Below are 56608 nucleotides of genomic sequence, written 5' to 3' on the forward strand. Positions count from 1 at the left end.
TGCGCCACCCCACCAAGGCGCCCCAGCAGGTCGACCCGGAGGACATCGAGCTGTGGGCGCCGGTCTTCGGCGAGCGCGACGTCGACCTGCTCGAGTCCGACCTCACCATCCAGCACCAGGGCGAGCCGGTCGGCGAGCGGATCGTGCTGACGGGACGGGTCACCGACGGTGAGGGCCGGCCGGTGCGCCGCCAGCTCGTGGAGATCTGGCAGGCCAACGCCGGCGGGCGCTACATCCACCAGCGCGACCAGCACCCGGCCGCGCTCGACCCGAACTTCACCGGGATGGGCCGCTGCCTGACCGACGACGACGGCACCTACCGCTTCACGACGATCAAGCCCGGGCCGTACCCGTGGAAGAACCACCACAACGCCTGGCGGCCGGCGCACGTGCACTTCTCCCTCTTCGGCCGCGAGTTCACCCAGCGGCTGGTGACCCAGATGTACTTCCCGGGCGACCCGCTCTTCGCGCTCGACCCGATCTACCAGGCGATCGTCGACCCCGCAGCCCGCGCGCGCCTGGTCGCGACCTACGACCACGACGTGACCACGCACGAGTGGGCGACCGGCTACCGCTGGGACATCGTGCTCAGCGGCAGCCACCGCACGGTCTTCGAGGAGGACGAGCAGTGAGCCCGACCCCCACTCCCGGGCAGACGGTCGGCCCGTTCTTCCACTACGCGCTGCCGTACGCCGGTGGCGCCGAGCTCGTGCCGCAGACGCGCGCCGACGCCATCAGGCTGCACGGTCGCGTGTACGACGGCGCCGGCGACCCGGTGCCCGACGCGCTGGTCGAGATCTGGCAGACCGGCCCGGACGGCGCCGTGCCGCAGGTCGCCGGGTCGCTGCGCCGCGACGGCTACACCTTCACCGGCTTCGGCCGCGCCGAGACCGACCGCACCGGGCACTACCAGTTCACGACCCTGCGGCCCGGCGGCGCGACGCCGTACTTCGCGGTCGCGGTCTTCGCGCGGGGGCTGCTCGACCGGCTCCTCACCCGCGCCTACCTTCCGGGCGCGGCACCGACGCACCTCGCCTCGCTGGAGGCGGTGCCGGACGACCGCGGGTTCGTGTTCGACATCCGGTTGCAGGGCGAGGGCGAGACGGTCTTCCTGTCGTACGCGCAAGACTGACCCCATGGCGGACCTCTTCTGGCCTGGCGACGAGCGCGCCGGTGCGCACTTCACCGCGGAGGACTTCGTGGGCGCGATGCTCACGGTCGAGGAGGACTGGCTCGGCCAGGGCCTCGGGCTGCTCGTCGACGCCGAACGGCTCGCGCTCGACGCGGAGGCCGGCGGCAACCCGGTCATCCCGCTCGTGCGGCTGGTCCGCGAGCACGCGCCCGAGGCGCACCGGGGCCTGACGAGCCAGGACGTCGTGGACTCCGCGCTGATGCGGATGTCCGAGGCGGCCGTCGGATCGCTGCTCGCGGACCTGCGCTCCCTCATCCGCCGGCTCGCCGACCTCGCCGCCGCCCATCGGGACACCCCGATGGTCGCCCGGACGCTCACCCAGCACGCCGTCCCGACCACGTTCGGGTTCCGGGTCGCGGCGTGGCTGACGGCCGTCCTCGACGCGGAGGCCCAGGTGGACGACCTGGACTTCCCCGACCAGCTCGGCGGCGCCGCCGGGACCCGGGCCGCGATGGCCGAGCTCGGCGTCGAGGTGCCTGCCGGCGTGCCGCGCTGGCACACGACCCGGGCGTCGGTCACCCGGCTGGGGGACGCGCTCGTCGGGTGCACCGACGCCTGCGCCCGGATCGCGAACGACGTCGTCACGATGTCGCGCCCCGAGATCGGCGAGCTCTCGGAGGGCACCGGCGGGGGGTCGTCGACGATGCCCGGCAAGGCCAACCCCGTGCTCTCCGTGCTCGTCCGCCGGGCCGCGCTGACCACGCCCCAGCTCGCCGCGACGCTGCACCTCGCCGCCGCCCAGCAGGTCGACGACCGCGCCGACGGCGCGTGGCACGCCGAGTGGGCGACGCTGCGCGACCTGGTGCGCCGGACGCTGACGGCGGCGTCGCAGACGGTCGACCTCGTCTCCGGGCTCGTCGTGCACGCCGACCGGATGGCCGCGACGCTCGCCGCCGCCGGCGACACCGTGCTCGCCGAGCAGCGCTCGATGGCCGCGGCCGCCGGGCACGAGCCGGCGGCGTCGTACCTCGGCGACGCGGTTGCCTACGTCGACGCCGTCGTGGCCCACGCCCGCGAGCTCGTGGAGGAGGAGCGTTGATCCCCGGCATCACCGTCGTCCGGATGACCGGGGGCCGCGACCGCGACGCGCTGCCGCTGCTGGTGCTCGGGCCCTCGCTCGGCACCTCGGCGACCACGCTGTGGTCGGCGTGCGCGGCCGGCCTCACCGAGGCTTTCGACGTCGTCGCGTGGGACCTGCCCGGCCACGGGCACAACCGCTCGGTGCCCGAGGAGCCCTTCACGATGGCCGAGCTCGCCGCCGGCGTGCTCCGCGTCGTCGACGACCTGCTGACCGAGCGCGGCCAGCCGCGCGGCCCGTTCTTCTACGCCGGCGACTCCGTCGGCGGCTGTGTCGGCCTGCAGCTGATGCTCGACGCCCCCGACCGGGTCGTCGCGGCCGCGTTGCTGTGCACCGGTGCGACGATCGCCTCCCCCGAGTCGTGGGCCGAGCGGATCGCCACCGTCCGCGCGTCCGGTACGCCGGTGATGGTGGGTCCGTCCGCGGAGCGGTGGTTCGGGCCCGGCTTCGTCGAGCGCGAGCCCGACCATGCCTCGGCCCTGCTGCACGCGCTGTCCGACGCGGTCGACGAGGGCTACGTGCAGGTCTGCGGTGCGGTGGGCGGCTTCGACGCGCGGCCGGTGCTGGCGCGGATCACCGCGCCCGTGCTCGCGGTCGCCGGCTCGGCCGACCCCGCGACCCCGCCCGAGAAGCTGCAGGAGATCGCCGCCGGCGTACGGGACGGGCGGTACGTCGAGCTCGCGGGCGTCGCCCACCTCGCGCCGGCCGAGGCGCCGGCCGAGGTCGCGCGGCTGCTGCGCGAGCACTTCCTGGGAGAGGAGCCCATCGTGGTCGAGGAGATGTCCGACGGCATGCGGGTGCGCCGGGAGGTGCTCGGCGACGCCCACGTCGACCGTGCGGCCGCCGGCACGACCGACTTCACCCGGGACTTCCAGGAGCTGATCACGGCGTACGCCTGGGGCGAGGTCTGGACCCGCCCCGGCCTCGACCGGCGCTCCCGCTCCATGATCACGCTGACCGCCCTCATCGCCCGCGGCCACCACGAGGAGCTCGCGATGCACGTGCGCGCCGCGCTCCGCAACGGGCTGGGCGTCGACGAGATCAAGGAGGTCATCCTCCAGTCGGCGATCTACTGCGGCGTCCCCGACGCCAACACGGCGTTCCGGATCGCCTCCGGCGTACTGCAGGAGGAGGGCCTCCTCTAGCCGTTGAGTTGGGCCCCGTTCTCGGTTGAGTTGGGCCGCGGTCGCGAGCGAGGCCCAACTGGCGGGTGACTGGGGCCCAACTCAACGGGCGGCGTAGAGGCCCGCGAGCTCGGTCCCGATCCGCGCCAGCTCGGCCTGGACGGTCGCGGGCTCGAGCACCTCGACCATCGAGCCCCAGCCGGCGAGGTTGCGGGCGATGTCGCGTGGCGTGGGCGCGGCGATCCGCACCCGGCTGCGCCCGTCGTCGAGCTCCTCCTCGGCGTGGCAGTGACGGCCGAAGTGGTCGCGCAGGATCGGGACGAACCTGGTCTCGATGAGCACGGTGGCCCAGGTGCGGGACCGCCTCCGCTCGACCTCGCCGACGACGTCCCGCCAGGCCCGGTCGAGCGCGAAGTCGTCGGGGCGCTCCGCCGGCTCGTCGGTCAGGTCAGCCTCGACGACTCGGTCGACGCGGAAGGTGCGCTGGCCGCGCTCGGTGCCGGCGATGAGGTACCAGGTCTCGTCCTTGTCGACGAGCCCCCACGGGTCCACCACGCGCACCGACCGCTCCCGCTGGGCGTTGGCGTAGGTGAGCCGCACCTTCCGGCGCCGGACCACCGCGTCCTGGAGCAGGTCGACGATCCCCGGCCGCGGCCGGTCGAGGCCGCTCCAGGACGTGCGGTCGCTCATCGTCGCGCTCGCGGCCGCCTCGGCCTCGGCGCGGAAGGTCTGCGGCAGCGCGCGCACGAGCTTGCGCAGGGCGGTCCTGGCCTCCCCGGAGACCGTGGCCGCCGGACCGACCAGGAGGAAGAGGGCCTGAGTCTCGGCCGCGGACAGCCCACTCAGATCGGTCCGCGCCCCGCCGACGAGCGCCCAGCCGCCACCGCGCCCGGGCTGCGGGTAGACCGGGATGCCGGCCGCCGCCAGGGCCTCCAGGTCGCGCCGGGCCGTCGCCACCGACACCTCCAGCTCCCCGGCGAGGTCGGCGGCGGTCACTCGTCCCCGGTGCTGGAGGAAGAGGAGGGCCGCGACGAGCCGGTCTGCGCGCATGCCGCGAACCTCCCCCACAAAGTGCTCAGTTGGTGAGCACTTTAGCCGGGAGAGTGGAGGCAATCAGTCGCGAACGAGAGGACAAGCCCATGTTGCGAGGACTCACCACCGTCACCGCCGTCGTCGACGACGTCAGCGCCGCCGTGAGCTGGTACGCCGAGCTCCTCGGCATCGAGCCGTACTTCTCCAACGAGGTCGACGGCAGGCCGGCGTACGTCGAGTTCCGGATCGGCGACTTCCAGCACGAGCTCGGGTTCATCGACGCGCGGTTCGCGCCGCCCAGCCAGGTCGGCCGCAACGTCGGCGCGGCGCTCACCTACTGGGCCGTCGACGACGTCGAAGGCACCTACGAGCGGCTGCTCTCGATGGGCGCCACCCCGCACGACGGGGTCACCGAGCGCGGTCCGGGCTTCGTCACGGCGTCGGTGCTCGACCCGTTCGGCAACGTCCTGGCCGTGATGTACAACCAGCACTACCTCGACACCGTCGAGGCGACCCAGGGCGTCCGACACCACGTCGGCGAGCGTTGAGGCCGCGAGCTGCTGGCGCTCAGGCGAGCTGCAGCCGCCAGCTCTGCCCGACCAGGTCCCGACCGAAGCTGTGGTGCCGCTCCTCCTCGACGAGGGAGAACCCGAGGGACTGGTAGATCCGGCGCGCCGAGGCGAGGACGTCGTTGGTCCACAGCACCACGGCTTCGTAGCCGGTGGCACGCGCGAAGGAGAGGCACTCCTCCACGAGCCTGGTGCCGAGCCCGAGGCCGCGGGCAGCAGGCGTCACGAGGAGGATGCGGAGCCGGGCGACGCCGGGCTCGTCCCCGGAGACCAGGAGGACGGAGCCGGCGCGCTCGCCGTCGACCTCGCCGATCCAGGCCGCCTCGCGCTGAGCGTCGTGGCTGGTGGCGAACTCGGCGACGATGCGGGCGACCAGGGCCTCGAAGTCGGAGTCCCAGCCGAACTCCCGGTCGTACGCCTCCCCGTGGGCCATGACCATCCAGCCCAGGTCGCCGGGCCGGTCGGCTCGTCGGATCGCGACCCGCCGCTCGTCCATCCCGCTCACCTCCCGCACTGACACAACTGTTTCAGTACTCTAGCCCGATGACCGAGGCGCCGACGAGGCCGTCCGCACGGCAGGTCCAGCTCCTCGACGCGGCCTACGAGTACGTCCTCGAGCACGGCCTGACCGACCTCTCGCTGCGCCCGCTCGCCGCCGCGATCGGCTCGAGCCCACGCGTGCTGATGTTCCTGTTCGGCAACAAGGACGGCCTCGTCAGGGCGCTGCTCGCCCGGGCCCGGGTCGAGGAGCTCGCGCTCATCGAGCAGCTCGACCGCGACCGACCGACCGCGTCGTCCGGACTGGCGGAGGCCACAGAGCTGGTCTGGTCCTGGCTGCGGGCGTCGGGTCACCGGCGCCTGCTGAGGCTCTGGGTCGAGGCGTACGCCAGGTCGGTCGTCGAGCCGGACGGCGCCTGGGCCGGATTCGCGTCGACGACCGTGGATGACTGGCTCGGTGTCCTCGCCCGCTGCCAGCCGGAGGCCGAGCGCGACAGCGCCGAGGGCGCCGCCCGCCGCACCCTCGCCCTGGCGGTCCTGCGGGGCTGCCTGCTCGACCTGGTCGCGAGCGGCGACGAGGCCCGGGTCGACGCGGCCATGGCTGATCACCTCAGCCGGGCCGGCACCTAGCAGGTACGTCGCCCGCTCGGGTCAGCGGTCGATCAGTCGCTGCATCGCCTCGGGATAGCGGTCGCCCTGCACCTGCACGCTGGCCGAGGCGCGGTCGAGCTCCGCGAGGTCCTCGGACGTGAGCTCGAGCTCTGCCGACCCGAGGTTCTCGTCGAGGCGCGCGAGACGCCGGGTCCCCGGGATCGGCACGATCCACGGCTTCCGCGACAGCAGCCACGCCAGGGCGACCTGGCCGAGGGTCGCGTCCTTGCGCTCGGCGACCTGGCGCACGAGGTCGACGAGGGCGAGGTTCGCCTGGAGCGCTTCGCGCTCGAAGCGGGGGAGGGTGGCGCGGATGTCGCCCTCGCCGAACTCGGTGGTGGCGCTGACCTGTCCGGTCAGGAACCCGCGGCCGAGCGGGCTGAACGGGACGAACCCGATGCCGAGCTCCTCGAGCGCCGGCAGGATCTCGTCCTCGGGCTCGCGCCAGAACAGGGAGTACTCGCTCTGCAACGCGGTCACCGGCTGGACCGCGTGGGCGCGGCGGATGGTGGCCACGCCCGCCTCGGACATCCCGAAGTGGCGGACCTTGCCGGCCTCGATGAGCTCTCTGACCGTGCCGGCGACGTCCTCGATCGGGACGTCGGGGTCGACCCGGTGCTGGTAGAGCAGGTCGATGGTGTCCGTCCGCAGGCGCCGCAGGGAGCCGTCGACGGCCGCGCGGATGTTGTCGGGCCTGCTGGTGACGCCGGTCTGGTTGCCGTCCTCGTCGAAGGCGAAGCCGAACTTGGTCGCGATGACGACGTCCTCGCGGACCGGCTGCAGCGCCTCGCCGACGAGCTCCTCGTTGTGGAACGGGCCGTAGACCTCGGCGGTGTCGAACAGGGTGACGCCTCGGTCCACCGCCGCCCGGAGGAAGGTGATCATCTCGTCCCGCGGGGGCCGCGGCCCGAACGACTGGCTCATGCCCATGCAGCCCAGGCCGAGGGGCGAGACCCGAAGGCCCTGGGTGCCGAGTGTGCGTGCGTCCATGGTGCTCATTCTCCTACCTCCGGGATCTCGCGGCCGCAGCTCGCCAGGGTGACGTCAGCGGGCTCCGGACCGCACGCTTCCCAGTGTCCAGCCTGTCGGTCGCGGACACCTCGGCGCCGCGGCGCTCCACTCAGACGCAGGCGGCGACGATCTCCGCGACCCGGCGGACGGCCGGGGAGTCGTCGCCGGCCCGGGTGGCGAGCGCGAGGTCGATGGTGGGCGCGTCGGTGAGCGGCACGTAGGCGACGCCGTCGAGCCCCAGGGAGCGGACCGGCTCGGGGACGAGCGCGACGCCGAGGCCGGCGGCGACGAAGACGACCAGCGTCGCGGTCTCGCCGACCTCGAGCACCGACGAGGGCGTGAAGCCCGCGGCCGCGCACGCCTCGAGCACCCGCGCGTGCACCGAGGACCGGTGGCCCGACGGGTGCATCACGAACGCCTCCGTCGCCAGCGACGACAGCGCGATCCGGCTGCGGCCGGCGAGCGGGTGACCGGCCGGGAGTACGGCGACCAGGCGCTCGGTGCGCAGCGGTCGGACGTCCAGATCCCCCTGGTTGAGCGGGTCTGGGCGCAGCAGTGCGATGTCGTAGGTGCGGTCGTGCAGTCCGGCGACCAGCTGCGGGGACAGCAGCTCGCCGCGCAGCTCGAGGTCGACGTCCGGCAGTGCCGCGCGCACCTCGCGGGCCGCGCGGGGCAGCACGTCGTACGTCGCGGTGCCGATGAAGCCGACCGAGACGCGGCCGGCGCGTCCGGAGGCCAGGAGCGCCATGTCGTCCTCGGCGCGGGTGACGTCGGCCAGCACCGTCCGCGCGTGCTCGGCGAACCGCGCGCCGGCCTCGGTCAGCTCGACCCGTCGGGTGGTGCGGGTGAAGAGCGGCGTGCCGAGCTCGCGCTCGAGCTGCTTGACCTGCTGGGAGAGCGCGGGCTGGGCGATGTGCAGCCGCGCGGCCGCGCGCCCGAAGTGCTGCTCCTCGGCGAGCACGGCGAACGAGCGCAGGTGCCGGAGCTCCATGCATTCAGCTTATCAATCAAGCGGGATTCGGTATTGGCACCGACACAGTGGTGCGACCTACGGTGGGGGCATGACTGCTGCCTTCCTGTACGCCGCCGCGCGCACCCCGTTCGGCCGCTTCGGCGGCGCCCTGGCCGAGGTCCGCCCCGACGACCTGGCTGCGACCGTGGTCCGCGGCGTGCTGGCGAAGGCCCCGGGCCTCGCCGAGGACCGGATCGGCGACGTGGTGTGGGGCTGCGCCAACCAGGCCGGCGAGGACAACCGCAACGTCGGCCGGATGGCCGTGCTGCTCGCCGGCCTCCCGGTGAGCGTGCCGGCGACGACGGTGAACCGCCTGTGCGGCTCCTCGCTCGACGCCGCGATCATCGGCTCGCGGACCATCGAGTCCGGCGACGCCGACGTCGTGCTGACCGGTGGCGTGGAGTCGATGACCCGGGCGCCGTGGGTGCTGCCGAAGCCGTCTCGCGCCTTTCCCGCCGGCAACGTGACCGCGGTGTCGACGACCCTGGGCTGGCGCCTGGTCAACGAGCGGATGCCGGCGGAGTGGACCGTCTCGCTGGGCGAGGCCAACGAGCTCCTCGGCGAGAAGTTCGCGATCTCCCGCGAGCGTCAGGACGAGTTCGCCGCGCGCTCCCACGAGCTCGCCGACGCCGCCTGGACGGCCGGCTTCTACGACGACCTCGTGGTGCCGGTCGAGGGCGTCGACGTGGCGCGCGACGAGAGCATCCGGCCGGGCTCGACGGCCGCCACGCTGGCCGGCCTGAAGCCGTCGTTCCGCGCGGACGGCACGATCACCGCCGGCAACGCCTCGCCGCTCAACGACGGCGCGTCCGCCGTGCTGCTCGGGTCGGAGGACGCCGGGATCGGGGTGGACCCGATCGCCCGGATCGCCGGCCGCGGGGTGAGCGCGGTGGAGCCGCAGCTGTTCGGCTACGCCCCCGTCGAGGCGGCCGACCGCGCGCTGGCTCGCGCCGGCATCAGCTGGGCCGACGTCGGCGCGGTCGAGCTCAACGAGGCCTTCGCCGTCCAGTCGCTCGCCTGCGTGGACGCCTGGAAGATCGACCCCGAGATCGTCAACGCCAAGGGCGGCGCGATCGCGATCGGCCACCCGCTCGGCGCCTCGGGAGGCCGGATCCTCGGCACCCTCGCCGCGCGGCTGCAGGAGTCCGGCGACCGGTACGGCGTCGCCGCGATCTGCATCGGCGTCGGCCAGGCGCTGGCCGTCGTCCTGGAGAACGTCCAGTGACCGCACGCATCTGCGACACGGTCGCGGAGGCCGTCGACGGCATCGCGGACGGCTCCACCGTCCTGGTCGGCGGGTTCGGCCTCGCCGGCATGCCCGTCGAGCTCATCGACGGCCTGATCGAGCAGGGCGCGACCGACCTGACCGTGGTCTCCAACAACGCAGGCAACGGCGACACCGGACTGGCCGCGCTGCTGGCCAAGGGGCGGGTGCGCAAGGTGATCTGCTCGTTCCCGCGGCAGTCGGACTCCTACGTCTTCGACGGCCTCTACCGCGAGGGCAAGGTCGAGCTCGAGCTGGTGCCGCAGGGCAACCTGGCCGAGCGGATGCGCGCCGCCGGGGCCGGGATCGGCGCGTTCTTCTGCCCGACCGGCGTCGGCACCCCGCTCGCCGAGGGCAAGGAGACCCGCGAGATCGACGGCCGGACGTACGTGCTGGAGTACCCCATCCGCGGTGACGTGGCCCTGGTCGGCGCGCACGCCTCCGACCGGATGGGCAACGTCGTCTACCGCAAGACCGCCCGCAACTTCGGGCCGGTGATGGCGACCGCCGCGGCGACCACGATCGTGCAGGTGCGGCAGGTCGTCGAGGTGGGTGGGCTCGACCCGGAGAAGGTCGTCACGCCGTCGATCTACGTGGACCGGGTGGTGGCCGTATGACGATCTCGGCCGGACTGAGCAAGGACGAGATGGCAGCGCGGGTCGCGCAGGACATCCCGCACGGCGCCTACGTCAACCTCGGCATCGGCCAGCCCACGCTGGTCGCCGACCACCTCGACGCCGGCTCCGGCGTGGTGCTGCACACCGAGAACGGCATGCTCAACATGGGCCGGGCGGCGGTCGGCGACGAGGTCGACGGCGACCTCCTCAACGCCGGCAAGGTCCCGGTCGTCGAGCCGCCCGGGGCGGCCTACTTCCACTCGGCGGACTCGTTCGCGATGATGCGCGGCAGCCACCTCGACGTGTGCGTCCTGGGCGCCTTCCAGGTCAGTGCGGGCGGCGACATCGCCAACTGGCACACCGGTGCGCCCGACGCGATCCCGGCCGTCGGCGGGGCGATGGACCTCGCGATCGGGGCCAAGCAGGTCTTCGTGATGATGACGCTCTTCGCCAAGGACGGCACGCCCAAGCTGGTGCCGGAGTGCACCTACCCGCTCACCGGCGTCGGCTGCGTCTCGCGGGTCTACACCGACGTCGCGGTCTTCGAGGTCGGCGGACCGGAGGTCGTCGTCGTCGAGACGTTCGGGACGTCGTACGACGACCTCGCGGCGCGCCTCGACGTCCCGCTGCGACAGGGCTGAGACCACAGGCCGGCCCTGGACAGGCCGCCCTGTGGCGGGGCAAGGTCGAGGCATGCGACGTCTCGGGAACCTCGCCCTGTCCACCCTGCTCGTCGGAGCCGCGTTCGCCGGAGGCCCGGCAGCCGCCGGTCCCGGCCACGATCATCGGCACGACCATGGCCACGGTCACGGGCTGTCGTTCACCGAGTCGGTGATCGACGCCGACCAGGGGTTCCGCGGGCTCGACGCGGTCGACCGCCGTACGGCGTGGGTGACCGGCGGCAGCGCGTCGGGCGGACCCGGCCGGGTCTTCCGGACCGTTGACGGCGGCCGGACCTGGCAGGACGTGAGCCCGCCGGACACGACCGGGCTGCTCTTCCGCGACGTCGAGGCGCGCAGCGCCACCGAGGCCGTGATCCTCGCGATCGGGCCGGGCGACGCGTCGCGGATCTACCGGACCACCGACGGCGGGGCGACCTGGACCGCCGCGTTCGTCAACGACGACCCGGCCGCGTTCTACGACTGCATGGCCTTCTTCCCGGGTGGCAGGAAGGGGCTGGCCCTGAGCGACCCGGTCGCCGGGAAGTTCCGGATCCTCGCCACCCGCGACGCCGGCCGGTCGTGGACCGTGCTGCCGAGCAGCGGGATGCCCGCGGCGGTGCCCACCGAGGCCGGCTTCGCCGCGAGCGGCGACTGCCTCGTGACGGCCGGACGGTCGGCGTACTTCGGATCGGGTGGCGCCGTCTCGCGGGTCTTCCGCTCGGACGACCGCGGCCTGACGTGGACCGCGACCGACTCCACGATCCCGCCGGGGGAGGCCGCGGGCGTGTTCGCGCTGGCGTTCCGCACCCCGACCGAGGGCGTCGCCGTCGGTGGCGACTTCGCCGAGCCCGCGGACGGCGTCGACGCCGTGGCGACGACGCGCGACGGGTGGACGTGGCGCAACGCCGGAGACCTGACGCACCTCGCCGAGGACGCGGCGTACGTCCCGCGCGGAGGGCACCTGCTCCTCGTCACCGGCCAGTCCGGCGACGTGATGGGCACCAGCCTCAGTCGCGACGGCGGCCGGAGCTGGACCAAGGTCAGCGACTCGGGCTGGCACGCGCTCGACTGCACCCCGGACGGGTCGTGCTGGGCGGCGGGCGCCGGCGGCCGGGTCGCGCGGCTGGCTCGCTAGCTCGCCGCCAGCACCGCCAGCCGCTCCAGCGCCGACCCGACGCTCGTGCCGATCCGCCCGAGCGTCTGGTCGAGGGCCGGCGACCCGCCGTGCTCCGGCGGGACGCGGGCAGGGTTGAGCGCGACGCGGTGCGCCCAGTCGCGGATGTCGGGCTCGGCGTTGAACGCCGCAGCGCTGCGGAAGCCGAGCACGTTCATGACCGCCCAGTCCGGCAGCGAGTTGCCGTACGACGAAGGCGCGCACAGGCCGTTCTTGACGGCGTCGTCGGAGCGGGTCGCCTCGACGTAGCCGGTCACGGCGGCGCCGAAGCACGGGAACCCGGCGCGCACCGGCTGCAGCGTGATCGTCTCGGGCTGCCAGATCGGGATCCGCGCCGGGTACTTGAGGCCACTGGCCGCGCAGTGGACGACGACCGCGTCGTGGGGCAGGTCGATCGAGCCCCGCTCGAGCTCGAGGCGACCGGGCCGGGCACTCGTGATGTGGCCGAGCCGGACGACGTGCTCCACGGTGCGGAGCAGCTCGAGCTCCCACGCGCCCAGGGTCGGCGCCTTCGCCATCGTCGGGGTCACCGACCGGTCGATGCGGAACATGATCCCGAGGTCCTCGAGCCGCAGGAACAGCTCGTCCAGCGACGGCGCGTCGGCGCACGCGCCGAGCATGTCGGCGACCATGCCGAGGTAGATCTCCGGGTCGGGCTGGATCTTGGCGCGGTTGAGCATCCACGGGTCGCGCGGCCGCACCCAGGTGATCGCGTCGGGCTCGAGGCCGCGACCGAGCAGCCAGATCACCGCGTCGGTCGCGGTCTTGCCGGACCCGACCACGACGTAGCGGCTCGGCGCCTCCTCGACCAGCGGCAGGTCGCCGGCGGGTACGACGCGCAGCCCGTCGGCCACGTCGAAGGGCGGCGGCGTCTCGGCCGGGATGTCGGGCGCGAGGTAGTGGGCGTCGACGACCCGGCAGTGGTCGGGCACGGCGTACCGGCGGCCCGAGATGCGGGAGACGAACGTGCGGTCCCCGACGTACTCGCAGCCCGTGAAGAGCTCTACCCGTCCGAGCCCCTGCATGCGGTCGACGGCGTCGGCGTAGTAGGCGCAGATCTTGGCCTGGCCCGCCCGCTCGTGGAGCCCGGCCTCGGGGCCGTGGGTCTGGATTCGGCCACCGCCGAGCAGCGTCGAGGCGACGCCGTAGAACGTCGAGGACTGGTGCAGCCGCACGAACGGGTAGGCCTCCAGCCAGTGGCCGCCGGCCGCGTGGCGGCGGTCGACGATCGCGACCCGCACGTCGGCGTGGTCGACGAGCGCGTCGGTGAACGCCATGCCCATGGCGCCCGCGCCGACGACGAGGTAGTCCACGTCCACGGTCGTGGTCATGCGCCGAGGCTAGCGGGGATCAGCGGCTCTCGCGGCGGACTCGGCGGCGCAGCTGCCAGATGCGCAGCGTGCCGACGACCGCGGTCAGCGCGATCCCGATGACGGCGGCGATCAGCAGCGCGACGGACAGCGGCGTGCTGCCGTCCCACCAGAGGAACGAGAGGTGCACGTCCTGGGTGTTCTGCGCGATGAACACGACGAGCAGGATCAGCAGCACCGCCGCCAGCACGACCGCCACCCACGCGCCGCTGGTGCGGGATCGGCGCAGCGGGTCCTTCGTCGGCCGGTCGGCCTCGGGTGCGGTGACCTCCGGCTCGGGTGCGTCGCTCATGGGTACGCCGTACCCGATGCGCGGGCGGTCAGACGCGCGAGCGGTCCTTGCCCGTGAGGGCCTCGGCGCTGCCGACGAGGAGGACGGCGGCGACCACGGAGAGCACGAAGCCGAGGACGTTGAGCTCCCAGATGCTGCCGGTGCCGAGCAGCCAGGCGACCGTCCCGCCGATGAGCGAGCCGACCACGCCCAGGCCGAGCGTCGCGAGCAGGCCGAGGTTCTGCTTGCCCGGCTTGAAGAGGCGAGCGAGCGCGCCGATGATCAAGCCGGCAACGAGGAAACCGATCATGCTTCGACGGTAGCGCCCGGCTGGTTGGGCACGGGCGTCTGCTCACCCGCCTCGACCGCGAACGGCAGGGTGTTCTCGGGCGGCGGCACCGGGCAGGTGGCGAAGTCGGTGTAGGCGCAGGGCATGTTGTGGGCCCGGTTGAAGTCGATCGTCACCGTGCCGTCGGGTGCCGGCGCGTCGAGGACCAGCTGCCGCATGGCGGGGTACGTCGTGACGCCCGACGTCGCGTCGCGGAAGAGCACCCACAGCCCGTCCTCGTCGTCCCACGCGACCAGCCGGTGCTCGTCTCCGTCGTGCTCGAAGACCAGCACGTTGTCGGGCTCGACCCGCGCCGTGACGACCCAGGCGGGGTCGGGCGGGAAGCACGGCGTGCCCCGGTAGGCGGTGAGGTTGGGAGAGTCGGGGTGGCGGGGACGCACGATCGTGCGGCCGTCGCGGTCGGCCACCTCGACGACGGTGTCGCCGAGGGTCAGCGTGGTGCCCCGCTCGTCCAGGCGGCCGAGCCGGCGCACGCCGTCGTCCAGCTCGACCGTCGTGCCGTCCTCGTCCTGGCGCCAGACGCCCGGCACGTCGGCGAAGCGCTGCGGCTCCTCACCCAGCCAGTGGATGCCGGTGATCGCCAGCCAGCCGACCGGGCTGCGCAGCCGCCCCTCCCGGGCGTCGCGCCACGCCTGCCAGTCGCTGTCGAAGTCGCTCACCTCCGCATCGTCGCAGGCGCGGCCAGCCCGGCGTACCCCCAGCGGATCAGGGGGAGTCTCGGGGTCCGGTCCGGGGTGCTCCCCGATGTGCGGACCCGCCTCGGCGACGGAGGGTGGACCCATGATTCGTGCCCACGCACTCACCAAGCGGTTCCCCGCCGGCAAGGGGGAGACCCGGACGGCCGTCGACGCCATCGACTTCGTCGTCGAGCCCGGCCGGGTGACCGGCTTCCTCGGTCCCAACGGCGCCGGCAAGTCCACGACGATGCGGATGATCCTCGGCCTCGACGCCCCGACCTCCGGGACCGTGAGCGTCAACGGGCACCGGTACGCCGACTCACCCGCGCCGCTGCGCGAGATCGGCGCACTCCTCGACGCGCACGCCATCCACCCCGGGAGGTCCGCCCGGGACCACCTCCGGTGGCTGGCGGCGTCCAACGGCATCCCGACCACGCGTGTGGGCGAGGTGCTCGACCTGGTCGGCCTGGAATCGGTCGCCGGTCAGAGGGCGGGCCGGTTCTCGCTCGGCATGGGGCAGCGTCTCGGCATCGCCGCGGCGATGCTCGGCGACCCGCCGGTGGTCGTGCTCGACGAGCCCGTCAACGGACTCGACCCCGAGGGCATCCGTTGGGTGCGCACCTTCGCGCGCCAGCTCGCCGACGAGGGCCGGACCGTCTTCATCTCCAGCCACCTCATGTCCGAGATGGCGCTGATGGCCGACCACCTGCTGGTGATCGGCCGCGGCCAGATCCTGGCCGACTGCTCGATGACCGAGTTCATGTCCGACCACGCGACGTCGTACGTGCGGGTCAAGGCGCCCGCCCTCGGCGACGCCGCGACCCTGCTGGGCGGCCGCGGCCTCGACGTCTCCCGCGTGGACGACGAGATCCGGGTCGTCGGCCTGGACGCCGCCGCGATCGGCGACACGCTCTTCCGGCACGGCCTGGCCGTCCACGAGCTCACCCTGGTGCGCTCCTCGCTCGAGGACGCGTTCATGACCCTGACCGCTGACAGCGTGGAGTACCACGCGATGACCGAGGGAGCCGCCCGATGACCGCCACGCTGATGGAGTCGGGCGCGGTCGTCGAGCGCGCCGACGTGGCGCGCCCGACGTTCGCCGCCGTGCTCCGCGCGGAGTGGGTCAAGCTGCGCACCGTGCGCTCGACCTGGTGGACGCTGGTCGCGACGTTCGTGCTCGGTGCCGGCCTCACCACGCTGATCTGCTGGGGCAACGCCGACTGGCTGGCCTCCCCCGAGGCCGACGAGTCCCCGGGCTCGTTCATCACCTGGGGGATGATGATCGCCCAGATCACCGCGGTGGTGCTCGGCGCGCTCGTCGTCACGACGGAGTACGGCACCGGCATGATCCGCACGACGTTCGCCGCCGTGCCCGCCCGTGGCCGCGTGCTCGCCGCGAAGTCGCTGCTCGTGGTCGCGCTGCTCGGCGTCGTCGGGACCGTGACCGCCTTCGTCGGGTACGCCGGCGGCAACTACTTCCTCGACCGCGAGGGCATCGGCATGTCGATGTCCGGCGACGTGCTGCGGTCGATGTACGGCTCCGGCCTCTACCTCGCCGGCATCGGCCTCTTCACCATCGCCGTGGGGTTCCTGCTCCGGCACACGGCGGGCACGATCTCGATCGTCCTGGCGCTGATGCTGATCCTCGGCAACATGGTCAACCTGATCCCCGGCGCGTTCGGCGAGTGGGTGACCAAGCTGATGCCGGGCAACGCCGGCTCCCCGATCTCGACGCCGGTCTCGTTCAACCCGAACCTCTTCGACGCGTGGACCGGCTTCGCGGTCTTCTGCCTCGAGATCGCGGTGCTGCTCGTCGCGGCGTACGTGGTGGTGAAGCGGCGGGACGCCTGAGCTGTCCGGTGCCGCTGCCGCTGCCGCCGCCGTCGCCGCCGCAGTTTCATCAAGGGATGAGGTTGAGACCGCGCTTCCCTGGGCGAATTCGCCGAGGGAAACGCCGGTCCGCCTTCATACCTTGATGAAACGCCGCCCGCCCGCCCGCCCGCCCGCCCGGCCGACCGGTGCCTCGCCGCCGCAGCTTCATCAAGGGATGAGGACGAGACCGCGCTTCCCCGGGCGAGTTCGGCGAGGGAGGCGCAGCCCCGCCTTCATCCCTTGATGAAACTGCAGCCCCGCCAGTCCCGCCCGCCCTGTCCCCGCCGCCGCATAGGGTCACCCCGTGACCCTGCAGATCCACCGAGCCTCGCGCACCGACGTGCTCGCGGACCGGCTCGGAGACCTGCTGGCCACGCCGCTCGACGACCCGTTCGCCGAGGAGGTCGTGGTGGTGCCGGCCAAGGGGGTCGAGCGCTGGCTCACCCAGCGGCTCAGCCACCGGCTCGGCACCGGCTCGCGGGGCGGGGACGGCGTGTGCGCGGGGGTGCGGTTCCTCAGCCCGCGCAGCCTGGTCAGCCTGCTGCTCGGCCGCGAGAGCGACGACCCGTGGGACCCCGAGCGGCTGGTCTGGCCGCTGCTGGCGACCATCGACGACAGCCTCGACGAGCGCGGGTTCGAGACTCTCGCCCGGCACCTCGGGCACGGGCTCGACGGGCCCGACGGCGAGCTGCGCCGCAACCGGCGCTACTCCGTCGCGATCCGGCTGGCGCACCTCTTCGCGTCGTACGCCGTCCAGCGGCCGTCGCTCGTGACCACCTGGCGCGCGGGCGACGACGGCGACCTCGCCGACGACCTGCGCTGGCAGGCCGAGCTGTGGCGGCGGCTGCTGTCGCGGGTGGACGCGCCGCCGCCCGACGTGCGGCACGCCGAGACCGTCGCGGCGCTCGAGGCGGGCGGCGGGAACCTGCCGCTGCCGGGCCGGCTGTCGCTCTTCGGCCACACCCGGATCCCGGTCACCGAGGTGGAGCTGCTGAAGGCGCTCGGCGCGCACCGCGACGTCCGGCTCTTCCTGCCCCAGCCCTCGCCCGCGCTCTGGGACGATCTCGCCGGGCTCGGCGGCGTCGTCGCCCGCGAGGACGACCCGTCCGCCGACCGCGTCGGCCACCCGCTGCTCGCCTCGCTCGGCCGCGACGCCCGCGAGCTGCGGCGCACCCTCGACGGCGTCGACGCCGAGCTCGTGCCGGCCCAGGACGCCGGCCCGGCCACGATGCTCGGCTGGCTGCAGCAGGACCTGCGCGCCAACCACGCCCCGACCTACGACGAGCGCGCCGGCCGCCACCTTGCCGCCGACGACCGGACGCTGCAGGTGCACGCGTGCCACGGTCCGGCCCGGCAGGTCGACGTACTGCGCGAGGTGCTGGTCGGCATGCTCCAGGACGACCCCACCCTCGAGCCGCGCGACATCCTCGTGATGTGCCCCGACATCGAGACCTACGCGCCGCTGATCTCGGCGGGGTTCGGGCTCGCGACGACCGACGGACACCCCGCCCACCGGCTGCGCGTCAAGCTCGCCGACCGGGCGCTCACCAGCACCAACCCGCTGCTGGCCGTCGCCGGTGACCTGCTCGAGCTGTCCGGCGGGCGCGTCGCCGCGGCCGACGTGCTCGACCTCGCGGCGACCGAGCCGTGCCGCCGGCGGTTCGGGTTCACCGACGACGACCTCGACCGGGTCAGCCGCTGGGTGGCGCGCGCCGGCGTGCGGTGGGGGCTCGACGCCGAGGCGCGCCGGGCCTTCTCCATGGACGGCTTCGAGCACAACACCTGGCGCGCCGGCCTCGACCGGATCCTGCTCGGTGTCGCGATGAGCGGCGACGACCACCGCCACCTCGGCCGCGGGCTGCCGCTCGACGACGTGGGCAGCAACGAGATCGACCTCGCCGGCCGGCTCGCCGAGCTCGTCTCCCGGCTCGACACCTGCCTGACCGGGCTGGCCGGGGCGCGCACGGTCGCGGAGTGGACCGACCGGCTGCGCGCCGGCGTCCGCGGGCTCACCGACGTCGCGGCCGACGACGCGTGGCAGCTCCCGCAGTTCGAGCGCGAGCTGGCCCGGGCGGCCGCCTCCGCCCACGACGGGGAGATCGAGCTGCGCCTCTCCGACGTGCGCGCCATGCTCCAGTCGCGGCTGGCCGGCCGGCCCACCCGCGCCAACTTCCGCACCGGCACGCTCACCGTCTGCACGATGGTGCCGATGCGCTCGGTCCCGCACCGGGTCGTCGCCCTCGTCGGCCTCGACGACGGGGTGTTCCCGCGCGCCGGCGCGGTCGACGGCGACGACGTGCTCGGCCGGCACCCGCTCACCGGCGAGCGCGACGCCCGCAGCGAGGACCGGCAGCTGCTCCTCGACGCGGTGCTGGCCGCGGCCGAGCACCTCGTCATCACCTACACGGGGGCCAACGAGCAGTCCGGCGCGCGCCGGCCACCCGCCGTACCCCTCGGCGAGATCCTGGACGCCGCCGACCGCACCACCGCCGAGCCGGTCCGCGACCGGGTGCTCACCCACCACCCGCTGCAGCCCTACGACGCGCGCAACTTCGTGCCCGGGCGGCCGTTCAGCTTCGACGACGCCGCGCTGGCCGGTGCCCGCTCGGCCTGGGGGGTACGACGCGAGCCGCCGCCGTTCCTGACCGGCTCGCTGGCCCCGCGCGAGCGCGAGGACGTGTCGCTCGCCGAGCTCAAGGCGTTCCTCGCCCACCCGGTGCGGGCGTTCCTGCGCGAGCGGCTCGACGTGGCGACGCCGTTCGAGCCCGACGACCTGGCCGACGCGATCCCGGTGACGCTCGACAGCCTCGAGAAGTGGCAGATCGGCGACCGGCTGCTGCGCGAGCTGCTCGCCGGCCACGACCCCGTCGCGGTGATGACCGCCGAGCAGCTGAGCGGCACGCTGCCGCCGGGCGGACTCGGCACCGGCGCCTTCAACGAGGTGGTCGAGGAGTGCCAGCGGCTCTGGTCGCGCACCAGCGAGATCCGCGAGGGCGAGCGCCGCTCCGTCGACGTCGACGTCGACCTCGGCGACGGACGGCGGCTCACCGGCACCGTCCCCGGCGTCTACGGCACCCGCGTCGTCTCGCTCGGCTACTCCCGCCTCAACGCCCGCCAGCGACTGCAGACCTGGGTCGACCTGCTGGCGTTGAGCGCGACCTACCCCGACCAGCACTGGACCGCCCACGCCGTCGGCAAGGACCGCGCCGGGCCCAAGCGAGCCCTCGCCGGGCCGCTCGACCACCGCGCCGTCGCCTGGCTGCGCGACCTCGTCGAGCTGCGCGACCGCGGCCTGTGCGCGCCGCTGCCGGCGCCGGTCAAGACCGCCGCCGCCTGGGCGGAGGCGCACGCGCGCGAGCTGATGGGTCAGGACTTCTCTCCCTACGCAGCGGCCAGCCGCGAGTGGGAGACCGACCCCTTCAACCAGTTCGGCATCGAGGGCGAGGACGCCGACGGCTACCACCAGCGCGTCTACGGCGCCCGCGCGTCCCTCGACGTGCTGGTCGCCGCCGGGCTGGGCGAGGTGGCCTGGCGGATCTGGGAGCCGCTGCTCACCGGCGCCGAGAAGGTCGGGCCGCTGTGAGCATGACGCCCTTCGACATCCGCGACCCGCTCCCGTCGGGCACCGTGCTGCTCGAGGCCAGTGCCGGCACCGGCAAGACCTGGACCATCGGCGCGCTGGTGACCCGCTACGTCGCCGAGGGCCGGGCCCGGCTCGAGCAGATGCTGGTCGTGACGTTCGGCCGGGCCGCCAGCCAGGAGCTCCGCGAACGCGTCCGCGCCCAGCTGGTCGAGGCCGAGCGGGTGCTCAGCGACGACCCCGCCGCCGGCGAGGTGACCGAGTCCGACCTCGTGTCGATGCTGCGCGCGTGGGACCCCGAGCAGCGGCGGCTCGGGCACCGTCGGGTGACCGAGGCGCTGGCCGGCTTCGACGCAGCGACGATCGCGACCACGCACCAGTTCTGCTCGATGGTGCTCGACTCGCTGGGCGTCGCCGGCGACACCGACTCCCGCGCCCGGCTGGTCGAGGACCTCGACGACCTGGTCAAGGAGACAGTCGACGACCTCTACCTCCGCGCGTTCGCGTTCGACCCCGCCGGGCCGGTGTTCACCCACGCGGAGGCGCTCTCGATCGCGCGCACCGCGGTCGGCGACCCGCAGGCCCGGCTGGAGCCCGCCGGCGAGGACCGCTCCACCCCGGCCGGCCGCCGGGTCAGCTTCGCCGAGGCGGTCCGCACCGAGCTCGACCGGCGCAAGCGGCGGCTCGGCATCCTCTCCTACGACGACCTGCTGTCCCAGCTCAAGGACGCCCTCGCCGACGAGGACGGCGCCGCCGCCCAGCGGATGCGCGCGCGGTGGAGCATCGTGCTCGTCGACGAGTTCCAGGACACCGACCCGGTGCAGTGGCAGGTGCTCGACCGCGCGTTCTCCGGCCACGCCACGATGGTGCTGATCGGCGACCCGAAGCAGGCCATTTACGCCTTCCGTGGCGGCGACGTCACCACCTACCTCCGGGCCGCGGAGACCGCCGCCACCAAGCAGACCCTGTCGGTCAACTGGCGCAGCGACGCCCCGCTGCTCGACTCCTTCCAGACCCTGCTCGCGGGCGCCGCGCTCGGCGACGACCGGATCGTGGTGCGCGACGTCGAGGCGCACCACCCGGACAGCCGGCTGTCCGGGTCGGCCGCGCCGTTCCGCGTCCGCGTGGTCCGCCGCGACGCGTTCGGCCGCAGCGGCAGCGCGATGCTCACCGTCGCCCAGGTGCGCAAGCACGTCGCGACCGACCTGGCGCTCGACGTACGCCGGCTGCTCGCGTCCGGCGCGACCTGGTGCGGCGAGCCGATCCGGCCCCGCGACGTCGCCGTGATCAGCTACCGGCACGCCGACCTCGCCGACGTCCGGGAGGCGCTGCTGGCGCAGGGCGTGCCCGCGGTGATCGCCGGCGGCGGCAGCGTGTTCGCGACACCCGCAGCGGTCGAGTGGCTGACGCTGCTGGAGGCGCTGGAGCAGCCGCACCGCAGCGCGCGGGTGCGCTCGGCCGCGCTCACCTGCTTCCTCGGGCACACCTCGGCCGAGCTCGACGAGCAGGGCGACGACCTGACCGACCGCGTGGCCGACACGCTGCGCGACTGGGTCGAGCTCTTCACCAACCGGGGCATCGCCGCCGTGCTCGAGGCCGCCAACGTGGCCGGGCTGCCCGAGCGGGTGCTCGCCGAGGTCGGCGGCGACCGGCGGCTCACCGACCTGCGCCACATCGGCGAGGCACTGCACGAGGTGACCCTCACCGAGCGCCACGGCCTGGTCTCGCTGCTGACCTGGCTGCGCGACCAGGTCTCCGAGGGCCGTGCCGGGCGCGGCGTCGAGCGCACCCGCCGCCTCGACTCCGACGCCGCCGCCGTGCAGCTGGTGACCATCCACGCGAGCAAGGGCCTCGAGTACCCCGTCGTCTACCTGCCCGCGCTGGCCGACCGGTTCGTCCCCAAGCCGACCCGCCCGCTCTTCCACGACGACGCCGGCGAGCGCTGCCTCAACGTCGGCGGCGGCGGCGCCGACTGGGCCGACCACTGCCGACGCTGGGCCGACGAGGAGGCCGGCGAGTGGCTGCGGCTGCTCTACGTCGCGATCACCCGCGCCAAGTCGCAGGTCGTCGCCTGGTGGGCGCCCACCAAGAACGCCGTCGCGTCGCCGCTGCACCGGGTGCTTATGCGCGACGCCGAGTCCGTGGCGGTCCCCGCCGCACCGCCCGTGCCCGACGACGACGGCGTGGTCGAGCTGTTCGCCCGCTGGCGCGACCGCGGTGGACCGTCGCCCGAGCCGGCCCTCCACGCCACGCCCGGCGACGATCCGCCACGACCGGAGCCCCCCGGGCTCGCCGCCCGGGCGTTCACCCGCGAGGTCGACACCGAGTGGCGGCGGACGTCGTACTCCTCGCTCAGCAGGCTCGACGTCGCCACGGGTCCCTCGGGGACCGTGGTCAGCGAGCCCGAGGTGGTCGGCAAGGACGACGAGGCGCTCGAGCCGGAGCCGGTCGCCGCACCGGACCCGGTCGCCGGCGACGTGCCCTCGCCGATGGCCGCGCTGCCGGTCGGCGCGACGTTCGGCTCGCTCGTCCACGCCGTCCTGGAGCACACCGATCCCGAGGCGCCCGACCTGCGCGCCGAGCTGCTCGGGCACATCGACGACCAGCTCGGCTGGTGGCCGGTCGAGCTCGACCGCGAGGAGCTCGCCGACGCGCTGGTCGCGGTCTGCGACACCCCGCTGGGGCCGCTCGCGGGCGGGACGACGCTGCGCCAGCTCCGGCTCGCCGACCGGCTGCGCGAGATGGACTTCGAGCTGCCGCTGGGCGACGGCCGCCTCGGCGACATCGGCCCGCTGCTGGAGCGGCACCTGCCTCCTGGCGACCCGGTGCGGGAGTACGCCGGCCAGCTCGCCGGCCCGCTCGGCCAGCAGACGCTGCGCGGCTACCTCACCGGCTCGGTCGACGTCGTCCTCCGGCTCCCCGGCCCGACCTACCTCGTCGTCGACTACAAGACCAACTGGCTCGGACCGCCCGACCAGCCCCTCACCGCGCACAGCTACCGCCCCGAGGCGCTGCAGGCCGCGATGGGCCACTCCGACTACCCGCTGCAGGCGCTGCTGTACGCCGCGGTGCTGCACCGGTTCCTGCGCTGGCGGCAGCCCGGCTACGACCCCGAGCGGCACCTCGGCGGCGTGCTCTACCTCTACCTGCGCGGCATGTGCGGCCCCGACACCCCGCTCGTCGGCGGTGCGCCCTGCGGCGTCTTCGCATGGCGGCCGCCCGTCGCGCTGGTCGAGGAGCTCTCCGACCTCCTGGACGGCCGTCGTGACTGAGCTGTTCGAGCCGACCGGCGAGCACGACTGGCGGATCGCCGGCACCGCGACCGGGCTGCTGGCCGCGTTCAACGCCGCCGGCGTGCTCACCTCCTCCGACGTCCACGTCGCCACGCGGCTCGGGGCTCTCGGCGGCGAGGACGACGAGCGGGTGCTGCTCGCCGTGGCGTTGACCGTGCGCGCCGTCCGTCGTGGCTCGGTGTGCCTCGACCTCGGCACCGTGCGCGCCGTCGCCCCCGACCTCGACTGGCCGGAGGAGTGGCCGATCGAGCGGTCGCCGTTGGTCGCGGCCGGGGCGGTCCGCTGGGAGCGCGGGCTGCTCTACCTCGACCGCTACCACCGGCTCGAGACCCAGGTGCACGACGACCTCGCCGACCGGCTCGCGCTCGCGCCGCCGCCCGTCGACGAGGCGAGGCTGGCGGCGGCGCTCGCGAAGGTCCGCGGCGGCCACTTCAGCGCCGAGCAGGAGGCGGCGGTCGTCGCGGCCGCCCACCGCCGGACGACGATCCTCACCGGCGGCCCCGGCACCGGCAAGACCACCACGGTCGCCCGGCTGCTCGCCGTGCTCGCCGACCAGGCCGGCGGCGGCCTCTCGATCGCACTGGCCGCACCGACCGGCAAGGCCGCGACCCGGCTCCAGGAGGCCGTGGTCACCGAGCTCGACGCCGTCGCGACGGCCTGGCCGGAGGCGCGTGGGCTGGTCGGCCGGGTCGACGGGCTGACGTTGCACCGCCTGCTCGGCTGGCGCCCCGACAACGCGACGCGCTTCCGCCACGACCGCGCCAACCGCCTGAAGTACGACGTCGTCGTGGTCGACGAGTCGTCGATGGTCGAGCTGACGATGATGGGCCGGCTGCTGGAGGCGCTGCGGCCGGAGAGCCGGCTGGTCCTGGTCGGCGACCCGCGGCAGCTCACCTCGGTCGGCGCCGGCGCGGTGCTGAGCGACCTCGTCGCCGGCTACGCCGGACGGGCCGACTCCCCGGTCGCGGCGCTCACCGAGAACTTCCGCTCCGAGCAGGACATCAAGGCGCTGGCCGAGGCGCTCCGCGACGGTGACGCCGACGACGTGCTGGCGGTGCTGCGGACGCCGTCCGAGCAGGTCTCGTTCGTCGAGGTCGAGGACGAGGCGGCGATCGAGGCGGCGCTGCGTCCCGACTCCGTCGCCGCCGCCCGCGCCGTGTGGGAGGCGGCCGTCGCCGAGGACCCCGCGGCCGCGCTCGACGAGCTCGACCGCTACCGCCTGCTGTGCGCGCACCGCGAGGGGCCCTTCGGCGTACGCCGGTGGAACCACCTCGTCGAGCGCTGGCTCGCCGAGGAGGTCGGCGTCGAGGCCCACCAGGTGGTGGGCGACCAGTGGTACGTCGGCCGGCCGCTGCTCGTGACCAGCAACCACTACGCGCTCGACGTCTACAACGGCGAGACCGGGGTCGTGGTCCGTCGGGACGGCCGCGCACGCGCGTTCGTCGCGGGGTCGGAGCGGCTCAAGGAGTTCGCGCCCGGCCGGCTCGACGCGGTCGAGACCATGCACGCGATGACGATCCACAAGAGCCAGGGCAGCCAGGCCGACCGGGTCACGGTGCTGCTGCCCGAGGAGGGCTCGAGGCTGCTGACCCGCGAGCTGTTCTACACCGCGGTGACCCGCGCCCGGACCCACGTGCGGGTGGTGGGGTCCGAGGCCGCCGTCCGCGCCGCCGTGGCGACCCGCGCGCAGCGGGCCACCGGCCTGCCGCAGCGGCTGGCCGGGTCCTGATACGAGGAAACCTGGCCGCAACCCGGTCCGGCTATGGTCGAGGCATGCCGTACCTCCTCCGCGTGGAGCTCCCCGACGTCCCGGGTTCGCTGGGACGGCTCGCGGGCGCCATCGGTGAGGCCGGCGGCGACATCGGCGCGATCGAGATCGTCGAGAAGCGGCACGACGGCACCGCTGTCGACGACGTGCTGCTCGAGACCGCGCCGGGCTCGATGCCGGACTCGATCGTCTCGGCGTGCAACGCCCTCGACGGCGTCCGCGTCATCTGGATCAGCCGGTACGCCGCGGGCGGCAACATCTTCCTCGACCTGGAGGCCGTCGAGGAGCTGACCGCCGAGCCCGAGGTCGCGCTCGACCGCCTCATCGACCTGCTGCCGGTCACGTTCCGCGCCGACTGGGCCGCGCGCATCAGCAAGGCCGATGGCATCGTCTACACCACCGCGGCCGCCCCCGACGACCTGGTCTGGGTGGCCGTCGACCGCGCGGCCGCGGTCGAGAGCGACGACGACAACGCCGTGATGGCCGTCGCCCGGCTCAACAAGTCCGAGGTCGTGATCATCGGGCGCCGCGGCGGCCCCGACTTCCTCGACTCCGAGATCGCCCGCCTCGGCCACCTCGTCGGCCTCGCGATGTCGATCTCCCGCGCGGCGAAGGCGCCCGCCCACTGAGCCTCCCGCTGAGCCGCCTGTTGCGGGACCATCGCCGGGTCAGGGGACGGAGCGGATCCTGGTGACGAACACCGAGCCGAGCACGGCGCAGGCGAAGGCGCTGAGGTAGACCGCGCCGTACCCGACCGAGAAGCCGTCGCCGTTGGTCTCCGTGACGCCGCCCGCGGCCTCGACGACGAGCAGGATCACGCCGGCGACGAACGGCGCGAAGACCTGGGGGAGGGCGTTGGCGATGTTGATGACGCCCAGGTCCTTGCCGCGGTCCTCGGCGCCGGGCAGCACCTGGGTGATGAGCGCGAAGTCGACGGAGACGTAGATGCCGTAGCCGATGCCCATCAGCGCAGCGGCGCACACGGCAGCGGGCCAGGTCTGCACGACCGCGAGCATCAGCGTGGCGCAGCCGCCGACCAGTCCGGACCAGATCACGAAGACCTTGCGCTTGCCGCTGCGGTCGCTCCAGACGCCGAAGAGCACCGCGGTCGCCATCACGACGACGCCGTAGATCGCGGTGAGCAGGAAGACCTTGTCATCGGCCTCGTCCTTGCTGAAGCCGAGCACGTCCTGCATGTAGTAGAGGAGGTAGAGCAGGCCCAGCGCGTTGCACAGGTTGACGAGGAACCGCGTGATCCAGGCCCACGCGAAGTCGGGGTGCGCGCGCGGTGAGACCCAGAACCCGCGCAGGAAGGCGCCCCAGTCGAAGGCCGCGGGACGCTCCTCCGGCAGCAGCGGGACGTCCCGCGCGTCCAGGCACCACGGGATCGTCAGCACGGCCAGGACGCCGGCCGTCACCAGGTAGCCGGCCGTGATGCTGCCGGTCGCCGACGCGATGCCGGTGCCAGCGATCACGCCGACGGTCTGGGCGATCGCGAGGATGCCACCGATCCGGCCCCGGGAGCCGACCGGCACCTGGTCGGGGACGGTCGCGGTCACGGCGGCGAGCATGGCGTTGAGCGCCGCCTGCACGCCGCACCACCCCAGCGCCATCACGACCACGCTGTCCGCGGCGCTCAGCACGAGCAGGGACAGCACGCCGCCGGCGGCGCCGCCGATCACCCACGGCAACCGGCGTCCCATCCGCAGGGTCGTGCGATCGGAGAACGCGCCGAAGACCGGGTTGCAGACGACCGACACGAACGCGCCGAGGCCGAGGACCAGCGACAGGATCTGCTTCTTGCTGTCCGCGTCGATGGCCTCGGCCTGCTGCGCGAGCAGCACCTGGATCGGCCCGAAGAAACCGGCCCACAGGCCGATGCTGGCCAGCGTCAGGAACGCGATCCATCGGCCGGGCGGGTCGATCGTGGGCTCGGCGAGGGCGGAGCGGCGTACGGCGCCGAGAGCGGCCGGGTCCTCCGGAGGGGTGGCGGTCGTCACGCGCACATTGTGGGCGTTGCGGAGCCCCGGGACCGGCGAACCGCCGTAACGCTGGCCCGCGCCGTGTCGCTGTGGAGGGCAGACATCACCTACCACTCGGGGGTCACTCGACATGAAGTCCTTCCTGCCAGCGCTCGGTGCGCTCGTCCTCGTCGGCTCCGGCGCCAGCGCGCTCTACGCGCCGGCCGTCGCCGCCGGTGAGATGTGCGGGAACCTGCCCGCGACGATCGTCGTGCCGGCCGACCAGGGGAACACGCCGGCGGAGGGCACCGCCGGCGCCGACGTCATCTACGTCGTGGGCACCGCGGAGGTCCGCGGGCTCGGTGGCAACGACGTCATCTGCGGCCCGGCCAACGCGCCCGCGTCCACGGCGGGGCACTGGTTCGGAGGCGACGGCGACGACACGCTCACCTCGACCTCCGCGTCGCTGACCGGCGGCGAGGGCAACGACACGCTGACGGGCTCCGCGGGCACGCTCGAGGGCGGCGCCGGCAACGACGTGCTCACCGGCAACGGCGCGACCGCCCTCACGGGCGGCGACGGGGACGACTCCCTCACCTCGACCACGGCGACGCTCGACGGCGGCGCGGGCAACGACATCCTCAGCGGCGCCGGGAAGGCGCTCGACGGCGGCGCCGGCAACGACCAGGTGCGCGGCGGCAACGGCGACAACACGGTCCTCGGCGGCGCCGGCGACGACGTGCTGTGGGGCGGCCCCGGCACGGACACCCTCGACCCCGGTGACGGCATCGACATGATCCACGCCAGCGGCCGCGACCGGATCAAGGTGGGTGCCACCGGCCGGACCACGATCGACGCGACCACCCGCACGATCGACGGCCCCGGCGGCCGCGACACCTACACCGGCGCCCCGACGATCTGGGCCCCCGACGCGACCGACGAGACCTTCATCGGCAGCAACCGCGCCGACGTCTTCGTCAGCGGTGGCGGCGCGGACCTGGTCTACGGGTCCGCAGGCAACGACCGGCTGACCGCCGTCCAGCCGACCCGCCTCGAGGGCGGACCGGGCGACGACGAGATCACGGTCGCGTTCGGCGGCCGCGTCCGCGCGGGTGCGGGCGACGACCGGGTGCGCACCCTCCTCGCCACCGACGACGCCCCGGGCGTCAAGGCGCAGCCGTTCAACATCGAGGGCAACACCGGCGACGACGTCGTGTACGCCGCCTCGCTGACGACCGCGGGCGCGGTCGTGAACCCGGCGCCGGCCGACCAGCTGTGGAGCGGTCGCGTGCGTGGTGGCGGCGGCTGGGACCGGCTGGTCTTCACGCCGACCCGGCAGGGCGTCACCGCGAGCATGGCGACCAACCAGGCCACCTGGGCGGGCGGCACGATGACGCTGTCGGGCCTGCAGGCGCTGTGGGGCACCCCCGGCAACGACGTCCTCACCGGCAACGGCGGCCGCAACAGCCTCCTCGGCGGTGCCGGCGACGACCAGCTCAACGGCAACGGCGGCCGCGACGACCTTCGCGGCTCGTCCGGCTTCGACCGCCTCGACGGCGGCACCTCGATCGACCGCTGCCGCGGCGAGATCAAGACCGCCTGCGAGCGCTGAACGACGACGGGAGTGGCCCGCGGATCGGTGATCCGCGGGCCACTGCCCGTCCGGGTCAGACGCGCTCGAGCAGGAAGACCGGGATCTCCCGGTCGGTCTTCTCCTGGTACTCGGCGTACGGCGCGTACTGCTTGACCGCGCGCTCCCACCACTCGGCGCGCTCCTCGCCCTCGGCCACGCGTGCCCGGTAGGTGTGCTTCTCCGCGCCGTCCTGGAGGTCGACCTCGGGGTGCTCGAGGAAGTTGTGGTACCAGGTCGGGTGCTGCGGGTCGCCGCCCTTCGACGCGACCGCGGCGTACACGCCGTCCTTCTCCACGCGCATGACCGGGTTCTTGCGGAGCTTGCCCGACTTCGCGCCACGCGAGGTGATCACGACGATCGGCCACTCCGGCCTGCCCCGGAGGATGTTGGCCTCCTGGCCGTTGGTGGCCTCGAACGTCTCCACCTGCTCCCGGACCCAGTCCCACTGGCTGGGCTCGTACTCGCCTTCAAGTGTCATACCTGCTCAATGCCCCCTCGCGGACTTCGCATTCCCCGGCGATAGCGTGCAGTCCATGAGTGCTATCGAGGGCGTGTCGGAGATCTTCGATCCCGCCGACTGGGACGCGGTCCCCGGCTTCGAGGACCTGACCGACCTGACGTACCACCGGGCGAAGGCGCACGGGACCGTGCGCGTCGCGTTCGATCGCCCCGACGTGCTCAACGCCTTCCGTCCGCACACCGTCGACGAGCTGCTGCGGGTGCTCGAGCACGCGCGCACCAGCGCGGACGTCGGCTGCGTGATCCTCACCGGCAACGGCCCGAGCGCCAAGAACGGCAAGTGGGCCTTCTGCACCGGCGGCGACCAGCGGATCCGCGGCCGCGCCGGCTACCAGTACGAGGACGTCGCGGCCGGCAGTGGCGACACCGGCGCCGAGGAGCCCAGCCCGATCGACAGGGCCAAGCTGGCCCGGCTGCACATCCTCGAGGTGCAGCGGCTGATCCGCTTCATGCCGAAGGTCGTCCTCTGCGTGGTGCCCGGCTGGACCGCCGGCGGCGGCCACAGCCTGCACGTCGTCTGCGACCTCACCCTGGCGTCCGCCGAGGAGGCGCGCTTCAAGCAGACCGACGCCGACGTCGGCTCCTTCGACGGCGGCTTCGGCTCGGCCTACCTCGCCCGCCAGGTCGGCCAGAAGTACGCGCGGGAGATCTTCTTCCTCGGCCAGGAGTACTCCGCCGAGGACGGCATGCGGATGGGCACCGTCAATCGCGCCGTCCCGCACGCCGAGCTCGAGAAGACCGCGCTGGAGTGGGGCCGCCTGATCAACGGCAAGTCGCCCACCGCGCAGCGGATGCTGAAGTACTCCTTCAACCTCCTCGACGACGGGCTGGTCGGCCAGCAGCTCTTCGCCGGCGAGACCACCCGCCTGGCCTACATGACCGACGAGGCCCAGGAGGGTCGCGACCAGTTCCTCGAGAAGCGCGAGCCGGACTGGTCGCCGTACCCCTGGTACTACTGAGCGACTCTCGGAGCGTCGGCTCCACCCGTCGACTCGCGCGACACGATGGAGAACTCGGCCTTCATGGTGCGGGCGGGGGCCTTGGTCCCCTTCTCGTTGATCCGCTCGACGAGAAGGGCGACGGCGGTGCGCGCGATCTCCTCGCGGCCCGGGTCGACCGTGGTGAGCGACGGGACCGCGAACTGACCCTCGTCGACGTTGTCGAACCCGACGACGGCGACGTCGTCGGGCACGCGACGGCCGGCCTCCTGCAGCCCCCGCAGGACCCCGAGAGCGAGCGCGTCGTTGAGCGCGAACACCGCGTCGAAGTCGTGTCCCTCGTCGATCAGCTCGTGCAGGGCGGCGGCGCCGCCGGCCCGGCTCCAGTGCTCGGTACGCCGGACGAGGTGCTCGTCGACCGGGATGCCGGCCTGCTCCAGCGCGCGGCGGTAGCCGCGGACCCGCAGGCTCCACGAGCTGGCGTCCGAGACGTCGTCGCCCTCGGCGCCGACCAGCGCGATCCGCCGGCGACCGATGGACAGGAGGTGCTCGACGGCGGCGCCCGCCGACGAAACGTTGTGCATGGTGACGTGGTCGACCGGACCGCCGAAGATGCGCTCGCCGAGCAGCACGAGGGGGAACGGGACGTCGAGCAGCGACGCGTCCGCCTGGCCCATCCCGACCGGGCTGAGCAGGATCCCGTCCATGTAGTGGGTGCGTGCGCGGGACAGGACCCGGAGCTCGCTCTCGCGGTCCCCGTTGGTCTGCTCGACCACGACGCCCAGGCCCGACTTCTCGGCGGCCCGGATCACGGCGTCAGCGAGCTCGGCGAAGTAGTTCTCCCGCAGCTCCGGCACCGCGAGCCCGATGATCCCCGTCTTGCCCGAGCGCAGCCCGCGCGCCGAGAGGTTGGGGCGGTAGGCCAGCTGGTCGATGGCGGCCAGGACGCGCTCGCGGGTCGCGGGTCGGACGTACGGGTAGTCGTTGATGACGTTCGACACCGTCTTGATCGAGACGCCGGCGGCAAGCGCGACGTCCTGCATCGTTGCGCCCATCCGCACCCCGCCTCCGTCCGGCCATGAGTGCCGTGGCCTCGGATTCTAACGGTCCTGGTGGACCTGCCACGGGGCGTCCGCAGGGGTGCGCCCGCCGGTCCAAAGCTTTCGCCGGAGTCCCTTGACAGTGACCCCGATCACATTCTACAACGTTGTACTACAACGTTGTAGAACCGCCCGTCCGCCTCCGAAGGGACAGTCCAGTGAAGACGAGATCAGCCCTCGCCGCCGCCACGGCCTCGGTCGCGCTCCTCGCCCCCCTCTCGGGATGCGGCGGAGGCGACGACGACGCGAGCAGCGCCAACAAGTCCGCCAACTGCACCAACACCATCAAGAACAAGCAGGCACCGGTCGTCACGATGTGGGCCTGGTACCCGAACATGCAGAAGGTCGTCGACAACTTCAACACCCAGCACGACGACGTCCAGGTCTGCTGGACCAACGCCGGCGCGGGCGGCGACGAGTACGACAAGTTCCAGACCGCCGTCGCGGCCGGCAAGGGAGCGCCCGACGTCGTGATGCTGGAGGCCGACCGGATCCCGACCTTCCAGGCGCAGGACGCGCTGGTCGACCTCAAGGACCTCGGCTACGAGGACGTGAAGGCGAACTTCAGCGACGGGGCCTGGAAGGACGTCTCGGTCGGCGACGGCGTCTACGGCGCTCCGGTCGACGGCGGACCGATGGGGATGATCTACCGCAAGGACGTCTTCGACAAGTACAAGATCACCCCGCCGAAGACGTGGGACGAGTACGAGGCGGCGGCGCAGAAGGTCAAGGACGCCGGCGGCCCGCTCTTCGGTGACTTCGCGGCCAACCAGCCTGCCTACGTCACGGCGCTGCTCTACCAGAACGGCGCGGAGCCGTTCACCTACTCGAGCTCGGACGGTGGCGAGATCGGCATCGACCTGGACAGCGACGAGGTCAAGAAGGTGCTGGACTACTGGGCCGGCCTGACGCAGAAGGGCCTCGTCGGCACCCAGGACCAGTTCACCCCGGAGTACATCTCCGGCGTCATCGGCGGGAAGTACGCCACGTACCTCTCCGCCGCGTGGGCGCCCGGCTACCTGCAGGGAGCCGGCGTGGGCGAGGGTGCGGACGCGAAGGTGTGGGCCACCGCTCCCATGCCGCAGTGGGACCCGAGCAACCCGGTGCAGGTCAACTGGGGTGGCTCCGCCTTCTCGGTGACCGAGCAGGCGAAGGACAAGGATCTGGCCGCCAAGGTCGCGTTCGGTGTCTACGCCGACGCCGAGTCGCTCAAGGACGGCTGGGCGAACCAGATCATCTTCCCGCTCAACGTGGACGCCCTGAACGACCCGGAGTTCATCAACCTCAAGGTCCCCTTCTTCGACGGCCAACAGTCGAACAAGGAGGTCTACATCCCCGCCGCCAACGGCTACCAGGGCATGACCTACACGCCGATCGGTCAGTACTACTACACCGCCTTCACGAAGCAGATCGCGAAGATCAACGACGGGTCGGCGACCGGGTCCGAGGCGGCTGACGCCCTCCAGCAGGATGTCGAGGGGTACGCGAAGGACCAGGGGTTCACCGTCAAGTAGGTGACCGACGCACGGGCTGGCTGGCCGGGCCGCGACCTCCGGACCGGCCAGCCTCACCTCTCCCGATCTGGAGACCTCATGGACGCCGAAGCCACAGCTTCCCCGGCGCGACCGAAGCGCTTCCGGTCCCCGACCGCGCGCCAGAACATCACCGGATGGCTCTTCGTCGGGCCCTTCGGGCTCGTCTTCTTGGCGATGCTGGTGCTGCCGCTCGGCTACGCGCTGTACCTCAGCACGTTCCGCAAGACGCTGATCGGGGGGACCCAGTTCGTCTGGTTCGGCAACTACACCAAGGCCTTCGACGATCCGTCGTTCGTCAGCGGGGTCTGGTTCGTCATCAAGTTCTCGTTGGTGCTCATCCCGTTCCAGATGGCCATCTCGCTGGCGGTCGCGCTGATGATCGACGTGCTCGTGAACCGCCTCGCGCGGTTCTCGCGGCTGATGATCTTCATGCCCTACGCGATCCCGGCCGTCATCGGCGCCCTGATGTGGGGCTTCCTCTACAGCAAGAACTTCGGTCCGATCGCCGACGTGTTCGGCGCGTTCGGCGCCACCGGCCCCGACTTCCTCAGCTCGGACCTCATCTTCTGGGGCCTGGTCAACGTGGTCACGTGGCAGTGGGTCGGCTACTACATGATCATCCTGTACGCGGCGCTCCAGGGCATCGACCCGGAGCTCTACGAGGCGGCGCGCATCGACGGCGCCTCGCAGTGGCAGATCGCCCTCCGGATCAAGATCCCGCTCCTGAGCCGTGCTCTGGTGCTGATCCTGGTGTTCGCGCTCATCGGGACCCTCCAGTTCTTCAACGAGCCCAAGATCCTCCAGCAGCTCGCGGCCGGGGCCATCCCCGACGACTTCACCCCGAACATGTACGCCTACCAGCAGGCGTTCAGCCTGGCCAACTACAACTACGGCTCGGCGATCTCCTTCGCCCTGGGTGCGGTCGTGTTCGTCTGCGTCTACGTCTTCCTGTTCGCCACCCGCAAGCGAGGGAGCTTCCTGTCATGACCGCGCCCGTCGCGTCCGCCGGCCGCCGGCCGCGCCGGCCGAAGTACCTGCCGTTGCAGATCCTGCTGGTCTTCCTGGTCGTCTACTTCCTCATCCCCTTCTGGTGGGTGATCGTCAACAGCTCGAAGAGCTCGGCGGGGCTCTTCGGCGGCGGCAACGCCCTGTGGTTCGCCGACGACGTCAACTACGTGGAGAACCTGAAGGACCTGTTCACCTACGGCGGTGGCATCTACGCGAGGTGGCTGCTCAACTCGGCGCTCTACGCGTTCGTGGGCGGCATCGGGGCGACGATCCTGGCCGTGCTCGCCGGCTACGGGTTCGCGAAGTACCGGTTCGCGGGCCGCCGGCTCGCCTTCGCCATCCTGCTCGGCGCGGTGATGGTGCCGACGACCGCGCTCGTGATCCCGACGTTCATCCTGTTCTCCCGGATCGGACTGACGAACACGATCTGGGCGGTGATCCTCCCGACCTTGCTCAACCCGTTCGGCGTCTACCTGATGAACGTCTACGCTCGCGAGGCGGTGCCGGACGAGCTCCTGGACGCCGCGCGCGTGGACGGCGCGGGCGAGTTCAGGACGTTCCTCCAGGTCGCGCTGCCGCTCATGCGCCCCGCGATCGTGACCGTGCTGCTGCTGTCGATCGTCTCGTCGTGGAACAACTACTTCCTGCCGCTCGCGATGCTGTCCGACAACCGCCTCTTCCCGGTGACCGTGGGGATCGGGCTCTGGCAGTCCACGGCGTCGACGTACGGCGCCGCAGGAGGACAGAGCCTGTGGAGCATCATCATCCTCGGCTCCCTGGTCTCGGTGATCCCGCTGATCGTCGCGTTCCTCGCGCTCCAGCGCTACTGGCAGGGCGGCCTCTCCCTGGGCAGCCTCAAGTAGACCCCTCGTCCGCACCACGATCCGACCGAGGACCCATGATTCCTGCGCACCTGACCATCGATCCCCACTTCGTCGTGGGCCCCGTCAACCGGCGCCTGTTCGGCTCGTTCGTCGAGCACCTGGGCCGATGCGTGTACGACGGCATCTTCGAGCCCACGCATCCCACTGCGGACGAGGACGGCTGTCGCAAGGACGTCGTGGCGCTCGTGCGCGAGCTCGGCGTGACCGCCATCCGCTACCCGGGCGGCAACTTCGTCTCCGGCTACCGGTGGGAGGACGGGGTCGGACCGGTGGACCAGCGGCCGCGGCGGCTCGACCTCGCGTGGCACTCGACCGAGACGAACGAGGTCGGCCTCAACGAGTTCGCGCGGTGGCTGACGAAGGTCGACTGCGAGCTCATGTACGCCGTCAACCTCGGCACGCGCGGCCTGCAGGAGGCGCTCGACGTCCTCGAGTACGCCAACGTCCGCTCCGGGACGGCGCTGTCGGACCTGCGCGCAGCGCACGGGTCCCCGGAGCCGCACTCGATCCGGATGTGGTGCCTCGGGAACGAGATGGACGGTCCGTGGCAGCTGGGCCACGGCACCGCCAAGAGCTACGCGCAGCTGGCCTCGAAGACCGCGCGCGCGATGCGGCAGCTCGACCCCGACCTCGAGCTCGTCGTGTGCGGCAGCTCCAGTGCGGCCATGCCGACGTTCGGGGAGTGGGAGCGCGTCGTGCTCGAGGAGACCTACGACGACGTGGACTACATCTCGTGCCACGCCTACTACGAGCCGTTGGCCGGCGACTACGGGAGCTTCCTGGCCTCGGCGGTCGACATGGACCGATTCATCGACTCGGTCGTCGCGACCGCCGACCACGTCAAGGCGATCCGGCGCAGCACGAAGACGATGTACGTCTCGTTCGACGAGTGGAACGTCTGGTACCAGTCCCGCTACCACGACGTCGACCGGATCACCGACGTCGAGACCTGGCCGGTCGCGCCACGGCTCCTCGAGGACGTCTACACCGTCATGGACGCCGTCGTCTTCGGCAGCCTGCTCATCTCGCTGCTCCGGCACGCGGATCGGGTGACCTCGGCCAGCCTCGCGCAGCTCGTGAACGTGATCGCCCCGATCATGACCGAGCCCGGCGGGGACGCCTGGCGCCAGACCACGTTCTTCCCGTTCGCGCTCACCTCGTCGCTGGCGCGCGGCAGCACCCTGGAGCTCAAGCTCGACTGCCGCACCTACCACACCACGCTCTACGGAGACGTGCCCGTCGTCGACGCGGTCGCCACCCACGACGCGGACGCCGGAGCCACCGCGGTCTTCGCGGTGAACCGGAGCCAGACCGACGAGGTCGGTCTCGAGATCGACGCGTCCCACCTCGGGAAGGTGACGATCGGGAGCGCTCAGACGCTCCACGACGAGGACCCGCACGCTGCGAACACGCTGACCGACCAGGAGCGGGTCCGGGTCGAGCCCAACGCCACCGCGCGGCTCGACGGGGGCGTCGTGCGGGTCACGCTTCCTCCGGTGTCGTGGACCGCGATCACCCTCGTCGAGAGCCGCGAGGCCACGGCGTGACTCCGCTGCGCGTCGACGGGACCCGGCTCGTGTCGGACGGCGAGCCGGTGGTCCTGCGCGGCTTCGGGCTCGGCGGGTGGATGAACATGGAGAACTTCATCACCGGCTACGCCGGGTCGGAGTCGCAGATGAGACGGGCCCTGGGCCGCGTGCTCGGGCCGGCGGCGGCCGCCGCGTTCTTCGACCGGCTCCTGGAGGTGTTCTTCACCGACGCCGATGCGGCGTACCTGAGCTCGCTCGGCGTGAACTCCCTGCGGATCCCGTTCAGCTACCGCCACTTCGAGGACGACGACCGCCCGGGCGAGATCAAGGAGGCGGGCTTCACGCTGCTGGACGGGGTGATCGATGCGTGCGCGCGCCACGGCATCTTCACGATCCTGGACCTGCACGCCGTGCCGGGCGGCCAGAACCAGCACTGGCACTCGGACAACCCGACGCAGTGGGCGCACTTCTGGTCGCATCGGCAGTTCCAGGACCGCGTCGTGGCGCTGTGGGAGCGGATCGCCGACCGCTACCGGGGCAACGCGTGGGTCGCTGGCTACAACCCCGTCAACGAGCCGGCGGACGTGCACGGCGACTCGCTGGCGCCGTTCTACCGCCGTCTCGAGGCAGCGATCCGGGCCGTGGATCCCGAGCACGTCCTCTTCCTCGACGGTGATCGGTACTCGACGCAGTTCGACCACCTCGGAGACCCGCTCCCCAACTGCGTCTACACCGCGCACGACTACGCGCTCCCGGGGTTCGTCGACGGCGGTCCCTACCCCGGCGAGTCCCGGGGCGAGTACGTCGACCGGGACCGCGTCGAGGAGACGTTCCTGGCTCGGACCTCCTACATGCGGGAGACGGGCACGCCGATCTGGGTCGGTGAGTTCGGCCCCGTCTACACCGGCGATCCGGACCTGGACGAGCAGCGGTACCGGCTGCTCGAGGACCAGCTCGAGATCTACGACCGGCACGGTGCGAGCTGGGCGCTGTGGACCTACAAGGACATCGGGCTGCAGGGCCTCGTGTACGCCGATCCGGACTCGTCGTACCTGAAGCGGATCGCACCGGTGCTCGAGAAGAAGGCGCGGCTCGGCGTCGACGCCTGGGGATCGACGGACGCCGGGGTCCGTGACGTCCTCGACCCGATCGAGCAGCTCGTCGCCAGGGAGTTCCCGGACTTCGCGCCGTACCCGTGGGGAGCACGGCGATGGATCCACGGCCACGTCCGCCACGTCCTGCTCGCCGAGGCGATGGTCGACGACTACGCCCGTGCGTTCGCGGGCGTCGGGCCGGAGGAGGCGCGCGACCTCGCCGATGCCTTCAGCCTCCCGAACATGCGCACCCGCTCGCGTCTCGCCGACCTCATCGGGAGCCTTGCGCCCGCCGGACCGGCGTGATGAGGATGTGGTCCCAGCACTCGACCGAAGGGATCACGATGACCACCAAGGCCGACTTCACCGAGGACGAGTGGGTGCGGGTCGTCCGGGCGCCGTTCGTAGCCGGCATGGCGATCTCCCTCGCCGACCCGGGCGGCCCGATCGAGGCCGCCAAGGAGTCGATGGCCTCGATCAAGTCCGCGACCAGCCCGCCGAGCCGCGAGCAGCTCGTGACCGAGGTCGCGCTCGACATCCAGGCCCAGGTCCAGCAGCGCCACAACCCGGTCAAGGGCTACAAGCCCACCGGAGACGTGCCGCCGGGCGAGCAGGTCCTCCAAGAGCTCACCGGCGTCTGCGCGATCGTGCGTGAGAAGGCGACGGCCGAGGAGGCGGACGCCTTCGCGAGCTGGCTGGTCAGCACCGCCGAGGCGGCAGCGAACGCCGCGAAGGAGGGCGGCTTCATGGGCTTCAAGGCCGAGCTGGTCAGTCAGCGCGAGAAGGACATGATCGAGAAGGTCCGCGCGGCCGTGGCCTGACCCGGACCGATGGCTCCGGACGACGCGGGCACGAAGGTCGAGATCGACTGGACCCGGGCCATCGCGGGCGCGCTCGCTGCGGTGGCCTCCGCCATCCTGCTCTCCACCCTCGGTGCCGCCGGCACGATCATCGGCGCCGCGATCGGCAGCCTGGTGGTCACCGTCGGCAGCGCGCTCTTCACCCGTGGCCTCTCGGGCAACCGGCGCGGCGAGACGACGACGCAGCCGGTCGCGGACCCCGCGTACGCCGGCCGGCACGCGGCCGAGCCGACCTCGGAGCGGGGAGCCGCCGAGGCCGCGCCGGCGACCGGCTGGCGCGAACGGGTCGGGCGCCTGCGCTGGGGGCGGATCGCGCTGGTCAGCGCGACGCTCTTCGTCGTGACGCTCGGCATCATCACGCTCTTCGAGCTGGCCGCCGGCCGCTCCGTCGCGTCATTCACGGGTGGGTCGGCCGAGGACGGCGGCACGACGATCAGCAACGTCGTGGACGAGCCGGCCCAGCACGAGGACCCGCCGGCGCCGAGCCCGAGCGAGTCGCCGTCCCCGAGTGAGACCGCGACGCCCAGCCCGACGCCCACCGAGACCCCCACGACCACGCCCACGCCGACGCCGTCCGTGACGACCACTCCGAGTCCGACGACCGCGGAGACGCCGACCCCCGTCCAGGAGCCCGCGGTCGACGCGTCACCGTGATCGGCTGTTGCGGCTTCTGAGACGCTGGGTGCATGGCGAAGCCCACGGACGCGTGGTTCGGCCAGGCCTTCGGGAAGGCGTGGAAGGACAAGGCGGAGGAGATCGGCCGCTTCAACCTCGCCATCTTCGGCAAGACCGGCGTCGGCAAGAGCACGCTCGTCAACGCGATCTTCGGCGAGGAGATCGCCGCGACCGGGATCGGTGAGCCGGTCACCCGGGCCGCGCACCTCTACCTCCACCAGAGCGGCACCCTCGGCGTGCTCGACACCCGCGGCCTCGAGGTCGGCAAGGACAACGCGACGCTCATCGCGGAGCTCGACGACTACCTCCACGGGATGCGCCGCCGGCCGCTTCCCGAGCAGGTGCACGTCGCCTGGTACTGCGTCCGGGCCGGTGACCGCCGCTTCGAGCCCAGCGAGGCGGACTTCGTCCGCGCGCTGCACGCGATGGGCCTGCCGGTGGTCATGGTGCTCACCCAGGTGCCGACGTCCCGGGGCAAGGTGCATCCCGACGCCGAGGCGCTGGCGGCCAGCATCGCGGCCATGGACCTGCCGATCCAGGACGGCCTGATCCACTACACGATGGCCAAGGCCGACGAGTTCACCGGACAGGCGGCGTACGGACTGCAGGGGCTCCTCGATGCCACCTTTCGCGGCGCGCCCTCGGGCGTGGCCCACGCGATCACGGCGGCGCAGCAGATCGACTTCGACCGCAAGCGGGAGCGGGCGGAAGGAGCGATCAAGGTGGCGACGGGGGCAGCAGCCGCCGCCGGAGCCTCCCCCATCCCCTTCTCCGACGCCGCCATCCTCGTCCCCATCCAGCTCGGGATGATGGCGTCGATCGCGGTCACCTACGGGATCTCCGTGGAGCGCTCGACGGCGGCGTCGATGGCCGCCACCGCCGCCGCGACGACGGCGGGCCGGTCGGTCGTCGGCAACCTGCTCAAGTTCGTCCCGGGCGCGGGCACCGCCGTCGCCGGCACGATCAACGCGACGATCGCGAGCACCTTCACCTACGCGATCGGCCAGGCCTGGGTGCGGGTCTGCGAGCGGCTCGCCCGGGGTGACCTCCGGGCCGTCGGCGGCACGCTCGACAGCGACAGGATCCATCGTCTGTTCATGGACGAGTTCAAGGCCCAGGCCACCCGGAAGTCGCTGCCGAGATGAGCACGCGGTGGGAGCGGATCGCCCGCGAGACCGTCGGTGACGACTACGCGCAGCGGTACGCCGAGCGCTTCCGCGCGATGGCCGCGCGCGGCGAGGACGCGCACGGGGAGGCGGCCTTCGTGGCCGACCTGGTCGACCCGCCGGCGCGGGTGCTGGACGCGGGCTGCGGCACCGGCCGGGTCGCCGTCCGCCTGGCGGAGCTGGGGTACGCCGTCGTCGGGGTCGACCTCGACGGGTCCATGCTGGAGGTCGCGCGGGCCGAGGCGCCCGACCTCGACTGGCGGCGCGCCGACCTCGCGCGGCTCGACCTCGGCGAGACCTTCGACGTGGTGCTCGTGGCCGGCAACACGATCCCGCTGCTGGACCCGGGGACGCTGCTGGACGCCTGCGAGCGGCTCGGTGCGCACGTCACGCCGGGCGGCGTGGTCGTGTGCGGGTTCGGTCTCGACGCGGCGCACCTGCCGGGCGACTGCCCGCCGACCGCGCTCGCCGACGTGGACGCGGCGTTCGGCGTGCTCGGCATGGACGCGGTGGTCCGCTACGGCACCTGGGACCACCAGGCGTTCGACCCAGCGGACGGGTACGCCGTCACGCTCTACGCCGAGCCGCGCCGATGACCCGGATCGTCGTGCTCACCGGCGCCGGCGTCTCGGCGGAGAGCGGGGTCCCGACGTTCCGGGACGCCGACGGGCTGTGGGAGGGCCACCGCGTCGAGGACGTCGCGACCCCCGAGGCGTTCGCCCACCAGCCGGCCGTCGTCCACCGCTTCTACGACGCCCGCCGCGCGGCGCTCGCCGGCGTCGATCCCAACCCGGCGCACCGAGCCCTCGCCCGGCTGGAGCAGGCGCTCAGGGACGACCTGCTCGTCGTGACCCAGAACATCGACGACCTCCACGAGCGCGGCGGCTCGACGCGGGTCGTGCACATGCACGGCAGGTTGCGGGCGGCGCGGTGCGTCTCCTGCGACGCGCGGGTCGAGTGGCACGGCGACCTGGGGCACGAGCCGCCGTGTCCGGTGTGCCGGGCCAGCGCCCTGCGACCCGACGTCGTGTGGTTCGGGGAGATGCCCTACGACCTGGACCTGATCTTCGAGGCCCTCGACGACGCCGACCTCTTCGTCTCGATCGGCACGTCGGGAGCCGTCTACCCGGCCGCCGGGTTCGTGCGGCATGCCGCCGCCGGTGGCGCCCGCACGCTCGAGCTCAACCTCGACCCGAGCGCCGGGACGCACCACTTCGACGAGGCCCGCCACGGGGCCGCCTCGTCGCTGGTCCCCGAGTGGGTCAGCCAGCTGCTGCGGTGACCGGCTGCGCGAGCAGCGCGCGCACCATCGCCTCGAGCCGGGGCCAGTCGTCGGCGAGCCCGATGCGCGGCACGAAGTTGCGGAGCGTGTCGATGAACATCTCGCCGGACGCGATGACCCGCGGGTCCATGTGGCCGAACACCTCGAGGGCGACCACGCCGTAGAGCTGCGTCCAGCCCTGCATGTAGACCCAGATCAGCCCGCGCTCGTCGGGCGCGAGCCCCTCGGTCTCGGCGGGGATGAGCGGGTCGGTGACGGCGTCGCGCACCGACGGCGGCAGGTCCTCGACCGCAGGCACGGGATGGTGGTTGTGCTGCCACAGGGCGCGCATCTGGCCGGTGAGCAGGTGACCGGACGTGGCGAGGGTCAGCATCTCGCGACGGATGCAGTCGGCGTCGGCGACGGGGTTGGCGAAGACGAGCCCGAACTCGCGGGGGTTGGCGATCGCCCACTGCCGGAACGCCGTCGTCGAGACCAGCAGCCGCCCGGCGTAGTCGTCCTCCGGCAGCGCGTCGGCCGCCGCCCGGAAGCCCTCGGTCGCCGCCTTGTCGATCTCGAAGGCGACCAGGTCCACGAGCTCCTGGTAGCTGGCGACGTAGCGGTAGAGCGCCGGGGCGGTCACGCCCATCCGGCCCGCCACCGCACGCAGGGACAGCTCGGCGCCCTCGGCGAGCAGCTGCCGGGAGGCGCGCACGATCTCGTCGTACGTCGCCTCGCGCTGGCGCTCGCGTCGCGTCGGCTCCCGCAGTGTCCCCATGTGCGCTCCCCTCCGGCCGGATCCTCGCACCAGACCGTTGACGCGCACAGTTTACACCGTTTACGGTTTACACCGTTCACAAGAGTGACGGGTGTTCACCAATGGCGGGGGAGACGGCGATGTTGGAGCGATGGGGCGGGTTCGTGGCCCGCCGGGCGGTGTGGGTGCTGATGACGGCGATCCTGGTGACGGTGGGAGCCGCGGCGTACGGCAGCGGGGTCTTCGACTCCCTGAGCCAGGGCGGCTTCGACGACCACGGGTCCGAGTCGGCCCGGGAGCTCGACGCCGAGCGGGAGACCTTCGGCAACCGCTCGATCGACGTGGTGGCCGTCTACTCCAGCGACGAGCTCACCGCTGACGACCCGCAGTTCCGCGCCGCCGTCGAGGACGTGGTCGCCGCCCTCCCGAGCGGCGCCACCGCGCAGGTGGTGCCGTACTGGGCCGCCCCGGACGCCGGGCTGGTCTCCCGGGACGGGCACGCCGGACAGGTCCTGATCTCCCTGGCGGGCGAGAGCCAGGACGACTACCTCAGGCACTACGACGAGATCGAGCCCGGCCTGCACGCCGAGGGCCTCGACACCCACTTGGCCGGCTCCTTCGCCGTCTACAACGACGTCAACGAGATCACCTCGGAGGACCTCGAGCGCGCCGAGCTGGTCTCGCTGCCGCTGGTCGTGCTGCTCGCCCTGCTGATCTTCGGCAGTGCGGTCGCGGCGCTGATGCCCGCGATGGTCGGTGTGGTCGCCATGGTCGGCGCGCTCGCCGTCGTCCGCCTGCTCACCGGCGTCACCGAGGTCTCCGTCTTCGCGGTCAACGTGATCTCGCTGCTGGGCATCGGCCTGGCCATCGACTACGCGCTGTTCGTGATCAGCCGCTTCCGCGAGGAGCTCGCCCTCCTGCCCGACGAGCACCTCGACGCCGCCGCCATCGCCATCCGGCGCACGATGGCGACCGCCGGCCGGACCGTGCTGTTCTCCGGCCTCACGGTCGCGGCCGCGCTCGCGAGCCTGCTGATCTTCCCCCAGGCGTTCCTCAAGAGCATGGGGTACGGCGGCATCGCCGCGGTGCTGGTCGCGATGGTCGCCGCCCTCACGATCCTGCCCGCCACCCTGCGCCTGCTCGGCCACCGGATCGACCTCGGTCGGCTGCCGTGGCGCCGGCACCGGGCGGTCGCGGGCGCCGACGAGCACGGCCGCTGGGCGCGGCTCGCGACCGCGGTGATGCGCCGTCCCGTCCTCGTCATCGTCATGACCGTCGCGGCGCTGCTCGTGATCGCCTCGCCGTTCCTCGGCGCCCGATGGGGGAGCGTCGACCACCGGGTGCTGCCCGAGGACGCGCCGGCGCACCAGGCGCAGGTGCTGCTCAACGAGGAGTTCGGCGCGGAGACGTCCTCCGCCAGCCTCCTGCTGCGCGGCACCGCGGAGCCGGACGTCGCGGCCTACGTGCGCGACGTCGAGCAGGTCGTCGGCGTGGTCTCGGTCGTGCCGGTGGACCGGTCGGGTGACACGACGCTGCTGCGTGCCACCTGGGCGGGCAACAGCCAGTCCGCCGGGTCGCAGGACGTCGTCGCGTCGCTGCGCGCGATCGACCCGCCGTCCGGGACGGCGCTCGTCGGTGGCCTCAGCGCGAACACCGTCGACCTGATCGACTCGGTCGGTGCCCACCTGCCCTGGATGGGCCTGATCGTGGTCGTGGTGATGCTGGGCCTGCTCTTCGTCGCCTTCGGCTCCGTCGTGCTGCCGGTCAAGGCGGTGGTGATGAACCTCGTCTCGATCACTGCGTCCTTCGGCGTGGTCACGTGGATCTTCTCCGAGGGGCACCTGGCCGACCAGCTCGGCTTCGTCTCGCAGGGCTACCTCGACGCGACCATGCCGATCCTGATGCTCGCGATCCTCTTCGGGCTGTCGATGGACTACGAGGTCTTCCTCCTCTCGCGGATCCGCGAGCAGTACGACCTGACCGGCGACAACGACCGGGCCGTCGTCGTCGGCGTGCAGAAGACCGGGCGGATCATCACCAGTGCCGCGCTGCTGCTCGCGGTGGTGATCGGCGCCTTCGGCCTCTCCGGGATCGTGTTCATGAAGATGCTGGGCATCGGGATGCTGATCGCCCTGCTCATCGACGCGCCGCTCGTGCGCGCCGTGCTGGTGCCCGCGACGATGAAGCTCCTCGGTCGCTGGAACTGGTGGGCGCCCGGGCCGATGCTGCGCTGGTGGCAGCGGTACGGGATCCGCGAGGGCGAGCCGGCGCCGGCGCCGGCGGAGGCGCCGGCCGCGGTGTGACGTCCTCCACGTGCCGTCCGCGGGCGCGGACCGCGCCTAGCCAGCCCGCGAGCGTGAATGGGAGGGTCGAGGCATGACGACCAAGGTGGGCATGGCACTGGTGGCGCTCGGACTCGGCGCGGCCACCCTGACGGGCTGCGGTGGTGGCGGCAGCGACTTCGCGGAGAAGTCGGCCGACGACATCGTCAAGTCGTCGAAGTCGGACATGAAGGGCCTCGAGTCGGTCAAGGTCTCCGGCACGGTCACCAGTGACGACCAGGAGATCACCATCGACATGCAGTCCAACTCCGGCGGTGACTGCACCGGCTCGATCGGCGTCGACGAGGGCACGGCGGAGCTGCTCGGCGTGGACGGGGAGACGTGGATGCGTCCGGACGAGGCGTTCTGGCGCTCCTTCGGCGGCGAGAGCGCCGACCAGATCCTGTCCGTGGTGGGTGACAAGTGGGTCGTCATCGGCGCCGACGAGGACTCGTTCAACCAGTTCTGCGACGTGGACAAGCTGCTCGACGAGCTCCTCAAGGACGAGGAGGACGGCTCGACCTACAAGACGGTCGGCACCGACGAGGTGGACGGCGACGACGTCGTGAAGGTCGAGAACAACGACCCGGAGGACGGTCCCTCGATCGGCTACGTGCTCACCGACGACCCGCACTACCTCGTCAAGGTCGAGCGCACGGAGGGTGACGAGCAGGGCAGCGTGACGTTCTCCGCCTTCGACGAGGAGTTCGAGGTCGAGGCGCCGGCCGACGACGAGGTCGTCGACCTCAACTCGCTGGGCTGAGGCCCACCACGGCGCCGACGTGGGGCGGCAGGCGCAGCCTGCCGCCCGTCATCGTCGCGCCGCCGCCCGTCTCGACCAGCAGCTCGCCGTCCACGTCGACCTCGACCTGATCGGTCCCGAGGTTGAGCGCGACGAGCAGGTCGCCACGACGGAGGGTGAAGAGCCGGGTCTCGTCGTCGGCGGTGCACCGCACCGAGCCGAACGCGGGGTCGGTCGCCTCGGGCCGCTCCCGGCGCAGCCGGCCGAGCCGTCGGTAGAGGTCGAGCAGCCGGGCATGGCGGCCGTGCTCGGCCTCCGCCCAGTCGAGCTTGGAGCGGGCGAAGGTCTCGGGGTCCTGGGGGTCGGGGACGACCGCGGGGTCCCAGCCCATGCGCTCGAACTCCTTGATCCGGCCCTCGGCCGTCGCCGTGCCGAGCTCCGGCTCGGGGTGCGAGGTGAAGAACTGGAACGGCGTCGAGGCCGCCCACTCCTCGCCCATGAACAGCATCGGCGTGAACGGGCCGAGCAGCGTCAGCATCGCCGCGCACCCGAGCTGGTCGTCGTCGAGCACCTCGGTGACCCGGTCGCCGCGTGCCCGGTTGCCGATCTGGTCGTGGTTCTGGCTGCACACCACCAGCCGCCAGGTCGGCGTCGCCGCCCGGTCGATCGGCCGGCCGTGGTCGCGGCCCCGGAACGACGAGTAGGTGCCGTCGTGGAAGAAGCCCTGCTCGCACACCTTCACCAGCGCCGAGAGCGGCTCGAAGTCCGCGTAGTAGCCGTCGGTCTCACCGGTCAGCGCGACGTGGACCGCGTGGTGGAAGTCGTCGCTCCACTGGGCGTCCAGGCCGTAGCCGCCCGCCTCCCGCGGCCGGATCAGCCGCGGGTCGTTGAGGTCGGACTCGGCGATCAGCGTGAGCGGCCGGCGCAGGTGCGCGGACAGGGCCGCGACCTCGATCGCCATCTCCTCGAGCAGGTGCTGGTGGCTGGCGTCGTTGAGCGCGTGCACGGCGTCGAGCCGCAACCCGTCGACGTGGTAGTCCGACAGCCACATGCGCACGTTGTCCAGGACGTAGCGGCGCACCTCGTCGGACCCGGGGCCGTCGAGGTTGAGGAAGTCGCCCCAGGTGTTGGCGCCCGACTTGAGGTACGGCGCGAACTCCGGCAGGTAGTTGCCCGACGGCCCGAGGTGGTTGTAGACCACGTCCTGGATCACGCCGAGCCCCGCCGCGTGGCAGCCGTCGACGAACCGCCGGTAGCCCTCGGGGCCGCCGTAGCCCTCGTGGACGGCGAACCAGCCGACGCCGTCGTAGCCCCAGTTGTGCGTCCCGTTGAACGCGTTGACCGGCATCACCTCGACCAGGTCGACGCCGAGGTCCCGGAGGTGGTCGAGCCTGCCGAGCGCGGCGTCGAAGGTGCCCTCCGGGGTGAACGTGCCGACGTGCAGCTCGTAGACGACCGAGCCGGCGAGCTGCCGGCCGGTCCAGTCGCCGTCGGTCCAGGCGAACGACGACCGGTCGAGCCGGGACAGCTCGTGCACGCCGGCGGGCTGACGACGGGACCGCGGATCCGGGCGGGGTGTCGGGTTGTCGTCGATCAGGTAGCCGTAGTCGACGTCGTCGTGCTCGGCCGCCGGCGGCAACGGCTCGGCCGGCGTCCACCAGTCGTCGTCGCCACGTGCCATCTCGACGACCGACCTGCCCGCGTCGTCGTCGCAGACCAGCCGCACCCGCTGGGGGCGGGGAGCCCAGACGTCGAAGGGTCCCCGGGGCGTCACGACCCCTCCTGGACCAGCAGGGCGACGGGGTGCACCGCCAGCAGGTCGGCGAGCCGACCGGTCGTGCTGGTGCCGGTCAGGACGTCGTGCCACGTGCCCGGCGGCAGGTCGAGCGCGGTGTCGCGCCAGCCGCCGGCGGCGCCGAGGCCGACCGGCAGCCGGGTGACGACCGTGATCGCGCCGCCCCGGTCGAAGGCCAGCACGTGGTCGGCCGCCGGCCCCGTCGCGGTCACCGGCGCGTAGGAGAGGAAGAGCTCGGGTCGGTCGCGGCGCAGCGTCAGCGCCGAGCAGGTCACGTGCAGCTTGGTCACCGCGTCGTCCTCGGCGTCGCCGGCGAGCACCGCCGCGCGGTGGTCGAAGGCGACCGGACGGCGGTTGTCGGGGTCGACGAGCGAGGTCTCCCAGAGCTCGCTGCCCTGGTAGACGTCCGGCACGCCGGGCATCGTGAGCGCGAGGAGCTTGGCCGCGAGCGAGTTGGACCGCCCGGGCTCGTCGACGTGGCCGCACAGCTCGGCCAGGACCCGCCGCACGTCGGGGGAGTCGAACACGGCGTCGACGGCCGCGTGCACCTCCGCCTCGTACGCCGCGTCCGGCGCCGTCCACGTGGTGCGGTCGCCGGCCTCGCGCATCGCCTTCTCGGCGTACCCGTGCAGGCGCTCGCGCAGGTCGGGGAGGTGGTTGGGCGTCCAGGCACCGAGCACCGCCTGCCACAGCAGGGCGCCGAACCCGGGGTCGGGCAGCGGCGCGAGCCGCAGCAGCTCGTCGAGCGAGGCGGCCCAGACGTCGGGGATCTCGGCGAGCACGGCGATCCGGGCGCGCACGTCCTCGCCGCGCTTGGTGTCGTGGGTCGACAGCGTCGTCATCGCGTGCGGCCGCTCGCGCTGGCGCCGCGCCATCGCGTCGTGGAACTCCTCGACCCCGACCGCGAAGACGGCAGGGTCGCCGCCCACCTCGTTGAGCGAGGTCAGCCGCGACCAGCGGTAGAAGGAGCAGTCCTCCACGCCCTTGGCCATCACCATGCCGGACGTCTGCTGGAAGCGGCGCGCCGCGGCGGCCCAGGGGTCCGCGAGCACCGGCTCGAGCGCGTCGTACGCCGCCGCCAGGTCCGGCCGCGCCCGGCGAGCCCGGGCGAGGGCGATCCCGAGGTGGTCGCGCCCCTCGGGCAGGTAGGAGCGGTAGACGGGGAAGCACGCGAGCAGCTCGGCGACCGCGTCCTCGGCGTCCGGGACGGGGGCGGGCAGCTCGCGGACGATCCGCCGGACCTCCGCCTGCAGGATGCCGTCGGCGACGGCCCGCTTGCTGTCGTGCACCATCACCGCCCAGTCGACCGGCCCGCCCCGCAGGCGCGTCTCGAGCTCGTCGAGCGGCTTCTCCCCGGCCGGGTCCGTGAGCACCCGGTCGACGAGCGCGAGCGCGTCGTAGCCGGTCGTGCCGGCCGTCGCCCAGGAGGACGGGAGCGTCTCGCCGGGCTCGAGGATCTTCTCGACCAGCACGTAGGCGTCGTTCGTCAGGTCGGCCAGGTCGTCGAGGTAGCGGCCCGGGAAGCGCAGCCCGTCGGGGTGGTCGACGCGCAGCCCGTCGACGAGGCCGGCCTCGAACCAGCGCCGGACCTCCGCGTGGGTGCGGGCAAACACCTCCGGGTCCTCGACCCGCACGGCGGCGAGCGTGTTGACCGCGAAGAACCGTCGGTAGTTGAGCTGGTCGTCGGCGGCGCGCCAGCTGACGAGCGCGTAGTGCTGCTCCTCGAGCGCGGTCGTGCCGGGCGCCATCGGGAACCGGTGGTCGTGGTAGCGGACCTCGTCACCCTCGACGCGGATCGCGCCCTCGTCGCCGTCGCCGACGACCGGGATGAGCAGCTTGCCGCCGCCGGCCGCCCAGTCGACGTCGAACGCCACCGCGTGCTCCGACTCGCGGCCCAGGCGCAGCAGGTCCCACCACCAGGCGTTCTCCGCCGGCGTCGCGACGCCGACGTGGTTGGGCACGATGTCGACGAGCACGCCCATCCCCAGCCGGTGCGCCTCCCGCGACAGCGTCGCCAGCCCGGCGTCGCCGCCACGCTGCGGGTCGACGCCGTCGAAGCCGACCACGTCGTACCCGTGCTGGCTGCCCGGCTCCGAGGGCAGCAACGGCGAGAGGTAGACCCAGTCGACGCCGAGGGCGTGGAGGTAGGGCAGCCGGCGCGCGGCCTCGACCAGGTCGAAGTCGGGCGTGATCTGCAGGCGGTACGTCGAGACCGGGACCCGCATCGTCAGACCTTCCGGGCCTGCGCGACCGAGGCGGCGACGGACGAGTCGGGCTCGACCTCGGGGGCCCGGTGCTCGCGGAGCACGACCATGCTGCGGTGCGGGATCGTGAAGGTCTCGCCGGCCGCGAACGTGCCGTCGTCGTCGGCCGAGCCGCCGGTGTCGATGACGACGTCCCACGCGTCGGCGTACTCGTCGGGTGGCAGCGTCACCGTCGTCTCGCCGTCGGCGTTGAAGTAGAGGAGGAAGTGCTCGTCCACGATCTGCTGACCGCGCGCGTCGAAGCCGGCGATGCCGTGGCCGTTGAGGTACATGCCCAGCGCCTGGGACCCGTCCTGCCAGTCGTCGTTCTCCATCGGCCGGCCGTCCAGGTGCAGCCAGACGATGTCGTTGAGCCGGTCGCCGTCGCCGCCGTCGGGCACCCGCACGGTGCCGCCGGTGAAGAAGCGCTTGCGCCGGAACGTCGGGTGGTCGCGGCGCAGCCGCGCCACGGCCGCCGTGAACTCGACCAGCGGCTTGTCGGCGTCCTCCCAGTGGATCCAGGAGAGCTCGTTGTCCTGGGCGTAGGTGTTGTTGTTGCCCTGCTGGGTGCGGCCCAGCTCGTCGCCGTGCAGCAGCATCGGCACGCCCTGGCTGAGCAGCAGCGTGGCGAGGAAGTTGCGCTGCGCGCGGGCCCGGGCGCCGAGGATCTCGGGGTCGTCCGTCGGCCCCTCGACGCCGTGGTTCCAGGAGCGGTTGTGGCTCTCGCCGTCGTTGCCGTCCTCGCCGTTGGCGTCGTTGTGCTTCTCGTCGTAGGACACCAGGTCGCGCATCGTGAAGCCGTCGTGGGCGGTGACGAAGTTGATGCTCGCCACCGGCCGCCGGCCGGAGTGCTCGTAGAGGTCGGCCGACCCGGCGATCCGCGACGCGAACTCGCCGAGCGACGGCTCGCCGCGCCAGAAGTCGCGGACGGTGTCGCGGTACTTGCCGTTCCACTCGGTCCACTGCGGCGGGAAGCCGCCGACCTGGTAGCCGCCGGGGCCGATGTCCCACGGCTCCGCGATCAGCTTGACCTGGCTGACGACCGGGTCCTGCTGGACGAGCTCGAAGAACGTCGAGAGCCGGTCGACGTCGTAGAACTCCCGCGCCAGCGTGGACGCCAGGTCGAAGCGGAAGCCGTCGACGTGCATCTCGGTGACCCAGTAGCGCAGCGAGTCCATCAGCAGCTGCAGCGAGTGGGGGTGCCGCACGTTGAGGCTGTTGCCGGTGCCGGTGTAGTCCATGTAGTAGCGCTGGTCGTCCTCGACGAGGCGGTAGTAGGCCGCGTTGTCGATGCCCTTGAAGCTCAGCGTCGGACCGAGGTGGTTGCCCTCCGCGGTGTGGTTGTAGACCACGTCGAGGATCACCTCGATGCCCGCGGCGTGCAGGTCCTTGACCATCGACTTGAACTCCTGGACCTGCTGGCCCAGCCGCTGCTCGTCGACCGCCATCGAGGAGTACGCCGCGTGCGGCGCGAAGAACCCGAGGGTGTTGTAGCCCCAGTAGTTGCGCAGCCCCTTGTCGAGCAGCGTGCTGTCCTGGATGAACTGGTGCACGGGCATCAGCTCGATCGCGGTGACGCCCAGCTTGGTGAGGTGGTCGGTGACCGCCGGGTGGGCGACGCCGGCGTACGTGCCGCGGAGGTCCTCGGGTACGTCGGGGTGCAGCTGCGTCAGCCCCTTGACGTGCGCCTCGTAGATGATCGACTCGTTGTAGGGGTAGTCGAGACGCCGGTCGCCCTCCCAGTCGAAGAACGGATTGATGACCACGCCGTAGGTCATGTGCGGCGCCGAGTCGTCGTCGTTGCGCGAGTCCTCGTCGCCGAAGTTGTAGGAGAACAGCGCCTGGTCCCAGTCGATCTCCCGCGCCGTCGCCTTGGCGTAGGGGTCGAGCAGCAGCTTGTTGGGGTTGCAGCGCAGCCCCAGCTTCGGGTCCCACGGGCCGTGCACCCGGTAGCCGTAGCGCTGCCCCGGCTGCACCGTCGGCAGGTAGCAGTGCCAGACGTACGCATCGACCTCGGACAGCGCGATCCGGGTCTCGGTGCCGTCGGCGTCGAAGAGGCAGAGCTCCACGCGCTCGGCGACCTCGCTGAACAGCGCGAAGTTCGTCCCGCTGCCGTCGAACGTCGCCCCCAACGGATAGGCGCTGCCCGGCCAGACCTCCACCACGTTCTCCACCCTGTTGCGCACCCTGTTGCCCCTGACGTTCATTGGATCGATCAAACCAGGCTTACCCGCATCCGGGGTACCCCGAACCCCCGGGGAACAAATCGAGGTGGCCGGGAGGTTGGCGCCGTACGTGACGGTCAACGAGGTCTCCCGTGCCAGCGTCGGGCTGCGCAGCGAGCGCGGGCCCGTCCTGCTCTCCGTCATGCTCAGCCTCGGGCTGGTGGCGATCGACTCCACGATCCTCGCCACCGCGGTGCCGTCGATCGTCTCGGACCTCGGCGGCTTCACGCAGTTCCCGTGGCTCTTCTCGATCTACCTGCTCGCGCAGGCGGTCACGGTCCCGATCTACGCGAAGCTCGCGGACATCGTCGGCCGCAAGCCGGTGATGCTCGTCGGGATCGGCCTGTTCGTGCTCGGCTCGCTCCTGTGCGGGCTCGCCTGGAGCATGGGCGCGCTCATCGCGTTCCGCGCCGTGCAGGGCGTCGGTGCGGGCGCGGTGCAGCCGATGAGCATGACGATCGTCGGCGACATCTACACGCTCGAGGAGCGCGCGAAGGTGCAGGGCTACGTCGCCAGCGTGTGGGCGCTGTCGGCCGTGATCGGCCCGACCCTGGGTGGCGTCTTCACCGACTACCTCTCCTGGCGCTGGATCTTCCTCGTCAACCTGCCGCTGGGCATCGCGGCGTTCCTCATGCTCTGGCGGCGGTTCGAGGAGCGCGTCGAGCGCACCCGCCACTCCGTCGACTACGCCGGGTCCCTGCTGCTGACCGGCGGGGGCATCCTGCTGCTCCTCGCGCTGCTGGAGGGCGGCGTCCGGTGGGCGTGGGACTCCCCGACCAGCATCACGCTCTTCGCGGTCGCGGTGGTGCTGCTCGTCGCCTTCGTCGTGGTCGAGCAGCGGGCGGCCGAGCCGGTGCTGCCGCTGTGGGTCTTCCGCCGCCGCGTGGTCCTCTCGGCGATCCTCGCCTCGCTCGTCGTCGGCGTGCTCATGATGGGCCTGTCGTCGTACATCCCGCTCTACGCGCAGAGCGTGCTCGGCCACGACGCGTTGGTCTCCGGGCTGGCGCTGGCTGCCATGACACTGGGCTGGCCGATCGCGGCGTCGAACTCCGGGCGGCTCTACCTGACCGTCGGCTTCCGGACGACGATGCTGATCGGCGGGGTGATCGGCTTCGCCGGTGCGCTGCTGCTGCTCCCGATCGGACCGGACAGCTCGATCTGGGTGCTCGCGGCGCCCTGCTTCGTGATGGGCCTCGGGTTCGGGCTCGTGGCGAGCCCGTCGATCATCGCGGCGCAGTCGTCGGTCACCTGGGAGCACCGGGGCGTGGCGACGGGCAGCACGATGTTCGCGCGCTCCGTCGGCAGTGCGGTCGGTGTCGCGGTCTTCGGAGCGATCGCCAACGGCGTCGTCGCCGACCGGCTCGGCCGCGGGGTCCCCGACCTCGAGCACCTCACGCCGGACGTGCTGCACCCCGCCATCCACGCGGTCTTCGTCGTCTCCGCGGTCTTCGCGCTCGCGCTGCTGCTCGTCGGGCTGCTGATGACCAAGCACGTCGAGCAGCCGCGGGACGCATGAGTCGGCTGTGAGCACAGGCTGTCCTTGCTTGCGAGCGGCGCCGGGCAGGCGAAGGATTTCCCCATGACCGCCAGCGAGCTGACCCCGGCCGACGTCGGTCCGCACGCCCATGAGCCGCACGAGGGTGGCCTCAACAACCGGCTCAACTGGCTGCGCGCGGCCGTGCTCGGCGCCAACGACGGCATCGTCTCGACCGCCGGCATCGTGATCGGCGCGATGGGCGCGACCAGCGACCGGTCGGCGGTCGTGATCGCCGGTGTCGCGGGCCTCGCGGCCGGCGCGATGAGCATGGGCGCCGGGGAGTACGTGTCCGTCAGCACCCAGCGCGACTCGGAGCTGGCCCTGCTGGCGAAGGAGCGACGCGAGCTGCGCGAGGAGCCCGAGGAGGAGCTCGCCGAGCTCGCCGGCTTCTACGTCGAGCGGGGCCTCGACGAGGCGCTCGCGCTCGAGGTCGCCGAGGCGCTGAGCGCCAAGGACGCGCTCGCCGCGCACGCCGAGGTGGAGCTCGGCATCGACCCCGACGACATCTCCAGCCCGTGGCACGCGGCCTGGGCGTCGATGCTGTCGTTCACCGTCGGCGCCCTGCTGCCGCTGTGCACGATGGCGCTCGGCTCCGAGGCGCTGCGGCTCTGGCTGACCGTGGCCGTCGTCGTCGTCGCCCTCGCGGTCACCGGCTTCGTCAGCGCCCGCTTGGGCTACGCGCGCCCGGGCCGCGCGGTGCTCCGCAACGTGCTGGGCGGGCTCTTCGCCATGACCGTCACCTACCTGATCGGCTCGCTGCTCGGCACCCAGATCTAGCATGCGGATGTTCGCCGCCGTCGTCCCGCCACCGGGGGCCGTGGCGGACCTCGACGGGTTCCTGGAGGTACGGCGGGGGGCGGCGCCCTTCCGCTGGGCGAGCAGCGAGCAGCTGCACGTGACGCTGGCCTTCCTCGCCGAGGTCGAGGAGCGCCGGCTCGACGACCTGGCCGAGCGGCTGGCCCGCGCGGCCGCCAAGCGCACGGCGTTCGAGACCCGGATCGCGGGCGGCGGGGCCTTCCCGAACGCCGCCCGGGCCCGCGTCCTCTGGGCCGGCCTCGACCTCGACGAGGACGACCGCACCGAGCTCGACCGGCTCGCCACCGGCTGCCGCGCCGCCGCCAACCGGGCCGGGGTCGCCGTCGACGGGCAGCGCTTCAAGCCGCACGTCACCGTCGCCCGGATGCGCGTCCCGGGCGAGGTGTCCGACTGGGTCAGGCTCCTCGACGCGTACGCCGGGCCGCCGTGGCCGGTCGAGCGGGTCACGCTGGTGGCGTCCCACCTCGGTGAGGGGCCGCGCGGGCGACCGCGCTACGAGCCGCTCGGCGAGTTCGGGCTCGGCTGATCGGAGCGGTCCCTGTATCTCGTCGGTGTTGTGGCCTAGGTTGCGACGGGTGAAGATCGCGGTGGCGAGAGAGACACGCGACGGTGAGTCGCGGGTGGCGATGGTGCCGGAGCTGGTCGGCAGGCTGACCGCCCTCGGCTACGAGGTGGCCGTCGAGCCCGACGCCGGCCGACACGCGCTCCTCGCCGACGACGAGTACGCCGCCGCCGGAGCCGTCGTCGACGAGACCGCGCTCGACGGTGCCGACGTCGTCGTCGCGGTGCAGCCGCTGGCCACCGACAGCATCCGGCGCCTGCAGGCCGGGGCGGCGACGATCTCGTTCCTGCCGACCGGCCAGGAGCCCGAGGTCGTGGGTGCGTTGCGCGACGCGGGCATCACGTCGTTCGCGATGGAGCTGGTGCCGCGCATCTCGCGGGCGCAGTCGATGGACGCGCTGTCGTCGCAGGCGCTGGTGTCGGGCTACCGCTGTGCGGTCGTCGCGGCCGGGATGCTGCGCCGCTTCTTCCCCCTCAACATGACGGCCGCCGGCACGGTGCCGCCGGCCGAGGTCGTGGTGCTCGGCGCCGGCGTCGCCGGGCTCCAGGCGATCGCGACCGCGCGGCGCCTCGGCGCCGTCGTCAAGGCCTACGACGTGCGCGCGGCCGCCGCCGAGGAGATCCGCTCGATGGGCGCCCAGGCGATCGACCTGGAGCTCGACACTCTCGACGGTGCGGGCGGCTACGCCCGGGAGATGACCGAGGAGCGGGCCGCGCTGCAGATGGAGCGGCTCACGCCGTACGTCGCCGCGGCCGATGCGCTCATCACCACCGCCGCCGTGCCTGGCCGGCGGGCGCCGCTGCTGGTGACCCGCTCGATGGTCGAGCAGATGAAGCCCGGATCCGTGGTCGTCGACCTCGCGGCCGAGAGCGGCGGCAACGTCGAGGGAGCCGAGCCCGGCGAGGTCGTGCGCATCGGCAACGCCCAGGTCTGGGGCGGGCAGAACGTGCCGTCGCAGATGCCGGGGCCGGCATCCAAGCTCTACGCCCAGAACATCGTCAACATCGTGCAGCTGATGACGCTCGAGGGCGCCTTCGCGCCCGACTTCGAGGACGAGATCGTCGCCGGGTCGTGCGTGACCCACGGCGGCAGGATCCACCACGAACCCACCCGGCTCGCGTTGGAAGGTGAGGACTGACATGGACGAGGCCGTCGTCTGGCTGACGATCTTCGTGCTCAGCGTCTTCGTCGGCATCGAGGTGATCGCGAAGGTCTCCTCGACGCTGCACACCCCGCTGATGTCGGGCGCCAACGCCATCCACGGCGTCATCCTGCTCGGCGCCGTCCTCGTGACCGGCACGACCGACAACGACGCGGCGCTGGTCGTCGGACTGGTCGCGATCGTGCTGGCAGCGGTCAACATGGTCGGCGGGTTCGTGGTCACCGACCGGATGCTGAAGATGTTCGTGCGCAAGAAGCCCAAGCCGGCCGACACCAAGGGAGAGGCCGCCTGATGCCGACCTGGGTGCAGCTGGTCAACCTGGCCTGCGCGGTCTGCTTCATCCTCGCGCTCAAGGGCCTCTCCGGACCCAGGACCGCGCGTGCGGGCAACCTGCTCGGCGCCGCCGCGGCGGTCGTGGCCGTGGCGCTGCCGTTCATCTACCTCGACCTCGACCACGTGCCGCTCATCCTCGGCGCGATCGCCGTCGGCTCGGTGGCCGGCGTCGTCGGTGCCCAGCGGGTGCAGATGACGCAGATGCCCCAGATGGTGGCGCTCTTCAACGGCGTGGGCGGCGGTGCCGCCGCCCTGGTCGCCCTGCTCGAGCTGCACGAGATGCTCCCGCACGAGGAGGCGCACAGCTGGTTCGTCTTCGCCGCGACGGCGTTCACGATCCTCGTGGGCTCGATCTCCTTCTCGGGATCGGTCATCACCTTCGCCAAGCTCCAGGAGCTGATGACGTCGCGGCCGGTGGTCTTCCCTGGCCTGCCCGTCGTCTTCGGGCTCTCGGGCGTCGCCGCGATCGTGCTCGGCGTGCTCACCGTGACCGGCCCGACCGTCACGATCGGGGTCGTGCTGGCGCTCATCGGCCTGCTGATCGGGGTCCTCCTGGTGCTGCCGGTCGGTGGCGCCGACGTGCCGATCGTGATCTCGCTGCTCAACGCGTTCACCGGACTCACCGTGGCGGCCAGCGGCTACGTCCTCGACAACGTCGTGCTGCTCGTCGCCGGCACGCTCGTCGGTGCGTCCGGCACGTTCCTCACGATGCTCATGGCCAAGGCGATGGGCCGCTCGGTGACCAACATCCTCTTCGGCGCGCTCAAGGGTGGCTCGACGCTGGGCGCCGGCGAGGCGTCCGACCGTCCGGTCCGCTCGGCGGGCCCCGAGGACGTCGCGATCCTGCTGGGGTACGCCGACCGCGTGATCATCGTGCCCGGCTACGGC

The 56608-nt window shown here is 72.5% G+C and carries 51 protein-coding genes (2 of these 51 running past the window's edge); 36 read left to right on the plus strand and 15 right to left on the minus strand.

What is annotated here, in order from left to right:
* The 4 genes in view from pcaH to pcaDC are tightly spaced (at most 4 nt apart) and all read left to right on the plus strand, a layout consistent with a single transcriptional unit that may run on beyond the window.
* A protein-coding gene (pcaH, locus tag HZF07_RS15990) for a protocatechuate 3,4-dioxygenase subunit beta (protein WP_181645266.1) crosses the window boundary here: on the plus strand, nucleotides 1–632 show its 3' portion. Its footprint begins 139 nt before the window's first position; 632 of the gene's 771 nt are visible here — the last part of the coding sequence; its start codon lies off the left edge, out of view; it ends in the stop codon at nucleotides 630–632.
* Nucleotides 629–1132: a protocatechuate 3,4-dioxygenase subunit alpha gene (gene pcaG / locus HZF07_RS15995; RefSeq protein ID WP_181645267.1), complete on the plus strand. Its 504-nt coding sequence runs from the start codon at nucleotides 629–631 to the stop codon at nucleotides 1130–1132. Before pcaH ends, pcaG begins: the two co-directional genes overlap by 4 nt.
* A 4-nt stretch (nucleotides 1133–1136) precedes the next feature.
* Complete coding sequence (locus HZF07_RS16000; protein WP_157342934.1) at nucleotides 1137–2231, plus strand: lyase family protein; 1095 nt, start codon at nucleotides 1137–1139, stop codon at nucleotides 2229–2231.
* The gene (pcaDC, locus tag HZF07_RS24730; RefSeq protein WP_232523062.1) at nucleotides 2228–3415 is read left to right on the plus strand and encodes a bifunctional 3-oxoadipate enol-lactonase/4-carboxymuconolactone decarboxylase PcaDC; all 1188 of its coding nucleotides are present in this window, start codon (nucleotides 2228–2230) and stop codon (nucleotides 3413–3415) included. Before HZF07_RS16000 ends, pcaDC begins: the two co-directional genes overlap by 4 nt.
* 81 nt (nucleotides 3416–3496) lie before the next feature.
* On the opposite strand, the gene HZF07_RS16010 is transcribed toward pcaDC, so the two are convergent.
* Nucleotides 3497–4444: a helix-turn-helix transcriptional regulator gene (locus HZF07_RS16010; RefSeq protein ID WP_157342936.1), complete on the minus strand. Its 948-nt coding sequence runs from the start codon at nucleotides 4442–4444 to the stop codon at nucleotides 3497–3499.
* Between the two features lie 89 nt (nucleotides 4445–4533).
* Between HZF07_RS16010 and HZF07_RS16015 the strand changes: the two genes are divergently transcribed.
* Nucleotides 4534–4974 (plus strand): VOC family protein, encoded by a 441-nt coding sequence (locus HZF07_RS16015; protein ID WP_157342937.1) that lies wholly within the window; start codon nucleotides 4534–4536, stop codon nucleotides 4972–4974.
* A gap of 19 nt (nucleotides 4975–4993) precedes the next feature.
* On the opposite strand, the gene HZF07_RS16020 is transcribed toward HZF07_RS16015, so the two are convergent.
* Nucleotides 4994–5491 carry a GNAT family N-acetyltransferase gene (locus tag HZF07_RS16020; protein ID WP_157342939.1) on the minus strand — a complete coding sequence of 166 codons (498 nt, stop codon included), beginning with the start codon at nucleotides 5489–5491 and terminating at the stop codon, nucleotides 4994–4996.
* A 47-nt stretch (nucleotides 5492–5538) separates the two neighbouring features.
* Here HZF07_RS16020 and HZF07_RS16025 point away from each other — a divergent pair, with 47 nt between their 5' ends.
* Nucleotides 5539–6123: a TetR/AcrR family transcriptional regulator gene (locus tag HZF07_RS16025; protein ID WP_157342941.1), complete on the plus strand. Its 585-nt coding sequence runs from the start codon at nucleotides 5539–5541 to the stop codon at nucleotides 6121–6123.
* A gap of 21 nt (nucleotides 6124–6144) precedes the next feature.
* Here HZF07_RS16025 and HZF07_RS16030 read toward each other — a convergent pair whose 3' ends face one another.
* Together HZF07_RS16030 and HZF07_RS16035 are read right to left on the minus strand one after the other, a co-directional pair.
* Nucleotides 6145–7134, minus strand: a complete 990-nt coding sequence (locus HZF07_RS16030; RefSeq protein WP_157342943.1) for an aldo/keto reductase — start codon at nucleotides 7132–7134, stop codon at nucleotides 6145–6147.
* Between the two features lie 130 nt (nucleotides 7135–7264).
* Entirely contained in the window at nucleotides 7265–8146 is an 882-nt protein-coding gene (locus HZF07_RS16035; protein ID WP_157342945.1) for a LysR family transcriptional regulator, read from the minus strand.
* 70 nt (nucleotides 8147–8216) lie between these two features.
* Here HZF07_RS16035 and HZF07_RS16040 point away from each other — a divergent pair, with 70 nt between their 5' ends.
* The 4 genes from HZF07_RS16040 to HZF07_RS16055 are packed head-to-tail and all read left to right on the plus strand — an operon-like array spanning nucleotide 8217 to nucleotide 11845.
* The gene (locus tag HZF07_RS16040; protein ID WP_157342947.1) at nucleotides 8217–9392 is read left to right on the plus strand and encodes a thiolase family protein; all 1176 of its coding nucleotides are present in this window, start codon (nucleotides 8217–8219) and stop codon (nucleotides 9390–9392) included.
* Nucleotides 9389–10048 (plus strand): 3-oxoacid CoA-transferase subunit A, encoded by a 660-nt coding sequence (locus HZF07_RS16045; protein WP_181645268.1) that lies wholly within the window; start codon nucleotides 9389–9391, stop codon nucleotides 10046–10048. The genes HZF07_RS16040 and HZF07_RS16045 overlap by 4 nt, the downstream gene beginning before the upstream one ends.
* A complete protein-coding gene (locus tag HZF07_RS16050) occupies nucleotides 10045–10689 on the plus strand; it encodes a 3-oxoacid CoA-transferase subunit B (protein WP_157342949.1) in 645 nt (214 codons plus the stop codon). Before HZF07_RS16045 ends, HZF07_RS16050 begins: the two co-directional genes overlap by 4 nt.
* A 52-nt stretch (nucleotides 10690–10741) precedes the next feature.
* Nucleotides 10742–11845 (plus strand): beta propeller repeat protein, encoded by a 1104-nt coding sequence (locus tag HZF07_RS16055; protein ID WP_157342950.1) that lies wholly within the window; start codon nucleotides 10742–10744, stop codon nucleotides 11843–11845.
* Here the strand turns inward: HZF07_RS16055 and HZF07_RS16060 are convergent.
* The 4 genes from HZF07_RS16060 to HZF07_RS16075 are packed head-to-tail and all read right to left on the minus strand — an operon-like array spanning nucleotide 11842 to nucleotide 14533.
* On the minus strand, nucleotides 11842–13215 hold the full coding sequence (locus HZF07_RS16060; protein WP_157342951.1) for an NAD(P)-binding protein: 1374 nt from the start codon (nucleotides 13213–13215) through the stop codon (nucleotides 11842–11844). The two genes, HZF07_RS16055 and HZF07_RS16060, sit on opposite strands and share 4 nt — an antisense overlap.
* A gap of 19 nt (nucleotides 13216–13234) precedes the next feature.
* Nucleotides 13235–13546: a LapA family protein gene (locus tag HZF07_RS16065; RefSeq protein ID WP_157342953.1), complete on the minus strand. Its 312-nt coding sequence runs from the start codon at nucleotides 13544–13546 to the stop codon at nucleotides 13235–13237.
* Between the two features lie 28 nt (nucleotides 13547–13574).
* Nucleotides 13575–13835 (minus strand): GlsB/YeaQ/YmgE family stress response membrane protein, encoded by a 261-nt coding sequence (locus HZF07_RS16070; RefSeq protein ID WP_157342955.1) that lies wholly within the window; start codon nucleotides 13833–13835, stop codon nucleotides 13575–13577.
* Nucleotides 13832–14533: a DUF1684 domain-containing protein gene (locus HZF07_RS16075; protein ID WP_309504788.1), complete on the minus strand. Its 702-nt coding sequence runs from the start codon at nucleotides 14531–14533 to the stop codon at nucleotides 13832–13834. Before HZF07_RS16075 ends, HZF07_RS16070 begins: the two co-directional genes overlap by 4 nt.
* Before the next feature lie 121 nt (nucleotides 14534–14654).
* Between HZF07_RS16075 and HZF07_RS16080 the strand changes: the two genes are divergently transcribed.
* From HZF07_RS16080 to HZF07_RS16105, 6 genes are all read left to right on the plus strand, one after another.
* Nucleotides 14655–15587 (plus strand): ABC transporter ATP-binding protein, encoded by a 933-nt coding sequence (locus HZF07_RS16080; protein WP_157342959.1) that lies wholly within the window; start codon nucleotides 14655–14657, stop codon nucleotides 15585–15587.
* Complete coding sequence (locus HZF07_RS16085) at nucleotides 15584–16402, plus strand: ABC transporter permease (protein ID WP_157342961.1); 819 nt, start codon at nucleotides 15584–15586, stop codon at nucleotides 16400–16402. The genes HZF07_RS16080 and HZF07_RS16085 overlap by 4 nt, the downstream gene beginning before the upstream one ends.
* A gap of 325 nt (nucleotides 16403–16727) precedes the next feature.
* Nucleotides 16728–20006, plus strand: coding sequence for an exodeoxyribonuclease V subunit gamma (gene recC, locus HZF07_RS16090; RefSeq protein WP_181645269.1), 3279 nt, complete (start codon nucleotides 16728–16730; stop codon nucleotides 20004–20006).
* A gap of 2 nt (nucleotides 20007–20008) precedes the next feature.
* The gene (locus tag HZF07_RS16095) at nucleotides 20009–23275 is read left to right on the plus strand and encodes a UvrD-helicase domain-containing protein (protein WP_157345460.1); all 3267 of its coding nucleotides are present in this window, start codon (nucleotides 20009–20011) and stop codon (nucleotides 23273–23275) included.
* Entirely contained in the window at nucleotides 23268–25025 is a 1758-nt protein-coding gene (recD, locus tag HZF07_RS16100) for an exodeoxyribonuclease V subunit alpha (RefSeq protein ID WP_181645270.1), read from the plus strand. The genes HZF07_RS16095 and recD overlap by 8 nt, the downstream gene beginning before the upstream one ends.
* Nucleotides 25026–25069: 44 nt before the next feature.
* Nucleotides 25070–25693, plus strand: a complete 624-nt coding sequence (locus HZF07_RS16105) for an ACT domain-containing protein (RefSeq protein ID WP_157342963.1) — start codon at nucleotides 25070–25072, stop codon at nucleotides 25691–25693.
* A 39-nt stretch (nucleotides 25694–25732) separates the two neighbouring features.
* On the opposite strand, the gene HZF07_RS16110 is transcribed toward HZF07_RS16105, so the two are convergent.
* On the minus strand, nucleotides 25733–27064 hold the full coding sequence (locus HZF07_RS16110; protein WP_309504789.1) for an MFS transporter: 1332 nt from the start codon (nucleotides 27062–27064) through the stop codon (nucleotides 25733–25735).
* 112 nt (nucleotides 27065–27176) lie between these two features.
* Between HZF07_RS16110 and HZF07_RS16115 the strand changes: the two genes are divergently transcribed.
* A complete protein-coding gene (locus HZF07_RS16115) occupies nucleotides 27177–28637 on the plus strand; it encodes a calcium-binding protein (RefSeq protein WP_157342967.1) in 1461 nt (486 codons plus the stop codon).
* A gap of 55 nt (nucleotides 28638–28692) precedes the next feature.
* On the opposite strand, the gene HZF07_RS16120 is transcribed toward HZF07_RS16115, so the two are convergent.
* Nucleotides 28693–29136 (minus strand): nitroreductase family deazaflavin-dependent oxidoreductase, encoded by a 444-nt coding sequence (locus tag HZF07_RS16120; protein ID WP_157342969.1) that lies wholly within the window; start codon nucleotides 29134–29136, stop codon nucleotides 28693–28695.
* Nucleotides 29137–29191: 55 nt separating this feature from the next.
* Here HZF07_RS16120 and HZF07_RS16125 point away from each other — a divergent pair, with 55 nt between their 5' ends.
* A complete protein-coding gene (locus tag HZF07_RS16125; RefSeq protein ID WP_157342971.1) occupies nucleotides 29192–30136 on the plus strand; it encodes a 1,4-dihydroxy-2-naphthoyl-CoA synthase in 945 nt (314 codons plus the stop codon).
* Here HZF07_RS16125 and HZF07_RS16130 read toward each other — a convergent pair.
* Nucleotides 30130–31170: a LacI family DNA-binding transcriptional regulator gene (locus HZF07_RS16130; RefSeq protein ID WP_157342973.1), complete on the minus strand. Its 1041-nt coding sequence runs from the start codon at nucleotides 31168–31170 to the stop codon at nucleotides 30130–30132. The genes HZF07_RS16125 and HZF07_RS16130 overlap by 7 nt on opposite strands.
* A gap of 203 nt (nucleotides 31171–31373) precedes the next feature.
* Between HZF07_RS16130 and HZF07_RS16135 the strand changes: the two genes are divergently transcribed.
* The 10 genes from HZF07_RS16135 to HZF07_RS16180 all read left to right on the plus strand — a co-directional run bounded on the left by HZF07_RS16135 (nucleotide 31374) and on the right by HZF07_RS16180 (nucleotide 41248).
* The gene (locus tag HZF07_RS16135; protein WP_181645271.1) at nucleotides 31374–32729 is read left to right on the plus strand and encodes an ABC transporter substrate-binding protein; all 1356 of its coding nucleotides are present in this window, start codon (nucleotides 31374–31376) and stop codon (nucleotides 32727–32729) included.
* A 78-nt stretch (nucleotides 32730–32807) separates the two neighbouring features.
* Nucleotides 32808–33737 carry a carbohydrate ABC transporter permease gene (locus HZF07_RS16140; protein ID WP_157342976.1) on the plus strand — a complete coding sequence of 310 codons (930 nt, stop codon included), beginning with the start codon at nucleotides 32808–32810 and terminating at the stop codon, nucleotides 33735–33737.
* Nucleotides 33734–34621 carry a carbohydrate ABC transporter permease gene (locus HZF07_RS16145; protein ID WP_157342978.1) on the plus strand — a complete coding sequence of 296 codons (888 nt, stop codon included), beginning with the start codon at nucleotides 33734–33736 and terminating at the stop codon, nucleotides 34619–34621. Before HZF07_RS16140 ends, HZF07_RS16145 begins: the two co-directional genes overlap by 4 nt.
* Before the next feature lie 35 nt (nucleotides 34622–34656).
* Complete coding sequence (gene arfA, locus HZF07_RS16150; protein ID WP_157342980.1) at nucleotides 34657–36189, plus strand: arabinosylfuranosidase ArfA; 1533 nt, start codon at nucleotides 34657–34659, stop codon at nucleotides 36187–36189.
* Nucleotides 36186–37571: a glycoside hydrolase family 5 protein gene (locus HZF07_RS16155; protein WP_309504791.1), complete on the plus strand. Its 1386-nt coding sequence runs from the start codon at nucleotides 36186–36188 to the stop codon at nucleotides 37569–37571. Before arfA ends, HZF07_RS16155 begins: the two co-directional genes overlap by 4 nt.
* Nucleotides 37572–37609: 38 nt before the next feature.
* Complete coding sequence (locus HZF07_RS16160) at nucleotides 37610–38086, plus strand: hypothetical protein (protein WP_157342982.1); 477 nt, start codon at nucleotides 37610–37612, stop codon at nucleotides 38084–38086.
* A gap of 9 nt (nucleotides 38087–38095) precedes the next feature.
* The gene (locus tag HZF07_RS16165) at nucleotides 38096–38779 is read left to right on the plus strand and encodes a hypothetical protein (RefSeq protein WP_157342984.1); all 684 of its coding nucleotides are present in this window, start codon (nucleotides 38096–38098) and stop codon (nucleotides 38777–38779) included.
* A 32-nt stretch (nucleotides 38780–38811) separates the two neighbouring features.
* Nucleotides 38812–39945 (plus strand): GTPase family protein, encoded by a 1134-nt coding sequence (locus tag HZF07_RS16170; protein ID WP_157342986.1) that lies wholly within the window; start codon nucleotides 38812–38814, stop codon nucleotides 39943–39945.
* Nucleotides 39942–40562 (plus strand): class I SAM-dependent methyltransferase, encoded by a 621-nt coding sequence (locus tag HZF07_RS16175; RefSeq protein WP_157342988.1) that lies wholly within the window; start codon nucleotides 39942–39944, stop codon nucleotides 40560–40562. Before HZF07_RS16170 ends, HZF07_RS16175 begins: the two co-directional genes overlap by 4 nt.
* A complete protein-coding gene (locus HZF07_RS16180; protein ID WP_157342990.1) occupies nucleotides 40559–41248 on the plus strand; it encodes an NAD-dependent deacylase in 690 nt (229 codons plus the stop codon). The genes HZF07_RS16175 and HZF07_RS16180 overlap by 4 nt, the downstream gene beginning before the upstream one ends.
* Here the strand turns inward: HZF07_RS16180 and HZF07_RS16185 are convergent.
* Nucleotides 41229–42005: a TetR/AcrR family transcriptional regulator gene (locus HZF07_RS16185; protein ID WP_157342992.1), complete on the minus strand. Its 777-nt coding sequence runs from the start codon at nucleotides 42003–42005 to the stop codon at nucleotides 41229–41231. The genes HZF07_RS16180 and HZF07_RS16185 overlap by 20 nt on opposite strands.
* Nucleotides 42006–42124: 119 nt before the next feature.
* Between HZF07_RS16185 and HZF07_RS16190 the strand changes: the two genes are divergently transcribed.
* Nucleotides 42125–44287: an MMPL family transporter gene (locus HZF07_RS16190; protein ID WP_181645272.1), complete on the plus strand. Its 2163-nt coding sequence runs from the start codon at nucleotides 42125–42127 to the stop codon at nucleotides 44285–44287.
* Nucleotides 44288–44360: 73 nt separating this feature from the next.
* Complete coding sequence (locus tag HZF07_RS16195; RefSeq protein WP_157342997.1) at nucleotides 44361–45068, plus strand: hypothetical protein; 708 nt, start codon at nucleotides 44361–44363, stop codon at nucleotides 45066–45068.
* Here the strand turns inward: HZF07_RS16195 and treZ are convergent.
* From treZ to glgX, 3 genes are read right to left on the minus strand one after another with little or no spacing between them, the layout of a single operon-like run.
* On the minus strand, nucleotides 45052–46821 hold the full coding sequence (treZ, locus tag HZF07_RS16200) for a malto-oligosyltrehalose trehalohydrolase (protein ID WP_181645273.1): 1770 nt from the start codon (nucleotides 46819–46821) through the stop codon (nucleotides 45052–45054). The two genes, HZF07_RS16195 and treZ, sit on opposite strands and share 17 nt — an antisense overlap.
* Nucleotides 46818–49067: a malto-oligosyltrehalose synthase gene (gene treY, locus HZF07_RS16205; RefSeq protein WP_157342999.1), complete on the minus strand. Its 2250-nt coding sequence runs from the start codon at nucleotides 49065–49067 to the stop codon at nucleotides 46818–46820. Before treY ends, treZ begins: the two co-directional genes overlap by 4 nt.
* Nucleotides 49068–49069: 2 nt before the next feature.
* Nucleotides 49070–51247, minus strand: a complete 2178-nt coding sequence (gene glgX / locus HZF07_RS16210; RefSeq protein ID WP_181645550.1) for a glycogen debranching protein GlgX — start codon at nucleotides 51245–51247, stop codon at nucleotides 49070–49072.
* Nucleotides 51248–51380: 133 nt separating this feature from the next.
* Here glgX and HZF07_RS16215 point away from each other — a divergent pair, with 133 nt between their 5' ends.
* From HZF07_RS16215 to HZF07_RS16240, 6 genes are all read left to right on the plus strand, one after another.
* The gene (locus HZF07_RS16215) at nucleotides 51381–52826 is read left to right on the plus strand and encodes an MDR family MFS transporter (RefSeq protein WP_309504792.1); all 1446 of its coding nucleotides are present in this window, start codon (nucleotides 51381–51383) and stop codon (nucleotides 52824–52826) included.
* A gap of 63 nt (nucleotides 52827–52889) precedes the next feature.
* Nucleotides 52890–53624 carry a VIT1/CCC1 transporter family protein gene (locus tag HZF07_RS16220; RefSeq protein WP_157343003.1) on the plus strand — a complete coding sequence of 245 codons (735 nt, stop codon included), beginning with the start codon at nucleotides 52890–52892 and terminating at the stop codon, nucleotides 53622–53624.
* Between the two features lie 7 nt (nucleotides 53625–53631).
* The gene (thpR, locus tag HZF07_RS16225; protein WP_232523063.1) at nucleotides 53632–54189 is read left to right on the plus strand and encodes an RNA 2',3'-cyclic phosphodiesterase; all 558 of its coding nucleotides are present in this window, start codon (nucleotides 53632–53634) and stop codon (nucleotides 54187–54189) included.
* Between the two features lie 49 nt (nucleotides 54190–54238).
* Nucleotides 54239–55363, plus strand: a complete 1125-nt coding sequence (locus tag HZF07_RS16230; RefSeq protein ID WP_181645274.1) for an NAD(P) transhydrogenase subunit alpha — start codon at nucleotides 54239–54241, stop codon at nucleotides 55361–55363.
* Nucleotides 55353–55679 carry an NAD(P) transhydrogenase subunit alpha part 2 gene (locus tag HZF07_RS16235; RefSeq protein WP_309504793.1) on the plus strand — a complete coding sequence of 109 codons (327 nt, stop codon included), beginning with the start codon at nucleotides 55353–55355 and terminating at the stop codon, nucleotides 55677–55679. Before HZF07_RS16230 ends, HZF07_RS16235 begins: the two co-directional genes overlap by 11 nt.
* On the plus strand, nucleotides 55679–56608 hold the 5' portion of the coding sequence (locus HZF07_RS16240) for an NAD(P)(+) transhydrogenase (Re/Si-specific) subunit beta (protein WP_157343005.1). The gene runs 450 nt beyond the window's last position; only the first 930 of its 1380 coding nucleotides appear in the window; its start codon is at nucleotides 55679–55681; the stop codon falls past the right edge of the window. The genes HZF07_RS16235 and HZF07_RS16240 overlap by 1 nt, the downstream gene beginning before the upstream one ends.

The sequence above is a fragment of the Nocardioides agri genome (assembly GCF_013778305.1).
GTDB classification, from domain to species: domain Bacteria; phylum Actinomycetota; class Actinomycetes; order Propionibacteriales; family Nocardioidaceae; genus Nocardioides; species Nocardioides agri.

Coding starts and splice junctions, on each gene's coding strand:
- HZF07_RS16015 (WP_157342937.1), top strand. CDS start 4,534: ATGTTGCGAGGACTCACCACCGTCACCGCCGTCGTCGACGACGTCAGC.
- HZF07_RS16050 (WP_157342949.1), top strand. CDS start 10,045: ATGACGATCTCGGCCGGACTGAGCAAGGACGAGATGGCAGCGCGGGTC.
- HZF07_RS16125 (WP_157342971.1), top strand. CDS start 29,192: ATGAGTGCTATCGAGGGCGTGTCGGAGATCTTCGATCCCGCCGACTGG.
- HZF07_RS16040 (WP_157342947.1), top strand. CDS start 8,217: ATGACTGCTGCCTTCCTGTACGCCGCCGCGCGCACCCCGTTCGGCCGC.
- HZF07_RS16185 (WP_157342992.1), bottom strand. CDS start 42,005: ATGGGGACACTGCGGGAGCCGACGCGACGCGAGCGCCAGCGCGAGGCG.
- HZF07_RS16065 (WP_157342953.1), bottom strand. CDS start 13,546: ATGAGCGACGCACCCGAGCCGGAGGTCACCGCACCCGAGGCCGACCGG.
- HZF07_RS16165 (WP_157342984.1), top strand. CDS start 38,096: ATGGCTCCGGACGACGCGGGCACGAAGGTCGAGATCGACTGGACCCGG.
- HZF07_RS16010 (WP_157342936.1), bottom strand. CDS start 4,444: ATGCGCGCAGACCGGCTCGTCGCGGCCCTCCTCTTCCTCCAGCACCGG.
- HZF07_RS16145 (WP_157342978.1), top strand. CDS start 33,734: ATGACCGCGCCCGTCGCGTCCGCCGGCCGCCGGCCGCGCCGGCCGAAG.
- HZF07_RS16195 (WP_157342997.1), top strand. CDS start 44,361: ATGACGACCAAGGTGGGCATGGCACTGGTGGCGCTCGGACTCGGCGCG.
- HZF07_RS16030 (WP_157342943.1), bottom strand. CDS start 7,134: ATGGACGCACGCACACTCGGCACCCAGGGCCTTCGGGTCTCGCCCCTC.
- HZF07_RS16170 (WP_157342986.1), top strand. CDS start 38,812: ATGGCGAAGCCCACGGACGCGTGGTTCGGCCAGGCCTTCGGGAAGGCG.
- HZF07_RS16095 (WP_157345460.1), top strand. CDS start 20,009: ATGACGCCCTTCGACATCCGCGACCCGCTCCCGTCGGGCACCGTGCTG.
- HZF07_RS16060 (WP_157342951.1), bottom strand. CDS start 13,215: ATGACCACGACCGTGGACGTGGACTACCTCGTCGTCGGCGCGGGCGCC.
- thpR (WP_232523063.1), top strand. CDS start 53,632: ATGTTCGCCGCCGTCGTCCCGCCACCGGGGGCCGTGGCGGACCTCGAC.
- HZF07_RS16120 (WP_157342969.1), bottom strand. CDS start 29,136: ATGACACTTGAAGGCGAGTACGAGCCCAGCCAGTGGGACTGGGTCCGG.
- HZF07_RS16080 (WP_157342959.1), top strand. CDS start 14,655: ATGATTCGTGCCCACGCACTCACCAAGCGGTTCCCCGCCGGCAAGGGG.
- HZF07_RS16140 (WP_157342976.1), top strand. CDS start 32,808: ATGGACGCCGAAGCCACAGCTTCCCCGGCGCGACCGAAGCGCTTCCGG.
- HZF07_RS16115 (WP_157342967.1), top strand. CDS start 27,177: ATGAAGTCCTTCCTGCCAGCGCTCGGTGCGCTCGTCCTCGTCGGCTCC.
- HZF07_RS16175 (WP_157342988.1), top strand. CDS start 39,942: ATGAGCACGCGGTGGGAGCGGATCGCCCGCGAGACCGTCGGTGACGAC.
- HZF07_RS16035 (WP_157342945.1), bottom strand. CDS start 8,146: ATGGAGCTCCGGCACCTGCGCTCGTTCGCCGTGCTCGCCGAGGAGCAG.
- HZF07_RS16160 (WP_157342982.1), top strand. CDS start 37,610: ATGACCACCAAGGCCGACTTCACCGAGGACGAGTGGGTGCGGGTCGTC.
- HZF07_RS16055 (WP_157342950.1), top strand. CDS start 10,742: ATGCGACGTCTCGGGAACCTCGCCCTGTCCACCCTGCTCGTCGGAGCC.
- treY (WP_157342999.1), bottom strand. CDS start 49,067: ATGCGGGTCCCGGTCTCGACGTACCGCCTGCAGATCACGCCCGACTTC.
- HZF07_RS16085 (WP_157342961.1), top strand. CDS start 15,584: ATGACCGCCACGCTGATGGAGTCGGGCGCGGTCGTCGAGCGCGCCGAC.
- arfA (WP_157342980.1), top strand. CDS start 34,657: ATGATTCCTGCGCACCTGACCATCGATCCCCACTTCGTCGTGGGCCCC.
- HZF07_RS16190 (WP_181645272.1), top strand. CDS start 42,125: ATGTTGGAGCGATGGGGCGGGTTCGTGGCCCGCCGGGCGGTGTGGGTG.
- HZF07_RS16130 (WP_157342973.1), bottom strand. CDS start 31,170: ATGGGCGCAACGATGCAGGACGTCGCGCTTGCCGCCGGCGTCTCGATC.
- HZF07_RS16180 (WP_157342990.1), top strand. CDS start 40,559: ATGACCCGGATCGTCGTGCTCACCGGCGCCGGCGTCTCGGCGGAGAGC.
- HZF07_RS16070 (WP_157342955.1), bottom strand. CDS start 13,835: ATGATCGGTTTCCTCGTTGCCGGCTTGATCATCGGCGCGCTCGCTCGC.
- HZF07_RS16220 (WP_157343003.1), top strand. CDS start 52,890: ATGACCGCCAGCGAGCTGACCCCGGCCGACGTCGGTCCGCACGCCCAT.
- HZF07_RS16105 (WP_157342963.1), top strand. CDS start 25,070: ATGCCGTACCTCCTCCGCGTGGAGCTCCCCGACGTCCCGGGTTCGCTG.
- HZF07_RS16020 (WP_157342939.1), bottom strand. CDS start 5,491: ATGGACGAGCGGCGGGTCGCGATCCGACGAGCCGACCGGCCCGGCGAC.
- HZF07_RS16000 (WP_157342934.1), top strand. CDS start 1,137: ATGGCGGACCTCTTCTGGCCTGGCGACGAGCGCGCCGGTGCGCACTTC.
- HZF07_RS16025 (WP_157342941.1), top strand. CDS start 5,539: ATGACCGAGGCGCCGACGAGGCCGTCCGCACGGCAGGTCCAGCTCCTC.